The sequence below is a fragment of the Kitasatospora sp. NE20-6 genome, assembly GCF_045862635.1.
The window spans coordinates 57,672-112,554 of record NZ_BPRL01000037.1; the positions used below are offsets into that span (position 1 = coordinate 57,672).

Annotated in this window: 55 protein-coding genes and 1 pseudogene (2 of these 56 only partly in view); 19 read left to right on the top strand and 37 right to left on the bottom strand. The window is 74.9% G+C overall.

The window, feature by feature from the left end; all coding sequences use genetic code 11:
• On the bottom strand, positions 1-2,916 hold the 5' portion of the coding sequence (locus SNE206_RS23895) for a type 2 lanthipeptide synthetase LanM family protein (RefSeq protein WP_407915539.1). The gene continues 105 nt to the left of window position 1, outside the view; 2,916 of the gene's 3,021 nt are visible here — the first part of the coding sequence; the start codon lies at positions 2,914-2,916; its stop codon lies off the left edge, out of view.
• A gap of 228 nt (positions 2,917-3,144) precedes the next feature.
• On the opposite strand from SNE206_RS23895, the gene SNE206_RS23900 reads away from it, so the two are divergent.
• Positions 3,145-4,038, top strand: coding sequence for a hypothetical protein (locus SNE206_RS23900; protein WP_407915540.1), 894 nt, complete (start codon positions 3,145-3,147; stop codon positions 4,036-4,038).
• Positions 4,039-4,079: 41 nt separating this feature from the next.
• On the opposite strand, the gene SNE206_RS23905 is transcribed toward SNE206_RS23900, so the two are convergent.
• A complete protein-coding gene (locus SNE206_RS23905; protein ID WP_407915541.1) occupies positions 4,080-5,015 on the bottom strand; it encodes an SDR family oxidoreductase in 936 nt (311 codons plus the stop codon).
• A gap of 155 nt (positions 5,016-5,170) precedes the next feature.
• Between SNE206_RS23905 and SNE206_RS23910 the strand changes: the two genes are divergently transcribed.
• Together SNE206_RS23910 and SNE206_RS23915 are read left to right on the top strand one after the other, a co-directional pair.
• Positions 5,171-5,791 carry a TetR family transcriptional regulator gene (locus SNE206_RS23910; protein ID WP_407915542.1) on the top strand — a complete coding sequence of 207 codons (621 nt, stop codon included), beginning with the start codon at positions 5,171-5,173 and terminating at the stop codon, positions 5,789-5,791.
• 20 nt (positions 5,792-5,811) lie between these two features.
• A pseudogene (locus tag SNE206_RS23915) lies at positions 5,812-6,054 on the top strand (MerR family DNA-binding protein); the annotation flags it as partial.
• Positions 6,055-6,133: 79 nt separating this feature from the next.
• Here the strand turns inward: SNE206_RS23915 and SNE206_RS23920 are convergent.
• The 6 genes from SNE206_RS23920 to SNE206_RS23945 form a co-directional block, all read right to left on the bottom strand.
• Entirely contained in the window at positions 6,134-6,778 is a 645-nt protein-coding gene (locus tag SNE206_RS23920; RefSeq protein ID WP_407915543.1) for a GAP family protein, read from the bottom strand.
• Between the two features lie 209 nt (positions 6,779-6,987).
• The gene (locus SNE206_RS23925; protein ID WP_407915544.1) at positions 6,988-7,668 is read right to left on the bottom strand and encodes a response regulator; all 681 of its coding nucleotides are present in this window, start codon (positions 7,666-7,668) and stop codon (positions 6,988-6,990) included.
• A 13-nt stretch (positions 7,669-7,681) separates the two neighbouring features.
• The gene (locus SNE206_RS23930) at positions 7,682-8,881 is read right to left on the bottom strand and encodes a sensor histidine kinase (protein WP_407915545.1); all 1,200 of its coding nucleotides are present in this window, start codon (positions 8,879-8,881) and stop codon (positions 7,682-7,684) included.
• A gap of 3 nt (positions 8,882-8,884) precedes the next feature.
• On the bottom strand, positions 8,885-9,460 hold the full coding sequence (locus tag SNE206_RS23935; protein WP_407915546.1) for a hypothetical protein: 576 nt from the start codon (positions 9,458-9,460) through the stop codon (positions 8,885-8,887).
• 124 nt (positions 9,461-9,584) lie between these two features.
• Entirely contained in the window at positions 9,585-11,381 is a 1,797-nt protein-coding gene (locus SNE206_RS23940) for a hypothetical protein (protein WP_407915547.1), read from the bottom strand.
• Entirely contained in the window at positions 11,378-12,139 is a 762-nt protein-coding gene (locus SNE206_RS23945) for an ABC transporter ATP-binding protein (protein WP_407915548.1), read from the bottom strand. Before SNE206_RS23945 ends, SNE206_RS23940 begins: the two co-directional genes overlap by 4 nt.
• A 216-nt stretch (positions 12,140-12,355) precedes the next feature.
• Here SNE206_RS23945 and SNE206_RS23950 point away from each other — a divergent pair, with 216 nt between their 5' ends.
• On the top strand, positions 12,356-12,967 hold the full coding sequence (locus tag SNE206_RS23950) for a hypothetical protein (protein ID WP_407915549.1): 612 nt from the start codon (positions 12,356-12,358) through the stop codon (positions 12,965-12,967).
• Positions 12,968-13,051: 84 nt separating this feature from the next.
• A complete protein-coding gene (locus tag SNE206_RS23955) occupies positions 13,052-13,729 on the top strand; it encodes a DUF6308 family protein (RefSeq protein WP_407915550.1) in 678 nt (225 codons plus the stop codon).
• Positions 13,730-13,789: 60 nt separating this feature from the next.
• Here SNE206_RS23955 and SNE206_RS23960 read toward each other — a convergent pair whose 3' ends face one another.
• Positions 13,790-14,134, bottom strand: coding sequence for a RidA family protein (locus tag SNE206_RS23960; RefSeq protein ID WP_407915551.1), 345 nt, complete (start codon positions 14,132-14,134; stop codon positions 13,790-13,792).
• A gap of 106 nt (positions 14,135-14,240) precedes the next feature.
• On the bottom strand, positions 14,241-15,365 hold the full coding sequence (locus tag SNE206_RS23965; RefSeq protein ID WP_407915552.1) for a hypothetical protein: 1,125 nt from the start codon (positions 15,363-15,365) through the stop codon (positions 14,241-14,243).
• 125 nt (positions 15,366-15,490) lie between these two features.
• Between SNE206_RS23965 and SNE206_RS23970 the strand changes: the two genes are divergently transcribed.
• On the top strand, positions 15,491-16,441 hold the full coding sequence (locus tag SNE206_RS23970) for a helix-turn-helix domain-containing protein (RefSeq protein WP_407915553.1): 951 nt from the start codon (positions 15,491-15,493) through the stop codon (positions 16,439-16,441).
• Positions 16,442-16,446: 5 nt separating this feature from the next.
• Entirely contained in the window at positions 16,447-17,073 is a 627-nt protein-coding gene (locus SNE206_RS23975; protein WP_407915554.1) for a glyoxalase, read from the top strand.
• 65 nt (positions 17,074-17,138) lie between these two features.
• Here the strand turns inward: SNE206_RS23975 and SNE206_RS23980 are convergent, their stop codons facing one another.
• From SNE206_RS23980 to SNE206_RS23990, 3 genes are all read right to left on the bottom strand, one after another.
• On the bottom strand, positions 17,139-17,663 hold the full coding sequence (locus tag SNE206_RS23980) for a hypothetical protein (RefSeq protein ID WP_407915555.1): 525 nt from the start codon (positions 17,661-17,663) through the stop codon (positions 17,139-17,141).
• 157 nt (positions 17,664-17,820) lie between these two features.
• The gene (locus SNE206_RS23985; RefSeq protein ID WP_407915556.1) at positions 17,821-18,573 is read right to left on the bottom strand and encodes a hypothetical protein; all 753 of its coding nucleotides are present in this window, start codon (positions 18,571-18,573) and stop codon (positions 17,821-17,823) included.
• 117 nt (positions 18,574-18,690) lie between these two features.
• Entirely contained in the window at positions 18,691-18,930 is a 240-nt protein-coding gene (locus tag SNE206_RS23990) for a hypothetical protein (RefSeq protein WP_407915557.1), read from the bottom strand.
• Between the two features lie 434 nt (positions 18,931-19,364).
• Between SNE206_RS23990 and SNE206_RS23995 the strand changes: the two genes are divergently transcribed.
• From SNE206_RS23995 to gap, 3 genes are all read left to right on the top strand, one after another.
• Complete coding sequence (locus SNE206_RS23995) at positions 19,365-20,135, top strand: SDR family NAD(P)-dependent oxidoreductase (protein WP_407915558.1); 771 nt, start codon at positions 19,365-19,367, stop codon at positions 20,133-20,135.
• A gap of 129 nt (positions 20,136-20,264) precedes the next feature.
• On the top strand, positions 20,265-21,221 hold the full coding sequence (locus tag SNE206_RS24000; RefSeq protein WP_407915559.1) for a GlxA family transcriptional regulator: 957 nt from the start codon (positions 20,265-20,267) through the stop codon (positions 21,219-21,221).
• Between the two features lie 117 nt (positions 21,222-21,338).
• Entirely contained in the window at positions 21,339-22,337 is a 999-nt protein-coding gene (gap, locus tag SNE206_RS24005; RefSeq protein WP_407915560.1) for a type I glyceraldehyde-3-phosphate dehydrogenase, read from the top strand.
• Positions 22,338-22,489: 152 nt separating this feature from the next.
• Here gap and SNE206_RS24010 read toward each other — a convergent pair whose 3' ends face one another.
• The 5 genes from SNE206_RS24010 to SNE206_RS24030 all read right to left on the bottom strand — a co-directional run bounded on the left by SNE206_RS24010 (position 22,490) and on the right by SNE206_RS24030 (position 27,771).
• Positions 22,490-24,007 (bottom strand): DUF2207 family protein, encoded by a 1,518-nt coding sequence (locus SNE206_RS24010; RefSeq protein WP_407915561.1) that lies wholly within the window; start codon positions 24,005-24,007, stop codon positions 22,490-22,492.
• Complete coding sequence (locus SNE206_RS24015) at positions 24,004-24,585, bottom strand: LemA family protein (RefSeq protein ID WP_407915562.1); 582 nt, start codon at positions 24,583-24,585, stop codon at positions 24,004-24,006. The genes SNE206_RS24010 and SNE206_RS24015 overlap by 4 nt, the downstream gene beginning before the upstream one ends.
• Before the next feature lie 216 nt (positions 24,586-24,801).
• A complete protein-coding gene (locus tag SNE206_RS24020; RefSeq protein ID WP_407915563.1) occupies positions 24,802-25,212 on the bottom strand; it encodes a hypothetical protein in 411 nt (136 codons plus the stop codon).
• 174 nt (positions 25,213-25,386) lie between these two features.
• Positions 25,387-26,670: a glycoside hydrolase family 6 protein gene (locus SNE206_RS24025; protein ID WP_407915564.1), complete on the bottom strand. Its 1,284-nt coding sequence runs from the start codon at positions 26,668-26,670 to the stop codon at positions 25,387-25,389.
• A 135-nt stretch (positions 26,671-26,805) separates the two neighbouring features.
• Positions 26,806-27,771: a glycoside hydrolase family 6 protein gene (locus SNE206_RS24030; RefSeq protein WP_407915565.1), complete on the bottom strand. Its 966-nt coding sequence runs from the start codon at positions 27,769-27,771 to the stop codon at positions 26,806-26,808.
• 394 nt (positions 27,772-28,165) lie between these two features.
• Here SNE206_RS24030 and SNE206_RS24035 point away from each other — a divergent pair, with 394 nt between their 5' ends.
• On the top strand, positions 28,166-29,176 hold the full coding sequence (locus SNE206_RS24035; RefSeq protein ID WP_407915566.1) for a LacI family DNA-binding transcriptional regulator: 1,011 nt from the start codon (positions 28,166-28,168) through the stop codon (positions 29,174-29,176).
• 70 nt (positions 29,177-29,246) lie between these two features.
• On the opposite strand, the gene SNE206_RS24040 is transcribed toward SNE206_RS24035, so the two are convergent.
• Positions 29,247-30,368, bottom strand: coding sequence for an FAD-dependent monooxygenase (locus SNE206_RS24040; protein ID WP_407915567.1), 1,122 nt, complete (start codon positions 30,366-30,368; stop codon positions 29,247-29,249).
• 92 nt (positions 30,369-30,460) lie between these two features.
• Between SNE206_RS24040 and SNE206_RS24045 the strand changes: the two genes are divergently transcribed.
• Entirely contained in the window at positions 30,461-31,087 is a 627-nt protein-coding gene (locus SNE206_RS24045) for a TetR/AcrR family transcriptional regulator (protein WP_407915568.1), read from the top strand.
• 58 nt (positions 31,088-31,145) lie between these two features.
• Here SNE206_RS24045 and SNE206_RS24050 read toward each other — a convergent pair whose 3' ends face one another.
• Positions 31,146-31,709: a PadR family transcriptional regulator gene (locus tag SNE206_RS24050; protein WP_407915569.1), complete on the bottom strand. Its 564-nt coding sequence runs from the start codon at positions 31,707-31,709 to the stop codon at positions 31,146-31,148.
• 126 nt (positions 31,710-31,835) lie between these two features.
• On the opposite strand from SNE206_RS24050, the gene SNE206_RS24055 reads away from it, so the two are divergent.
• Complete coding sequence (locus SNE206_RS24055) at positions 31,836-32,228, top strand: nuclear transport factor 2 family protein (RefSeq protein ID WP_407915570.1); 393 nt, start codon at positions 31,836-31,838, stop codon at positions 32,226-32,228.
• Here the strand turns inward: SNE206_RS24055 and SNE206_RS24060 are convergent.
• From SNE206_RS24060 to SNE206_RS24095, 8 genes are all read right to left on the bottom strand, one after another.
• On the bottom strand, positions 32,137-32,724 hold the full coding sequence (locus SNE206_RS24060; RefSeq protein ID WP_407915571.1) for a ricin-type beta-trefoil lectin domain protein: 588 nt from the start codon (positions 32,722-32,724) through the stop codon (positions 32,137-32,139). The genes SNE206_RS24055 and SNE206_RS24060 overlap by 92 nt on opposite strands.
• A gap of 216 nt (positions 32,725-32,940) precedes the next feature.
• Positions 32,941-33,525 carry a TerD family protein gene (locus tag SNE206_RS24065; RefSeq protein ID WP_407915572.1) on the bottom strand — a complete coding sequence of 195 codons (585 nt, stop codon included), beginning with the start codon at positions 33,523-33,525 and terminating at the stop codon, positions 32,941-32,943.
• Positions 33,526-33,821: 296 nt separating this feature from the next.
• Positions 33,822-33,995, bottom strand: coding sequence for a hypothetical protein (locus SNE206_RS24070; RefSeq protein WP_407915573.1), 174 nt, complete (start codon positions 33,993-33,995; stop codon positions 33,822-33,824).
• 421 nt (positions 33,996-34,416) lie between these two features.
• Entirely contained in the window at positions 34,417-35,136 is a 720-nt protein-coding gene (locus SNE206_RS24075; protein ID WP_407915574.1) for a hypothetical protein, read from the bottom strand.
• The gene (locus tag SNE206_RS24080; protein WP_407915575.1) at positions 35,133-36,428 is read right to left on the bottom strand and encodes an NAD(P)/FAD-dependent oxidoreductase; all 1,296 of its coding nucleotides are present in this window, start codon (positions 36,426-36,428) and stop codon (positions 35,133-35,135) included. Before SNE206_RS24080 ends, SNE206_RS24075 begins: the two co-directional genes overlap by 4 nt.
• Entirely contained in the window at positions 36,428-38,374 is a 1,947-nt protein-coding gene (locus tag SNE206_RS24085; RefSeq protein WP_407915576.1) for a LodA/GoxA family CTQ-dependent oxidase, read from the bottom strand. Before SNE206_RS24085 ends, SNE206_RS24080 begins: the two co-directional genes overlap by 1 nt.
• A gap of 252 nt (positions 38,375-38,626) precedes the next feature.
• The gene (locus SNE206_RS24090; RefSeq protein WP_407915577.1) at positions 38,627-39,502 is read right to left on the bottom strand and encodes an LLM class flavin-dependent oxidoreductase; all 876 of its coding nucleotides are present in this window, start codon (positions 39,500-39,502) and stop codon (positions 38,627-38,629) included.
• Positions 39,503-39,600: 98 nt separating this feature from the next.
• Positions 39,601-40,359, bottom strand: a complete 759-nt coding sequence (locus SNE206_RS24095; RefSeq protein ID WP_407915578.1) for a DeoR/GlpR family DNA-binding transcription regulator — start codon at positions 40,357-40,359, stop codon at positions 39,601-39,603.
• 49 nt (positions 40,360-40,408) lie between these two features.
• On the opposite strand from SNE206_RS24095, the gene SNE206_RS24100 reads away from it, so the two are divergent.
• On the top strand, positions 40,409-41,164 hold the full coding sequence (locus tag SNE206_RS24100; protein WP_407915579.1) for an NUDIX domain-containing protein: 756 nt from the start codon (positions 40,409-40,411) through the stop codon (positions 41,162-41,164).
• Positions 41,165-41,245: 81 nt separating this feature from the next.
• Here SNE206_RS24100 and SNE206_RS24105 read toward each other — a convergent pair whose 3' ends face one another.
• Positions 41,246-42,277: a LysR family transcriptional regulator gene (locus SNE206_RS24105; RefSeq protein WP_407915580.1), complete on the bottom strand. Its 1,032-nt coding sequence runs from the start codon at positions 42,275-42,277 to the stop codon at positions 41,246-41,248.
• A 106-nt stretch (positions 42,278-42,383) separates the two neighbouring features.
• Between SNE206_RS24105 and SNE206_RS24110 the strand changes: the two genes are divergently transcribed.
• Positions 42,384-43,304: an NAD-dependent epimerase/dehydratase family protein gene (locus SNE206_RS24110; protein ID WP_407915581.1), complete on the top strand. Its 921-nt coding sequence runs from the start codon at positions 42,384-42,386 to the stop codon at positions 43,302-43,304.
• Here the strand turns inward: SNE206_RS24110 and SNE206_RS24115 are convergent.
• From SNE206_RS24115 to SNE206_RS24130, 4 genes are all read right to left on the bottom strand, one after another.
• Positions 43,208-43,459 (bottom strand): hypothetical protein, encoded by a 252-nt coding sequence (locus SNE206_RS24115; protein ID WP_407915615.1) that lies wholly within the window; start codon positions 43,457-43,459, stop codon positions 43,208-43,210. The two genes, SNE206_RS24110 and SNE206_RS24115, sit on opposite strands and share 97 nt — an antisense overlap.
• Before the next feature lie 138 nt (positions 43,460-43,597).
• On the bottom strand, positions 43,598-45,664 hold the full coding sequence (locus SNE206_RS24120) for a xanthine dehydrogenase family protein molybdopterin-binding subunit (protein WP_407915582.1): 2,067 nt from the start codon (positions 45,662-45,664) through the stop codon (positions 43,598-43,600).
• The gene (locus tag SNE206_RS24125; RefSeq protein ID WP_407915583.1) at positions 45,661-46,656 is read right to left on the bottom strand and encodes an FAD binding domain-containing protein; all 996 of its coding nucleotides are present in this window, start codon (positions 46,654-46,656) and stop codon (positions 45,661-45,663) included. The genes SNE206_RS24120 and SNE206_RS24125 overlap by 4 nt, the downstream gene beginning before the upstream one ends.
• Entirely contained in the window at positions 46,653-47,135 is a 483-nt protein-coding gene (locus tag SNE206_RS24130; RefSeq protein WP_407915584.1) for a (2Fe-2S)-binding protein, read from the bottom strand. The genes SNE206_RS24125 and SNE206_RS24130 overlap by 4 nt, the downstream gene beginning before the upstream one ends.
• A 602-nt stretch (positions 47,136-47,737) precedes the next feature.
• Here SNE206_RS24130 and SNE206_RS24135 point away from each other — a divergent pair.
• From SNE206_RS24135 to SNE206_RS24145, 3 genes are all read left to right on the top strand, one after another.
• Entirely contained in the window at positions 47,738-48,604 is an 867-nt protein-coding gene (locus SNE206_RS24135; RefSeq protein ID WP_407915616.1) for a SigB/SigF/SigG family RNA polymerase sigma factor, read from the top strand.
• A 176-nt stretch (positions 48,605-48,780) separates the two neighbouring features.
• Positions 48,781-49,254 carry a hypothetical protein gene (locus SNE206_RS24140; RefSeq protein WP_407915585.1) on the top strand — a complete coding sequence of 158 codons (474 nt, stop codon included), beginning with the start codon at positions 48,781-48,783 and terminating at the stop codon, positions 49,252-49,254.
• Positions 49,251-49,517 carry a DUF4235 domain-containing protein gene (locus tag SNE206_RS24145; protein WP_407915586.1) on the top strand — a complete coding sequence of 89 codons (267 nt, stop codon included), beginning with the start codon at positions 49,251-49,253 and terminating at the stop codon, positions 49,515-49,517. The genes SNE206_RS24140 and SNE206_RS24145 overlap by 4 nt, the downstream gene beginning before the upstream one ends.
• A gap of 113 nt (positions 49,518-49,630) precedes the next feature.
• Here SNE206_RS24145 and SNE206_RS24150 read toward each other — a convergent pair whose 3' ends face one another.
• A complete protein-coding gene (locus SNE206_RS24150; RefSeq protein ID WP_407915587.1) occupies positions 49,631-49,996 on the bottom strand; it encodes a PRC-barrel domain-containing protein in 366 nt (121 codons plus the stop codon).
• A 288-nt stretch (positions 49,997-50,284) separates the two neighbouring features.
• Entirely contained in the window at positions 50,285-50,989 is a 705-nt protein-coding gene (locus tag SNE206_RS24155) for a GNAT family N-acetyltransferase (RefSeq protein WP_407915588.1), read from the bottom strand.
• Between the two features lie 1,022 nt (positions 50,990-52,011).
• Between SNE206_RS24155 and SNE206_RS24160 the strand changes: the two genes are divergently transcribed.
• Positions 52,012-53,475, top strand: coding sequence for a family 43 glycosylhydrolase (locus SNE206_RS24160; RefSeq protein WP_407915589.1), 1,464 nt, complete (start codon positions 52,012-52,014; stop codon positions 53,473-53,475).
• 230 nt (positions 53,476-53,705) lie between these two features.
• Here SNE206_RS24160 and SNE206_RS24165 read toward each other — a convergent pair whose 3' ends face one another.
• Both SNE206_RS24165 and SNE206_RS24170 read right to left on the bottom strand, forming a co-directional pair.
• Positions 53,706-54,749: a CU044_5270 family protein gene (locus SNE206_RS24165; RefSeq protein ID WP_407915590.1), complete on the bottom strand. Its 1,044-nt coding sequence runs from the start codon at positions 54,747-54,749 to the stop codon at positions 53,706-53,708.
• Positions 54,746-54,883 carry the 3' portion of an RNA polymerase sigma factor gene (locus tag SNE206_RS24170; RefSeq protein WP_407915591.1) on the bottom strand. The gene runs 477 nt beyond the window's last position, so the window shows 138 of its 615 coding nt (coding positions 478-615); its start codon lies beyond the right edge, outside the window; it ends in the stop codon at positions 54,746-54,748. The genes SNE206_RS24165 and SNE206_RS24170 overlap by 4 nt, the downstream gene beginning before the upstream one ends.

The following is a 54,883-nucleotide window of genomic DNA, read 5'->3' on the forward strand; positions in this document are numbered from 1 at the left end:
AGGCACCCGGGCGGCGAAACCCAGCCGCAGCAGGCCGTGGCCCGTCCCCGCCAGCCCGTGGAGCAGGCCGGGGACGGTCGTCCCGCCCGGCGTCCCGTACCGCAGCGCGCCCTGTTCCACCGCCGTGACCACGGCGGCGGCCCGCCGCGCCCCGGCCGCGGGTGTCCGGGCCCCGGGCGCCCCGTCGGGTGCGGACGCGCGGACGAGCAGCTCCAGGACGCCGAGTTCGCCGTGGCACAGGCCGTACCCGGGGAGCGGTCCGCCGCGGTCCGCCGCCCGTACCGCCCGCGCGGGCAGGGCCGACAGCGCGGGGTCGGTCCGCGCCGCCGGGCTGTCGGCCACCGCCAGGGCGACGCCGTGCGAGCCCCGGCACCAGCCCGGCCGGTCACCGGGGCAGCCGTCCGCGGCCGCCCGCAGCGCGGCCGTCCCGGCCCGGCCGAAGCGCGCGCCCCCGCCGGCCTCCGCGTAGCGCAGCAGCGCCCACCCGACCCCGGCCCGCCCGTCGGCGAAGCCCGGCCCGGCCGGCAGCGGCGCGTCGACCAGCCGTTCGGCGGCCCGCCCGGCGGCCTGCCGGGCCGCGGCCGACCCGGTCGTCCGGTGCACCGCGAGCAGCGCGGCCAGTCCGCCCGCCGTCCCGCCCGCCACGCCGTACTCCGCCTCGCGGTCCACGGCGCGACCGGCGAGGTCGACGGCCGGCCCGACCAGGCTGCCGATCTCCGCGTCGTCCAGGCACTCCGCCACCGAGGCGAGCGCGTACGCGACGCCGCCGAGACCGGCGAACCCGCCGGACCCCACCGCGCCCAGGTCGTCCGGCCGGCGGGCCAGTCCGGCCAGCAGCACCGGCAGCGGACGGAGTGCCGCGCGGGCCACCTCCGCGTACCGCTCCTGCCCGGTCAGGACGGCGAGCCGGGACAGGAACAGCGACACCCCGGTCCGGCCGCTCCCGAGATCCGCGCCGAGCGGCTGCAGCCGCCAGTACCGGTCGCCCAGCAGCTCCAGGCCCAGCCAGTTGGCGCCCCCCGCACCGCGGTACGCGTCCACGACGAGCCTGTCGCCGATCGCCCGGGCGGCGGCGAGCAGCCGCTCGGGCGCCGGCCAGGCTCGCTCGCCGGGCCGCCCCTGCACGTCCGGCCGGTGCGTCGAACCGCCGCCGCACGGCCGCGGCAGGGGCGCGCCGTCGCCGTGCGCGTCCGCGCGCGACCGGCCGGCCATGGCCGCGCGGACGATCCACTCCTGCCGCGCACAGTCCTGCGGGCCCATCGCCCGGATCCGCTCCGTGACCACGTCGAGCCCCGGCCGGTCCAGGGCGCCCGCCACGCGACGGCCGGCCGCCGTCCACAGGTCGGGATGGCGCGGCCGCGCCGTGAACAGCGGAACGTCGCCGTTCCACAGGTCCGCGAGCTCGTCCTCGACGAGACCGGGCCAGGCCGACGGCTCCGCACCGCCACCACCGCCGTCGCGCAGCGTGCCCAGCACCCGGTCGCGCTCCTCCCAGCTGCGCAGGAGATCGGGGTGGGTCGACTCGTCCAGCAGCGTCGCGTACTCCTGGGTGGCCCGCGCCACCACCCGCACCTCGTCGTCGGCGAACCCCGCCAGCAGGCCCTCCGGGCCGAGCAGTTCGTCACGGTGCGCCACCACGGTCCGGTACCCGGCCCGGAATCCCGCCACCAGCGTCCCGACGTGCTCCGCCGGGTCGACGGCCGCCGCACCGAGACGGGGCCGGTTGGCGCCCCCGGCGAACGGCCGCGCCCCGCGGACGAGCCGCATCCGGTCGGTGCCCGCGTCGGCCCAGCCCACGACGTCCAGCGGCGTCGCCGCCCCGGGGTCACCGCCCACGCCCGAGACGTCCAGCGCGTCCTCGTCGCCGACCCACAGCTGGGGCAGCAGCCCGGTGCGGTGGACGGAAGCCTCCAGGGCGACTTCGGCCGGATCCCGTCGACCGTCCGACGGATCCGGCGGATGGAAGAGCGTCTCGACGTCCACGACGACGGGCTCGTCCCCGCAGGCGACGAGGTTCTCGTGGTGCAGATCCGTGCAGCCCACGGCGTACAGCACGGCGAGCAGCCCGCCCAGCCGGCGGTAGAAGCGGTCGATGCCGTCCGCGGACGGACACCCCTCCGGCCGCACGAACTCCGCCCAGCCGTAGCCGGGCCGTTCGACGACGGCCGGGACGCGCAAGGCCGGCAGCCCGGACCGCGCGTTGAACCAGTCCAGGAGGCCGGCGCAGTGCCGGTCCACCGCGAGCGGACGCGGCTTGTAGACCACCCGGCAGCCCGTCGCGAAGCCCAGCACCGCGACGCCCCGCCCCTGCCGGTGCCCGTCGCCCGCCGCGCCGTGCACCTCGACCAGCTCGCCCGGGTCGGCCCCGTGCAGCAGGTCCGCGACGATCCGGGCACGGTCGGCGGTGAAACGCTCCAGCAGCTCGCCCGTCGCCGCGGCGGCGTGCAGGCAGCTCTGCCCGACCAGCCTGCCCAGCACCGGACGGTGGGTGAACAACCCGACCAGGCCCGCCCGTTGCGAGGACGCCTGGAGGAACGAACGGAAGCGCAGCGCCGGGGTGCCGCCGTCGAGCCGGCCGGCCGCCCTCGCCGTGTGCAGCTCCAGGACGAGGGCCCGGGCCGCCGTCGCGGCCAGACGCTCTGCCAGGCGCGCCGTCCACAGCGCCCGGACGGAGGCGGCGACCTGTCCGGGGTCGGGCAGCCGCTGCGCCGCGTGCCGCGCGAACGGTTCCATCAGCGCCGTGAAGCCGGTGAGTCCCGGCAGTTCGCCGTCCGGCAGGATCGCCGGGGCACCGCGCGCCACGACCTCCTCGACGAAGCCCGCCCACGCCGGAGACCCACCGGCGCACCGCGCGGCCGGGGCGACAGCCCGCAGCCACCAGTCACCGGGCAGTGCCGCCGTGTCATGGGTGATCACAGCGGGAGCGTGTCATTCACCGCGCCCGCCCCACAAGAGCACTATCCGGACAGCCACTTCACCGGCCGTCGGCCGCTCCGCACGCCCACCCGCACGGACGCCCACCCGCACGGCCGCTGCGCAGCACGGCCGCCCACCCGCACGGACGCTGCGCCGACCCGTACCCCGGCGGTGTGTGCGGGCCGCCGCCGGGGTACGGGTCAGGCGTCACCGTGGCGGGGGAGACGCATGGATCCGATCGGGAGCGTGCCGGGCGCGGTGGCCGGTGCCGTGCCGGCGGTGCTGTCGGCCGTCGTCCTGATGGCCGCCGACCGGGCGGAGACCCGGGCCCGGCAGGCGCTCGCCGCCACCGCGGGCCCCCCGCGGCCCGCCACCGACGGCCTGGACCTGTACGAGCTGGCCTTCCTCGCCTCGCGGGCCACGGCCCTCCTGCGCGTGCCGGCAACCGTCCTGGTCCGGATGCACGCCGAAGGGCGCCTCGCGGTGACCGGCAAGGAGTACGGCACGCTCCGGCTCCGTGTCCTCGACCCGGTGCCCCGCGACGACGCCGAGGCCGCCCTCCTCGACGAGATCGGCGGGGAGGAGGGCTCCGTCCGCTCTCCGCTCTCCTGGCACGAGCAGCACGTGCCGTGCATGGCGCGCCTGCACGACCGGCTCGTCGCCGACGGCCTGCTGTGCGAGTGGGGCCTGCCGGACGGCGTGCCGTCGAGCTCACCCGCCGCCGTGGCCCGGAAGGCGGCGCAGGCCCGGGCCCGCCGACTGCGCAACGCAGCCGTGGTCGCGCTCCTGGCCGCCGGGGCGGCCTTCGCGTTCCTCTCCGGCTCCTGGCTGCCGCTCGCCGTGCAGACCGGCGTGCTCGCCGTCGTCCCCGTGCTGCTGGACCGCCGGCCGCCCATGAGGCGCGGCATCACCGCGGCCGGCGAGGCCGCACGCCGGGCCGCGACGGCCACGCCGCTGCCCGCCGACGCCGAACTGCTGCGCAGGGTGGCCCTGTACGGGGTGCACGTCCTGCCGGAGGACCACCCCCTGGCGCCCGTGCCCGCGCCCCCGGGCCGGCCCCGCGATCCTGACCCGCCGCGCGAGGAGTTCGACCTCGGCCCGCCCGGCCTCGGCGGGCTCTGACCCGTGTCCGCAGGTCGTGGCGGAGGCTGCCCGGTGCGGCGCTACAGGTCGGCGGTCCGGAAGTAGTGGCCCTTCTCCAGGTCCTCGATCAGGCCCGGCCGGGTCGGCTGCCAGCCGAGCAGTTCACGGGTGAGCTCGCCGGAGGCGGGGCTGTCGAGGGCGATGAGCCCCGCCAGCCAGGTGAAGTGCGCGTCCGCCTCGTCGGGGGCGACGGATCGCGTCGGCAGACCGAGGTGACGGCCGATGACCTCGGCGACGGTGCGGATCGGCACGCCCTGGTCGGCGGTCGCGTGGAGGACCGATCCGGCCGGTGCGCCTTCCAGGGCGAGCCGGAAGAGGTGCGCGGCGTCGATGCGGTGTGCGGCGGGCCAGCGCTGGGCGCCGTCGCCGACGTAGCCGGAGACGCCCTTCTCGCGGGCGACGGCGACGAGGGCGGCCATGAAGCCGTGGTCGCCCTCGCCGTGCACGGTCGGGGGGAGCCGGACGACGGCCGACCGGACGTTCCGGTCCGCGAGCGCGAGGGTCAGGCGGGCGGTGCCCATCCGGGTGCTCGGGCCGCCGGCCGGGTGGGCGGGCTGCGTGTCGGCCGTGCGGCCGTCCGTCTCGGTGCTCACCCGCCCCGGGGCGAGTCCGAGGAGCCCGGCGGCGATGACGAGGGGCCGGCCGGAACCCGCGAGGGCGTCCCCGAACGTCTCGACGGCGCGGCGGTCCGCGTCGGCGGCGTCCTGGAAGCCTCCGGCGAAGGCGATGTCGTGCTTGAACGCGAGGTGGATCACGCCGTCCGACGCGGCTGCCGCGTCGTGGAGGAGGCCGAGGTCGTCGAGGGTGCCCTGCACCACCTCGGCCCCGGCCTCCTTGAGGGCGGCGGCCGCGGAGTCCGAGCGGGCGAGCCCGGTGACCCGGTGGCCCGCTCCGATGAGTTCGGGGACGAGGGCGGAGCCGATCCATCCGGATGCCCCGGTGACGAAAACGCGCATGAGAGGTCCTTCGGTGTCGGCCGGTCGTCCTCGCGTCCGGAGTGCGGGCGGGGCGCGACCGGGCGATGTCAGTCGCTGTCATCACACCGTAGCACCCGATGTCAGCGACTGTCGTCACGTGATGACAGTCGCTGTCGTCGGGTACGATGCCGGACATGGGTCGATGGGAGCCGAACGCACGCGGCCGGCTCGAACGGGCTGCGCTGGACCTCTACGTCGAGCGCGGCTTCGAACGAACCTCGGTGGCGGAGATCGCCGAACGGGCGGGACTGACGGAGCGCACGTTCTTCCGGCACTTCGCGGACAAGCGCGAGGTGCTGTTCGGTGGTTCCGCCCTGCTGCAGGAGGGCATGGTCGACGCCGCCACCCGTGCTCCCGGGTCCGCCACCCCGATGGAGGCCGTGGCGGTGGCCCTCGCGGCAGCCGCAGCCGTGCTCCAGGAACGCGGCACGCACGCCCGCCGCCGCCAGTCCGTGATCGACGCCAACACCGAGCTGCAGGAACGCGAGCTGATCAAACTCGCCTCGCTGGCCACCGCACTCGCCGACGCGCTGCGGCAGCGCGGGGTCGCCGACGCCCCGGCGAGCCTGGCCGCGGAGGCGGGCATCGCCGTCTTCAAGATCGCGTTCAGGCGATGGGTCGACCAGCCCGAGCAGGCGGACGGGCCCGAGCAGGCGGCCGAACCGGGGCAGGCGGACGGGCCCGGGGTGAAGGATTTTCCGCAGCTCGTCGAGGAGTCGCTGGCCGGGCTCAAGGCGGTCACCGCGGGCGCCTGACCCTCGTGCCGGTGAACGGGCTTGAGTCTCCCGCGCGTCTCGACCTGGTGCGCACCCTGCGCGACCTGGGGTTCGACCTTTCCGTCATTCGGCAGGTGCTGGACCGCGAGGTGTCCGTGCCCCGGATCGCGGCCGCGCACGCCGACGCGCTGGAGGTGCAGATCCGCACTCTCCGCCTGCGGCGGGCGGTGCTGCTCGCGGTGGCCGGAAAGGGCTCGGCCCCGGAAGAGGCGGGACTCGTGCACAAGCTCGCGAAGCTCTCCGGGGCCGGTCGGAGCCATCCGGCGTCGCCCGGGTGATGTGCCGCCGGGGTGATGTGCAGGGCCGGGCACCCGTCCGGTGTCAGGTGACGAGTTCGTAGATGCTCCGGGCCGTCAGCCAGAGACCGACGGAGACGGAGAGCACGACGATCAGGCGGTCCTGGTGGTCCCCGAGCCAGGTCCGCAGGGCGTCGAGCCGGGCACCCGCGGCCGCGGGTGCCCGGGCGGTGCACACCTCCATGACGATGAGGCTGAGCGTGGCGAGCAGGCAGTAACCGGCCAGCGTGACGCAGTCGGCGAGGGAGGAGAGGTCCGCGTCGACGGCCGTCGCGGCGCCGGCGCCGACCAGGGCCCAGGGCTGCAGCAGCCAGGCCAGCCCGGCGGCCGCGACCGGTGAGGCGTCGTCCACCCGGGCCGTCCAGCGCGGCGGACCGTGCGGGCGGGGCGGGTGGCGGTGCCGGAGTGCGCCGTACAGGACCAGGCCGAGGCCGATGGCGAGTTTCACGCTCAGCACGAACGTCGACGGCGGGCTGTCGGCGGCGGGTGGGCGGCCGCCGGTCAGCAGCACCACGCAGACGATCACCGCGACGAGATCGGCCAGCCACGACAGCAGGAACGCCAGCCCCTTGCGGACGCCGTGCCGTGAGGAGAGCAGCAGGATGAAGGCGCTGTTGTGCAGCGGCCCCAGGGTGACGGCCGTACCGATCACGATCAGGTCGAGGACCATCGGAGCAGCCGCTTCCCGGGGTCGGGCCGCCTGCCGCCCGGGGAGGGCGGACCGGTGGGCAGGGACGGACGGCGCGGGTGCGGCGCCGCATCCCGACTCTGCAAGCGGCGGACCGGCCGGTCAAGCAGGCCACGCGCACATCCCCGAACGTGCCGCGCCCGCGGCGGACCCCGCGACCGAGGCCGCGCCCGTGACCGACGCCGCGGGCGTCAGACCGGGTCCGGGGTTCCCGGGACGACCAGACCGGACTCGTAGGCGAAGACCACGGCCTGCGCGCGGTCGCGCAGACCGAGCTTGGTGAGGACGCGGCTGACGTGGGTCTTGACGGTCTGTTCGACGACGACGAGCGCCCGGGCGATCTCGGCGTTCGAGAGGCCCTGCGCGATCAGCTCCAGCACCTCGGTCTCACGGGGCGTCAGGCCGGCGGGCTGCCGGGCCGGCCCGCCGCGCGGGGCGGCCGGGCGCCGGGCGGCGAAGTCCGCGATCAGGCGACGCGTCACTGACGGGGCGAGCAGGGCGTCACCGGCGGCCACCACCCGGACGGCGTGGACCAGTTCCTCGGCGGGCGCGTCCTTGAGCAGGAAGCCGCTGGCGCCGGCCCGCAGGGCCTCGTAGACGTAGTCGTCCAGGTCGAAGGTGGTCAGCACGAGCACCCTGGGGCGGTCGCCGGGGCCCTTGAGCAGGCGGCGGGTCGCCTCCAGGCCGTCCATCACCGGCATCCGGACGTCCATCACCACCACGTCCGGGTCGAGCCGTGCGGCGGCCTCCAGCGCGGCGGCGCCGTCGGCGGCGTCACCCACCACGTGCAGGCCCGGGTGTGCGTCGAGCAGGGCGCCGAAGCCCTGGCGGACCATGGCCTGGTCGTCGACGATCAGGATGCTCGTGCTCATGGCTCCCCCGTGGTCACTCCGCCGGCAGCGGGAGGTCGGCCGTCACGGTGAACCCGCCGTCGGGTCCGGCCACGGCCGAGAACGCGCCGCCGAGCACGGCGGCCCGCTCCCGCATGCCCATCAGACCATGTCCGCCGCCGCTGCCGTCCGCCGTTCCGTCGTCGCCGTCCGTGGCGGCGGGCCCGGCGCCCGGGCCGTTGCGGACGGTGATCCGCAGCGAATCGGCGGTGCGGTGCAGCCGGACGTCCACCGTGGCGCCGCGGGCGTGGCGCCGGGCGTTCGACAGCGACTCCTGGACGATCCGGTACGCGCAGACGCCGACCGTCGCGGGGACGCCGTCGAGCCCGCCGACCACCTCCAGGCCGGCGCCGGCCCCGGCCTCCCGGACCAGCGCGGGGAGCCGGTCCAGCTCCGGCTGGGGAACCCTGGCCGCCGCCTCGTCGCCGCGGAGCAGGCCGAGCAGCCGCCGCATGTCGGTCAGGGCGTCCCGGGCGGCACCGGCGACGGCCCGGAACTCCTCGTGCACCTGGGCGGAGCAGTCCGGCAGGCGGTAGGGCGCGGTCTCCGCGCGGACGGCGATCAGCGACATGTGGTGGGCCACCACGTCGTGCAGTTCACGGCCGATCCTGGCGCGCTCCTCCAGCAGGGCGCGGCGGGTCCGTTCGGTCTCGCTGATCCGCTCCTGCTCGGCGAGCCGGGTCCGGGTCAGCGAGCGGTCGCGCAGCACGTCGGCCGCGATCAGTGCCAGCGCCGTGGCGATCACGACGGGCACCAGTCCGGACCAGCCGCCGCGTCCGGGCAGCGCCGCGAGCAGGACGGCGGTGACGCACGGCAGGGCCAGGCCCATCGCGGCGCAGGTGCGGCGCGGGAGCCGGCTCCCGCCCATGACGAGCAGTGCGACCGCCGCGGCCAGGCCGGTCACCGCCAGGGGCCACGGTTCGGCCGCGCCGACCGGCCGGGTGAGCACGGCGGTGAGCACGGATGCCGCCAGCGACACCCCGTAGGCGAGCAGCGGACGGGTGCGGACCCACAGCAGCGGCAGCGCGCGGGCGAGGCTCAGGGCGAGGGCGGTCCCGGCGTCGAGGGCGTAGTGCTGCACCAGGTCGGCCCAGCCCAGGCCGGTCAGCACGAGGACGGAGGCGGGCAGCGCCGCGGCCTGCAGCCGCCGCCGGGCGGGTTTGGTGTTCGTCGTCGGCCACGCCGGGGCAGTCACGGCTCAGTCCTCCGGTCCGGCGCCCAGCAGGCGGACCGCGAGGCGGCGCTGGCCGGTGGTGAGCAGCCGGACGAGCGGCAGCAGGACCGCCAGGACGAGCAGGCCGACCCCGAGGTGCGCGGCCCACGCGCCAGCCATGGTCGGGCCGCCCCAGGCCGCGGACACGTCCTGGCCCCACTCCGCCAGCGGGTAGCCGAGGCCGCGGACCAGGAAGTCCGCCCACAGCACCCCGGTGAGGACGGCGGTGAACAGCTGCAGCGGCAGGGCGAGGACGCCGTGCGCCAGGGCCCGTACGAGCCGTCGGCGGGGCGGATCGGCGACCGGGGCGTCCAGGAGCCGGACCGCCAGGCCGCGCTGGAGCCCGAAGGCGGGCCCGGAGCGACCGGCGAGCGCTGCCAGGAGCGACACCAGGCCCACCGGCAGCGCGGCCAGGGCGTAGACGGAGGGGCGCCAGGTGTAGCTGCCGAGCAGCCGGCCGGTCCTCGACCGCCCCGGCGGGACCGGCGGGACCGGCTGCGGGGCCGGCTGCGGGGCCGGCGGGGGTGCGAGCGGGGGTGCGAGCGGGGGCGCGGGTTCCATCGGGACGGCTCCTTCGGAGGGTTCTGTCTGTCGCACCGACGCTAGGTCTCCGCACCCCCGCACATCGTCACCCCGGAGAGCCGTCTCCGACCCCCTACCGGGGTAGGGGGTCGGAGCGGAGCTGTCAGGCGGCCCCGGCCGGCCGGGTCTGCCGGGGCAGCCTGCCCGCCCGCGACCACGCCCACCGGAGCAGGACGGCGGCCAGCGCGGCGCCCACCGCGGCCGTCCGGCCGAAGGGAGCCGCGGCCCCGGTGCGCAGGCACTCGGAGAGCGGCAGTGCCAGCAGGGGGAGGGCCACGGCCGGGCCCGCCGCGTACCAGCCGGCGAAGGCGATGATCCCCGTCCCGCCGCCGGCCGCCTGGGCCGGCCGGAAGAGCAGGTCGCGCCGGGCCGCGCCCCGGCAGGCGTTGACGAGTCCGGCGCCGACCAGGGCCGGGACGACGAGAGGTGCCAGCCATGCGTCCGGGCCGGCGCCGGCGAGCACCGCCACGGCGGCTCCGGCCGTGCCCAGCAGCACGCCGAGCACGGTGGGGACGACGGCGTGGCGCAGCATGAGGCCGGCGAACGGGTAGGGCGACCAGGACGCCCGGCGTACGTCGTCCGTCTCGATCCGGGCCGGTTCGAGCAGCTGCGCGACGGCCAGGTAGCCGAAGAGCAGGGCGACGGCCGTGACCGCCCAGGACAGCACGCCCCGCGTCCCGTGGGCCGGTACCGCGCAGAGCAGCGCCGGTACGGTGAGCAGCGCCGAGCGGCCGAGCCGCGCGGGCGAGCGGAGCAGCGCGAGCGCGTCCCGCCAGTACACGACCAGCCAGGCCCGGCGGGGGGCCGGCAGCCGGACCCTGAACTGCCGGTTCCCGCCGGAGGCGGAGTTCACGGCCAGCCGCGCGGCGCGGAGCTCGACCGTCCGCAGGGCGGCGAGGACACCGGCGGCGGTGCGGGCCCGCTCGCGCAGCAGGGTCAGCGACACGGTGGCGGCGGCCCGGTCGGCGAGGACGAGGCACACCGCGGTCGGCACGAGCAGCAGGGCGGCGGCCGCCCAGGCCCCGGGGACGGCGGCGGGCGTCGGGGCCAGCGCGGCGATCCCCGCCCACCCCCACGGGCCCGACCACAGCTCCACCTGCTCCAGCCCGTGCACGGGGTGCCCCGCGGCGGCGAGCGCGCTCTGCGCGGCGAGGGCCAGGATCAGCACCGAGGCGTACGGGGTGAGCCGGCGGACCCACCGGGCGGCCCGGTCGCTCCGCTGCACCAGCAGTGCGGCGCTGACGCCGAGCAGCGGCAGGCACACCCCGCCGACCAGGCACCAGCCGAGGGCCGCCGGCAGCCTGGCCCGTACGGTCAGCCCGAGGGTGACCATCGCGCCGACGGCCATGAGGAGGCCGGGCACCAGCGCGAGCCCGCACGACAGCCAGAACCAGGGCCTCAGCACCGGGCGCGGACGGACCGGGTGCGCGAGCAGCCAGTCCGTCGTGGCCCGTGGCGGCACGACCGGCCCGCGCCAGAGTCCGTCGCGGACGGCGAGCAGCAGGGTGGCCAGCCCGACGGCGGCGATGCCGCTCGGCATGGCGGCCAGCAGGGCGGGGCCGTGACCGGTGTAGTCGGCACCCATGGACGCCTGAAGGAACAGGCCGAGGCTCGGGACGCCTCCCCAGATGACCAGGATGAGCACGGCGCAGTACGCCGCGAAGCCGATCTGCTTGGCCCGGTTGCGCCGGTGCGGGGTCCGCAGGGCGTGCAGCAGGGCCAGCGCCTCGTCGGTCCAGTCGTCGTCGGCCGTCCAGTCGGCGGGCGTGCCGTCGTCGGGCCTGCCGTCCGTCGGGCCGGATGCGGCGGCCGCCGTCCCGTCCGTCCCGTCCGTCCCGTCCGCGGCGGGCTGCGGGCCGGCCGTCGTGGCCGGGTCCGCCACCGCCTCCGAGCCGCTCACCGGGCGCCGGCCGGTGCAGCCGGTCCGCGGCCGGAGGTGCGGCCCGCGGCGTCGGCCGCCAGGACCTTGCCGGGGGCGCCCTGCCGGACGATCCGGCCGTCCTCCAGTACCACCACCCGGTGCGCGACCTCCCGCGCGAGATCGGTGTGGTGGGTGACCAGCAGCACCGCCACACCGTCCGCGAGCTCGGCCTGGAGGAGCTCCGCCAGCCGCCGCCGCGCGTCGGGGTCGAGGCGCTGCTCGGGCTCGTCCAGCAGCAGCAGGTCGCGGGGCCGGACGAGGGCGCAGGCCAGGAGCAGCGCCTGCATCTGCCCGGAGGAGAGCGCGGACGGCAGCGCGTCGGCCCGCTCGGCCAGCAGCCGGTCGTCCAGCACCTGCTGCACCCATGCGGGCGCGTCGGCGACACCGTGCGCGACCGCGACCAGCAGGAGGTGCTCGCGCACCGTGAGGTCCGGGTAGCAGGCGACCGTGTCACCGACGACCGCGACCCTCGCCCGGATCCGCGGATCGTTCTCGTCCATCGGGAGTCCGTCGAACCGGACGGTGCCCCGGGTCGGCAGGTCGCGTCCGGCCGCGACCCGCAGCAGGGTCGACTTGCCGGAGCCGTTGTGCCCGAGCAGTGCCACGCACTCGCCGGCGGCGAGCTTCAGGTCCACCGGGTGCAGCACCTCCCGGTCGCCGTACGAGCGGCTCACGCCGGTCAGCTGCAGCAGGGGCGGCCGCGCGGCGGCGCGCTGCGCGGCAGGGATCTTGGCCATGTGGACGGTGCCTCCCGACGATTCGTTCGACCACAGTACCGACCGGGGAGTCCCGCCCACGGACGGCGGACGCCCTGCGCCGTCCACCGCCCGCGCCGCGGCCCGGCCGGCCGTCCACGCACGGAACCCCCTGTCGTCCGGCGGTCACGGGGCGCTAGGGTCTGCGGCATCGTCCGTGAGGCGATCCACCGTGTGATCCGTTGTGCGAGGAGTGAAGTGAACGTCCGTCTGGCAGTCCACCTGTGCGTGTCGATCGCGCTGGCGCTGGTCCTGGTCTTCACCGGGCTGGCCGTCGGTGGCCCGTTGCTGGGCCTGGCGGGGTTCGTCGTGTGGTACCTGCTGGAGGCGCTGGTCAAGGCGCTGCTCCCGACCTCGTTCCAGCCCGGGGTCGAGGGGGCGCAGGCCACCTCCGCCGTCTACCGCGGCTGGGCGGCGAAGCTCGTCGCGGCCACCGGCCTGGCCGGCGCCCGCACCCCCGAGGCGGACGCGGCACGGGTCGCCTCCGGCATCCGGCTGTGCATGCCCGCCTTCGGGACGCGCGGTGGCAGCCAGACCCTCGGTTACCTGCTGCTGCAGCGCACCCCCGACGGCGGCACGGCCGTCGCCTGGCGCGGCCGCGGCAAGGGGCAGCAGATCCAGCCGCTCGCGGACGGCACGGCGGCGTTCCCGCAGGGCCTCGTGCAGCAGAACGCGACGCAGGCCCGCATCGGGTACTCGCACCCGGTCGAGCTCGACGGCGGCACGTACTGGCTGTTCGGCCACAACGCGGCCCTGCTGAAGCTGCTCGTCGGCCACCAGGGCGAGCCCGCGGCGCCGGTCGCCCCCTGAGTCCGGTCGGCCCCTGAGCCCGGTCGCCACCGGTACGGCGGGAAGCCCCCTGTACCGGGCGGTCCCCACGAGGAACGGAACCCCGTGATCACCTCCGCCGGAACACCGCCCACGCCGTTGGGACGGCGGCTGGGCGACCTGCTCGGCACCGACCGCGTCGTCGACGACCTGCGCCGCTACTACGGGGCCGGCCTGCCGCCCGGTGCGGCGTCGTTCACCGGGAACCGGTTCGAGCACCTCGCCGGTGGGGGAGACCGGCCGGGCACGGCCGACGTGATCACGGCCGAGGACCTGATCGCGGTGGAGACCCTGTCGGTGGTCGTCCCCGTCAGGGTCAAGCTCGACCTGCTGGAAGGCGCACTCGGCGCACGCCTCGCCGCCCTGCTGGGTGCGATCCCCGCCGATGTCGACCTCGCGGACGCCGACGCCTCCGTGGTGGCCGACGGCTCGCCGGCGGAGAAGGCGTGGCACCTGCTGGAATCCCGGCCCGGCCTCGGCTGGGTGACGGCGGGGAAGATCCTCGCCCGCAAACGCCCGCGCCTGCTGCCGGTCTACGACACGGTGGTGCGCTGCGCGCTGGGCCGCCCCCGCCCGTTCTGGCGCACCCTGCGCACCGCGCTCCGCGAGGACGACGCCGCCCTGCACCGCCGACTGCTCGACCTCCGGCGGACCGCAGGCCTGCCGGAGACGGTCAGCGCGCTGCGGGTCTGCGACGTGGCGGTGTGGATGGGCCACCGCGCCCTGCACCACGACTGCCACTGACCGCCGTCCGGACCCGCCCGCCGGGGCGGACCGGACTCCGGCGGACCGGACCGCGGGGGATCAGACCGCGGCGGTCACGACGATCTCGACGCGCACCTCGGGACGGTAGAGCTGGGCCTCGAAGGTCGCGCGTGCGGGCGTGGCGCCGGCGGGCACCCAGGTGTCCCAGGCCGCGTTCATCTCGGCGAAGTCCTTGATGTCGGCGAGGTAGATCTCCGCGCGCAGCACCTTGGTCCTGTCGCTGCCGGCCTCCGCCAGCAGGGCGTCGACGGCGGCGAGCACCTGCTTCGTCTGGCCCTCGACGTCCTGGGTGATGTCGCCGGCGACCTGTCCCGCCAGGTACACCGTGCCGTTGTGCACCACGGCCTCGCTCATGCGCGCGCCCGTGCCGAACCGCTGGATCATGCGGGGAACCTCCGGTAGATCGTTCAGGAGGGCAGATCGTACCTGCGCCGCTCCGCGGTCGTCGGCGGCGTCCACAGGACGGCCGACGACCGCGGTGGCGTGCCCGCTACCCGCGGTGGTGGACCATGTCCTTGGTGTTCCGCGTCCCCTCCGGCAGCGGCTTCGCCCGGGAGAGCCGCACGGCGACGCCGCGGGCGAGGTCGAACGCCGCCACGGGGTTGCCCCGGTCCGTCCAGGGGCCGGAGCCGCACCATCGTCCGATCAGCCGGAACTGCTCCAGGGCGTCCGTGAACAGTCCGGCCCGGTCCAGGTGGCCGGCGAGTACGTGCCGCAGGACGGGCAGGCGCGGGTCCTCCGCCGGTACGGCGGCCAGCGAGGCCGCGACCGCCTTGAGGCGCCGCCTGGCCGCCCAGCCGGTGGGGAACGCGCGGGCGCCGCTGCGCGTGGTGAGTTCGGACAGCGCGTGCACGTAGATGCCGGCGAGCGGGCTGCCGGCCGGGGCCTTGTCCATGGCGCGGCGGGCGAAGGCCATCATCGTGCGGTTCGAGCCGAACCACTTGGCGCACCAGTACTGCATGCCCTGCCAGTGCCCCTCGTAGTGGTACGGGGCGCGGGCGGCCAGGCCGTCCCAGAGCGGCCGGAACCGGTCCGGGGTGTACTGGGCGCCGCGTGCCGCGGTGACCATGACCACCCACGGCGCCGGGTTGTCCGGTGCCAGGAGCGCGGCCCGGTGCGCGGCCTCGATCGCGGCCGGCAGCAACCGCCGGAACTCCGCCATGTTCCGGGGCGGCACCTCGTGCGCGTACCCCCGGCCGCGGATCGCCCACGCCTGGTGGACCAGCTGCTTGGCCTCCAGGGTGGCGGCGTCGCAGTCGCCCGGTTCGGCGCTGCGCCAGGCCGTCAGCCAGGCGTCGTCCTCCTGCGCGATCCCGGCGAGCAGCTCCAGCCTCGACCAGTGTTCGTCCCAGTCGTCGCCCGCCGCCCGGACGTGCGCCGCGGCCGGGCGCCAGTTCCCGCCCCAGGCCGCGGAGGCCACCGCCCGGGAGTTCTCCTGGCTGCCGGGGGGTGCCGGCGGGCCGGCCCGCCGCGGGTCGAGCATGCCGGTCGCCACCAGGCCGTACGCGGCAGGGTCGAACCGGGTCCTGGCCCAGTCGACGGCCTGTGACCTGCGGTAGGAACGGATCAGCGAAGGGGCGAAAGCCACCAGGACAGCGATCAGCAAGAGACTCACGGCGCAGGATCATCGCAGGTCACCGCGGTCGTGAGCAACGGATGCCGCGCCGCGGGACCACGGACAGGTGCAGCGGTGCAGCGGTGCAGCGGTGCGGCCGTCCGGGGTCCGGCAGTATCGGCGGCATGGGGACGGGAGAGGGGCCGGCGCCGTACTTCGCCGTCCGCGAGGGGTACGCGTTCTACCGCGGCCCGTTGACGGACGGTTCCCTCCACCGGCACGCCGCCTTCCAGGTCGCCGTCGCGGTGGAGGGCGAGGTGACGATCGTGGACGCCTCCGGGGTCGGTCACCGCGGTGCGGCGGTGGTCGTGCCGCCGATGGTGCGGCACCGGACGGCCCCGGTCCCGGCCGTGCTCACGTATTTCGTCGATCCGCACTGCGCGTTCGCCGACCGGCTGCGGGCCTGGTGCGGCGAGGGCATCACGGTGGTCCCGGAACTGCGTGACCTCGACGAGCGGGACGTCCGCCGTGCCGGTGCGCTGCGGTCGGGCGAACTGGACCCGCGGCTGCGGGCGGCGGTGGAGGCGCTGACCCGGAGCAGCGTCCCGCTGCCGGTGCTCGCCGCGCAGATCGGACTCTCGCCCCAGCGCCTCCGTGCCCTGGCAGGACAGCAGTTGGGGATGCCGCTGGCCCGCTGGCGGATCTGGCGGCGGCTGGTCCGCGCGGCCGGGGCGCTGCGCGAGGGGCAGTCGCTCGCCGAAGCGGCCCTCACGGGCGGCTTCGCCGACCAGGCCCACTTCAGCAGGCAGATGCGCGAGATGACGGGGCTGACGCCGTCCGCCGTCCTGCCGTTGCTGCGCGGGTCAGGGGCGGCGGGCGACATGGACGGAGATCGAACCGGTGATCGTCGACACGACCTCGGCCTCACGCACGCCGGTGAACCCGGCCCCGGACATCAGACGGGGGAGGATGCCGTCAGCGTTGGGCTGGGTGTCCTGCTTGCCGTCCGCCACCTGCACGGCGCGGAAGGCCAGTCGCATGACCCTCGGTCACCCACCTCCCCTCCGCCCCGGTCGCCCCCGACTGCATCGATCAGGATCGGAGAAGCGCCGGCCACCGGGCCGCACCTAGCGTGAGGGTCATGGCATCCATCGAATCCGTCACCCTCGACGTGGCCGACCCCACGGCCGCGCAGCACTTCTACACCTCCGCCTTCGGCCTGGACACGCAGATCCGCGTGCGGGCCTCGGAGGCCCCCACCACCGGCTTCCGCGGGTTCACGCTGGCACTCACGGTGTCCCGGCCTGCGGACGTCGACAGCCTGGTCGACTCCGCCGTCGAGGCCGGTGCCACGCCGCTGAAGCCCGCCACGAAGTCGCTCTGGGGCTACGGCGGTGTCGTGCAGGCCCCGGACGGCGCGATCTGGAAGGTGGCGACCTCGGCGAAGAAGGACACCGGCCCGGCCACCCGGAAGATCGACGAGATCGTGCTCCTGCTGGGTGTCGCGGACATCGCCGCGAGCAAGCGGTTCTACGTCGAGCAGGGTCTCGCCCTGGCGAAGAGCTTCGGCCGCATGTACGTCGAGTTCGCCGCCGGGCCGGGCCCCGTCAAGCTGGCGCTGTACCGGCGCCGTGCCCTCGCCAAGGACCTCGGCGTCTCCCCGGACGGCACCGGATCGCACCGGCTCGCGATCGGCGGCACCGCCGGGCCCTTCACCGACCTGGACGGCTTCGCCTGGGAGGCCGCGTCCACGGTGCTTGCGCACTGACGGCAGCGGCCGTGGGTGTCGACCCTCGTGCGGATCCGGCCGGTGCCCGTCGGCAGGAGAGCCGGTCAAGCCCCGATCAGCGGGTCGTACGGGCTGTTCTCCGGGGTGAGGACCAGGACGACCTCCCGGCCCGGGCCGGTCGCGACCTCGTGCAGGCGGGTCAGTGCCACGGCGGCGGTCGGCACGGCGAGGCCCAGCGCAGCGGCGGCGCGCTCCCGCCGCTCCGCGAGGTCGGGCATGTCCTGCAGGTACTCCTCGGCGAGTTCGCCGCTCTCCTCACCGGTGAAGGCCTGGCAGTCGCGCCACCACGGGACGGCCAGCAGGAGCTGCAGGAGCTCGGCCAGGCCGATGGCGACCAGTGCCGCCTGCCCCTCCGAGTCCGCGTACAGGACCGGGCGTTCCTCCCCGCCGGTGCCGCAGAAGAAGTACGTGCCGCCGGCGCCGTCGCCGGCGAAGCCCTCCAGCGCCGCGCCGGACGCGAGGTGGACCTCCTCGCCGTGGTCGCTCCGGTCGAGTTCGAAGTCACCGGGCCAGGCCAGGAAGTCGGCGGCGGCCCGGTGGGCACGGACGGCGGCGATCAGTGAGCGCATGCGCCGCACCCTAGCCGTGGCCGCCGACACCCCCGCCGGCCACCGGGGACCGGACAGGGCTACCGCGCCGGATCCGTGACAGCGGCCGAGGGGGCGGAACCGGACGAGCCGCCCGCCGGCCCGCGTCCGGTCGCCGCCGGCCCGTGCTCCGGTGCGGTCACCGGCCGCGCCGCTGCCACCACCGGCGGCGTCGCTCCGTTCCCGCAGCCGCTCCGGCCGACAGACTGTCGCCGTTCCCGTTCCCGTTCCCGCTCCCGCTCCCGTTCCCGCTCTCGGCACCGGCGCCGTGCGCGTCGTGGGCCCCGGAGGCGGCCGCTCCGGGGAACGGCGGCAGCGCCCGGAACCGGTCGTCCAGGACCGCGCTCGCGCCGGCCCGCGCCAGTGCGGCCCGCACCAAGGTCAGCGGGTGGCGGGGGAACAGGGCGTCCCACTCCTCAAGGTCGCCGACGTGGTACGGGAGGGGACCGGTCAGGTCGGGGTCGTAGGGATGGGGGCGGAAGTAGGCGGCCGGGCCGACCCGGTCGACGATCACCGCCTCGCGCATCCCGGTCACCGGCCCTTCGGCGGCCTGGACCTTCAGCACCACGCTGCACCGGTCCCGCGGTACGGTCCACGACCCGATGAAGGCCTGCCCGCGGCGGCCCGGGAGCGGCACCTTGACCAGCTGCCGCAACGCGGGCGTCCCGCCCACCAGGCCCGTCGACGCCTCGATGAGCCCGGCCCCCGCCGCGGCGGTGGAGCGGGCGAGCGCACGGCGCAGCTGCCCGACCTCGTCGAGCGGGGCCGCGAGGTCGGGTACGAGCGGGAAGTCGTGGACGGACAGGACCACACCGTGCTCGTCGGTCCACACCCGCTCCTCGTCCTCGCGCGGGGTGAATCCGGCCAGGTCCAGCGTGATGATCGCACTCATGCAGGTCATCCTCCCGCCCCGGACGTCCGTCACCTCCACCGGGCCTGCCCTGTCACGGAGCGGGCGGGGAGAGCCGGCCGCGGCCACGGGAGCGCGGTGCTGACCCCGGACGGCGGATCAGGACGCAGACGGTGCACCGGTGTCCGAGACCAGCTCGGCGAGCTGGATGACATAGGCGTACGTCGACAGCCGGCCACGGATGCGGACGACATAGGACCGGTCGGAGCTCTTGAAGACCTCCCGGCGGCGCACTGTCCGGAAGCCGTGGGCGTAGGTCGTCGCAGCGTTCAGGAGGGCTTCTGCCGCCTCTTCCGCGCTGCCGTCGAACTCCGCGACCGTGCGCGCGTCGCGGTTCACGTCCGAAACACCCTGGACGGGGACGGCCAGGACGATCCATCGGGGCATGTGGTGGCCGGCCTTCTCGCGGGCGCCGCCCTCCGCGGCGTCTACGGGGTCAGTATGGCAGGGGCCGGGGCGGAGAACCGCCCTGCCCCCGCAGGGTCGTTCGTGCCCGGCAAGGACGAACTCGACGCGGACCTGCCGGAGTTCGTCAAGGCACTGACGCGGCGGCACGGACCGTCGGACCGTCCGCCGGGCCGCCCGTCGACCTGTGGTGACGGAAGCGCCTGCGGAGAGCCCGGACAGGCTCGTCGTCCCGGTCCGGAGGGCGGTTCGGCTCCCGGCGCGGGTTGTTGAACGTTGAACGCGATGTCCGAATGCCGCCGGACCCGTACGCCTGTGGGGCCGAGGATCGAGTCATGTCCGAGAACGAGACGAGGAGTTCGACTGCGATGACAACCATGACGGTGACCGGGGACGGGATCGCGAAGCTCGCCGGCAAGGTGGCGCTGGTGACCGGCGGCAGCCGGGGGATCGGGGCGGCGGTGGCCCTGCGGCTGGCCGAGGACGGCGCCGACGTCGCCCTCACCTACCGGGGCGGCGCCGAACGGGCCGAGGCCGTCGCGGCGAGGATCAGGGCGATGGGCCGGCGCGGCTGGGCGGTCCGGGCGGACAGCGCCGACCCGCAGGAGGTCGGGGCCGTGGTGGACGCGGTGGCGGAGCGCTTCGGGCGCCTCGACATCCTGGTCAACAACGCGGGCGTCGGTGTGCTCGGCCCGATCGGCGACATCACGCCGGAGGACGTCGACCGGGTGCTGGCGGTGAACGTCCGGGCGCCGTTCCTGTTCGCCCAGGCCGCCTCCGGCCGGCTCGCCGACGACGGCCGGATCATCACCATCGGCAGCTGCATCGCCAAGCGCGTCGCCTTCCCCGGCGCCTCGCTCTACAGCGCCAGCAAGGCCGCGGCGATCGGGCTCACCAAGGCACTGGCCCGCGAGCTGGGCCCGCGCGGCATCACCGCCAACGTGATCCACCCGGGGCCGATCGACACCGACATGAACCCGGCCGACGGCCCGTCGGCCGGATTCCAGGCGTCGCTGACCGCCCTCGGCACCTTCGGCCGGGCCACCGACATCGCCGCCACCGTCGCCCACCTCGCCGGGGCGGACGGCCGCTACATCACCGCCGCCGAGATCGCCGTCGACGGCGGCTTCGCGGCCTGACCGGCCTGACCGGCCCGGCGGGCCCGGAGTACGGGGTGGCGGCGGGGTGTTCCGCCCCGCCCGGCCGCCGCCGGGCCGCTGCTGCCCGTCGGCCCTGTCGGCCCCGTCGTCGCCGCGTAGGCTTCTCCCGTGCCTGCCTCACGTCTGCATCACGTCGCCGTCCTCGTGCTCGAAGGTGCGAAGCCGTTGGACGTCGGGATCCCCGCGCAGGTGTTCACGACCCGTGCGAGCATGCCGTACGAGGTGCGGGTGTGCGGTGCGGCGCCGGGCCTGGTGGCCGGTGGTGACGGTCTGTCGTACGCGGTCGCCCACGGGCTCGACGCCCTGGCCTGGGCCGACATCGTCTTCATCCCCGGCTACCGCTTCCCGGACCGCGACGACCCGCCGCAGGCCGTCCTCGACGCGCTCGTCGCCGCGCACGAGCGGGGTGCGCGGCTCGCCGCGATCTCGACGGGCGCCTTCGCGCTCGCCGCGACGGGCCTGCTGGACGGCAAGCGCGCGACGACGCACTGGCACTACACGCGGGCGCTGGCCGCGAAGCGTCCGCGGGTCCGGGTCGACGAGAACGTCCTGTTCGTCGACGAGGGCAGCGTGCTGACGTCGGCCGGCGCCGCCTCGGGCATCGACCTGTGCCTGCACATCCTGCGGGGCGATCTCGGGGTGTCGGTGTCGAACCACGCGGCGCGGCGGCTGGTCGCGGCGCCCTACCGCAGCGGCGGTCAGGCGCAGTACGTGCCGCGCAGCGTGCCGGAGTCGCTCGGCGAGCGGTTCGCCGCCACCCGGGAGTGGGCGCTGCGCCGGCTGGGCGAGCCCCTCAGCCTGGACGTGCTCGCGCGGCATGCGGCGGTGTCGCCGCGCACGTTCTCGCGGCGGTTCGTCGAGGACACGGGGTACACGCCGATGCAGTGGGTCATGCGGGCCCGGATCGACATGGCGCGTGAGCTGCTGGAGCGTTCGCAGCGGGGTGTCGAGCAGATCGCCGCGGACGTCGGTCTCGGCACGGGCGCGAACCTGCGGCTGCACTTCCAGCAGATCCTCGACACCACGCCGAGCGAGTACCGGCGCACCTTCGCCCAGGGCAGGTAGCCCCCCGGATCGCGCGGCCACCGCGTGGCGCGATCCTTTCGGACCGTGGCGATCACGCCGCTGTCACCGGCGCGGGCCGCGCGAGAACCTGGTGGCGAACCCGAAGGGACACCACTCATGACTCGCATCGCCATCAACGGATTCGGCCGCATCGGACGCAACGTGCTCCGCGCCCTGCTCGAACGCGGCAGCGACCTGGAGGTCGTCGCCGTCAACGACCTCACGGAGCCCGCCGCGCTCGCCCGGCTGCTCGCCTACGACACGACGGCGGGCCGCCTGGGCCGCCCGGTGACCACCGACGGGACCACCCTCGTCGTCGACGGCCGCCGCATCGCCGTGCTCGCCGAGCGGGAGCCGGCGCAGCTGCCGTGGGCCGAACTCGGGATCGACATCGTGGTCGAGGCGACCGGCCGCTTCACGGCGGCGAAGGCCGCCCGGGCCCACCTCGACGCGGGCGCGAAGCGGGTGCTCGTCAGCGCGCCGGCGGACGGTGCCGACGTGACGCTCGCGTACGGCGTGAACAACGACGCGTACGACCCGGAGCTGCACACGATCGTCTCGAACGCCTCCTGCACGACCAACGCGCTGGCGCCGCTGGCCAAGGTGCTCGACGATCTCGCGGGCATCGAGCACGGCTTCATGACGACGGTGCACGCCTACACGCAGGAGCAGAACCTGCAGGACGGCCCGCACCGCGACGCCCGCCGGGCCCGCGCCGCCGCGGTCAACATCGTGCCGACCACGACGGGTGCGGCCAAGGCGATCGGCCTCGTCCTGCCCGGCCTCGACGGCAAGCTGTCGGGCGACTCGATCCGCGTGCCGGTGCCGGTGGGGTCGATCGTCGAGCTCAACACGACCGTGGCCCGCGAGGTGACGCGCGAGGAGGTGCTGGCGGCCTACCGTGCCGCGGCGCAGGGGCCGCTGGCGGGTGTCCTCGAGTACTCGGAGGACCCGCTGGTGTCGTCCGACATCACGGGCAACCCGGCCTCGTCGATCTTCGACTCGGAGCTCACCCGCGTCGACGGCCGCCACGTCAAGGTGGTCGCCTGGTACGACAACGAGTGGGGCTTCTCCAACCGGGTGATCGACACGATCGAGCTCCTCGCCGCGGGCTGACCGCAGGCCGGTACGGCCCGGGCTCCTGTCCCCGTCGGCACGTGCGACGGAACAGGAGCCCGGGCCTTCGTCCGGTGGCGCCGGCGGTCCGGTGGCCCCGGCAGCCGGACGGTCAGGCAGCCAGGTGGTGAGCCGGTGATGCGGTGATGTGGTCAGGCGGTGACGAACTCCGCCGACCTGACCACCCGGGTGGCCGGTGACACCGCGAGGCGCACCACGCTGCCGGGCAGGACGTCCGGCGCACCGGCAGGCAGGGCCCAGGCGACGGTGCGGTCCGCGTCGCCGGTGTCCAGGGCCAGGAAGCGCGGCGCGTCCTCGCGCTTGCGCGGTTCCATGCGGAGCACCTCGCCGGTGAGGGTGTGCGGAGCACGCCGCTCCAGGACGACGAGGGCGAGGTAGTACGCGGTCAGCACGCCGAAGCAGGCGATCGCGACCGTCTCGCCCGGCAGGGGCCCCGGCTGCTCCATGCCGTCGCTCATCCAGCCCTTGGCGCTCGCGAAGTTGGCGGGCATCGTCGCGAGGAAGGCCAGGAACAGCGTCCAGCGGCTGAAGCGGCCCGCCAGCAGGAGGGCGAGCAGACCGATGAACACCCAGCCGAGGCACAGCAGCAGCCCCGGGCGGCGCAGCGAGTGGCTCGCGTCGGGACCGTCCGTGACCGCCCAGTCGGGCTGCCGCACGATCGCGAAGAGCAGCAGGCCCACGGCCACCAGTGCTGCGGCGCCCGCGAGTTGGAGCAACTGCGGGGTGGTGGAGCCGAAGCCGGGGCGCAGGCGCGGGTAGCGGATCCGGACGGGGCGCCAGGCGCCGCCGTACGAGGACCAGACCCGGCGCCTGTCGCCCGCGTCGAAGCCCAGCAGGCGCGCCGCCCGGCCGGTGACGCCGAGTGCGGCGCCGTAGCCGAGGTAGCGGTCCCAGACGGTGACGGCCGCGGGCGGCAGCTGGGCGAAGTCCTCGTGCGCCGCGAGCCACGACCGGACCCCGGCCCAGTGCCCGGCGCGTTCGAGTCCGAGCGGTGTCGCCCGCTCGCCGAGCGCCCTGGTCAGGACGTACAGCAGTGCGGCGGCCGGGATGATCCCGACCGCGAGCGCGCCGCGGACGCCGTGCCCGCCGGTGACGGCGCCCAGGGTGAACAGCACGCCGGGGCCGAAGGCGGTGAGGTACAGGGCGCCCGCGAGCAGGGGCCCGAACCGGGCCCGGGACAGCCCGCGCAGCCGGGCCTCGGCCACGATCTCCTGGCGCAGCGCGCCGTTCCACGCCTTCGCGCGTTCCTCGGCACGGAAGGCGATCGCCCCGATCGGGGCGCCCGGGCTGCCGGCCCGCTCGGTGACACGGTCGAGGACCCGCCGCTCGTACGGGGTGAGGCCGGCGGCGTCCTTGCCGGTGAGGTGCACCGTGCTCTGCGCCGGGTCGTCGGCGGGCTGCCGCAGTTCGAGGAGGCCGCGGGCCGCGAGGTCCAGGAGGGTGGCCGCGGCGGCGTGGTCGACGGACCGCCACCGGTTGGCCAGCAGGGCGACGACAGCGGGTGACTCCGGCTCGGGGCCGAACTCCTGCGTGGCGGGGCCGGTGGGCACGGCGCCGTTGCGGGTGGCCGTGAGGGAGAGCCCGAAGGCGGCGAGCCAGAGCGCGAGCAGCGCCGCGCCGCCCCAGTAGAACTCGGCGTCGAGGGTCACGCGAACCTCACCTGGGCCACGTCCTGGGCGGCGGTGCCGGCCTCGAAGTACTCGCGTCGGCCGTGCGCGCCGCCGAGACGGGAGACGAGGTTCCCCGGGAAGCTCTCCAGGGCGCTGTGGTAGCTCTGCACGGCGCTGTTGTAGAACTGCCGCGCGTAGGCGATCTTGTCCTCCGCGGAGGTCAGTTCCTCCTGCAGGACGGTGAAGTGCCGGTCGGCCTTCAGCTGCGGGTAGCTCTCGCCGAGGGCGAGCAGCTTGCCCAGGGACGCGGTCAGCACGTCCTCCGCAGCGGCCTTGTCCGTGACCCCCGGGCCGCTGCCCACGGCCGCCCCCCGGGCGGCGACGACGGCTTCGAACGTGGTCCGCTCGTGCGTGGCGTACCCGCGCGCACCCTCGACCAGGTTCGGTATCAGCTCGTGCCGCCGCTTCAGCTGGACGTCGATCTGCGCCCAGGACGCCTGCGTCTGGTTGCGCAGCCGGATCAGACGGTTGTACGTCCTGACGACCCACCACACCAGCACGGCGGCCAGCACGGCAAGAATTCCACCCACGATGACACCCACGGTGTCGCCCTCCAAGAAACATGACCTCGTGCTCCGGCCGGCCCGGGCAGGTCGTGGTGATCTTAGGGGGACGCGCGGTCCGCGCGCTGCGATTATGGTGGCGGCCTGACCTGGGCGGGTGCCGTGGCAGCCGGGCTTCTTTCGTCTGCGGAGCGGTGCGGCCGGGGGCCGGGCCACGGGCACCCCTGCGAGCAGGGGGCCGTGCCGGGCAGGGTGCCGCGCCCGGCGGTGTCAGGCCTCGTGGGCCCGTGCCGGCCCTCCCCGGCGGCCGTCCCGTGTGACGGCGGCGATCAGACCGGCCACGGCAGAGGTCACCACGAGGCTCCCCACCATGACCATGCCCGCACCGACCACGAAGAGGCCGCTGGAGTCGTCCGACCAGTCGTGGAGTGCGGCGGCGGTCAGACCGGCCGAGGTGCCGAGCGCGGCGCCCGCGACGTGGCCCCGGGAGGCCGCCAGGTACACCGGCACCAGCAGGGTCAGGACCAGCCCGATCACCTGCCACGCCTCGTACGGGCCCGTCACCGAGCCGTCGGGGTGCACGTCACGGTGCTGGTCCCAGCCCAGCCAGGCGGCCCATGCCGCGAGCGCGACGAGTGCCGGCAGCAGGAGGGGAACGAGATGCGGTGTCTTCCGAGGCATGGCGCAAGCGTCCCGTCGGCCCCGGCCGCGGGGCAGAGCGGATGTACTCACCTCCCTCTGAGTACCCGGACACCCCCCGGATTCGTGCGGCTGCGGTTTGCGTCGCCGGACGCGCCGTGCCCGGGGGAAGCCGGGCGGCCACGGGTGCGGGGTCCGGTGCGGCCCGGTGCGGGGTCAGCGCCGGTTGAAGGTGAGGGCGGGCACGGCGTTGCGGACGAGGGTGCGGGCCTGTGCGGGCCACCAGGCGCCGGCGGCGGGGTCGACGATGCCGTACTCCGGGTCGGCGGTGCCGCCGGGGATCCCGCGGTTGCACTCGCCGTCGGACTGTCCGACCGTCTTGATCCAGAGGTAGGCGTCGACGAGCGGGACGCCGGTGTTCGCGGTGGGGCGCGCTCCGATGCCGCGCCCGGGGGCGTTGCACCAGGTCTGCGGGTCGGGGTAGGCGCCGGCGGGCGGGGTCCAGGTGCCGCGGCCGTTGCGGCTGGTGTCCTGGACGAAGTGGGTGAGCTCGCCGGTGGGCGGGGTGCCGGCGTTCTGCCGGAACCACTCGTCCGTCCAGTGCCAGGTGCGGGGATCGTCGACGTCGACCGCGTTCCCGGACAGGCCGTCGTTGGGGGCGGCGGGGGAGTAGTACTGGCTCGCGCACCAGTCGGCGTGGCCGCGGGCCCAGTCGGGCCCCTCGGTGGCGAACCACAGGCACTGGGAGACCCACGTGCCGTAGTGGTCGGTGTCGTCGGTGGCCAGGTAGTTGGAGACGTTGAGCGAGAAGCCCTGGGTGCGCTCCACCCCGGCCTTCAGGAGGCGGTCGGCCATGTCGCCGACGGGGCGCCAGTGGCTGTTGCCCGCGTCCAGGTAGACGGAGGTGCCCGGCTGGGCGGCGAGGGTGTCGACGGCGGTGTTGAGGTCGGCGATGCGCCCGGCGGTGAGGGCGCCGGTGGGATCGGTGTCCGGGCCGCAGTCGGAGGGGAGGTTCGCGAGTCCGTCCGGCTCCAGGACGACGAGGGCCTTCCGGTCTCCGATGCCCTGGGCGAAGCCCTTGACCCAGGCCCGGTAGTCGGCGTCGGACTGTGCTCCGCCGGCGGAGTACAGCGAGCAGTCCCTTCCGGGGATGTTGTAGGCGACGAGCACCGGGGTGGTGCCGGTGCGCCCGGCGCTGCGCATGATCGCGGCGACCTTGTCCCGCACCTCGGCGGGGGTGCCGCCGGTGAACCAGGTGGCCTCGGGCCAGCTGGCGAGTTTCGCCATGTCCGCGGCGCCGGCGAGGTCGCCGTGGGCCAGGTCGGTGACGGCCTGCCGCGCGGCGTCGCTGCCGGGGTCGACGTAGAAGCGGGTGCCGGTCGGCAGGGTCTTGTCGGGCTTCGGGGTCTGCGGGGACGGTGCGGCGGCCGCGGGTGCCGCCGCGGCGAGCACCAGCGCGAGGGCGGTGGTGACGACGGACACGGCCGGTCGGTGGGGCATCTGATGGCTCCTCGTGTTCGGTGGAGTGGTTCGGTGGAGTGGTTCGGTGGAGGGGGGTGGCCCGGCGGCGCCCGGGATCCGGTGCCGCCGGGCCGGGTGCCGCCGGGACCTGTCGGTCGGCCGGGGCTGCGGCGGTCAGTAGCCGTAGATCATCTTGTAGGCGACCTCCGGCAGGAACTGCCCGGCCGTGGATCCGGCGCCGACGCCGCAGTTGCCGTCGGACTCGCCGGGGGTCTTGACCCACAGGAGCATCTCGGCGCCGCCGCCGAGCTGGGTGTGCGTGCCCGTCCTGCGGGTCGCGGGGTTGCACCATTCGCCGTTGGAGCCGTTGCCGTTGCGGCTGGTGTCGACCGCGTACGGCTTGGTGTAGCCGTAGGAGGCGCTCAGGGTGGCGTTGACCGCGTTGCCGTAGGTGGTGTTCTGCGCGGTGGTGTAGAAGTTCGAGACGTTCAGGGAGAAGCCGTGGGCGCGGCCGGCGCCGGCCGCGTTCAGGTGCTGGGCCATCGTGGACGCGCTGATCCAGCCGGGGTTCCCGGCGTCGAGGTAGACCCAGGTGTTGGGTGCCAGGTTGGTGAACTGCGTGATGGCGTTGTTGAGCATGGCGTTGCGGTCGGAGATCTGGGCCGCCGTCAGGCAGCTCTGGTCGCCGAGCGCGTCGGGTTCGAGGACGACGACGGCGGGACGGCTGCCGATGCCGCTCGCGAAGGCCGCGATCCACGTGTTGTAGGCCGCGACGGATCCGGCACCGCCGGCGGACTGGCCGCCGCAGATGTCGCGGTCGGGGATGTTGTAGGCGACCAGGACGGGCAGCTTGCCGGCGTTCGCCGCGGCGCCGACGTACGCGCCGGTGGCGGTGCCGATGGTGCCGCTCCAGTTCCCGAACCAGCGGGCCATGGGGACGGCCGCGATGGAGGCCCTGACGGCGGCGGCGCGTCCGTCGCCGGGATTGGCCGCCGCCCAGGCGGCGGCGCTGCTGTTGGGGTCGACGTAGAAGCCGTTGGTCATCGAGACCGGCGACGCGGCGTGCGCCGCGGTGGGGGCGGCCAGCGTCAGCGGGAGGACGATCAGGGCCGATGCGAGCAGACGGGTGGACCGTCGCATGGTGGACCTCTTCTCGGGTGGGGGCGCCGAGTCACCGGGCTTGGGGCCGACGGCTCGGCAGGGGTGAGGTGAGGACGTGCGGGAGCCGGGCTCCGTCGCGCCGGGTGGGTGCTCCGGGTGCGGCCGGGGGCCGCGGGCGCGGGTCGGCGTTCGCGACGGGCGGCGGCAGAAGCGCAGTTATGGAAGCGCTTCCAGTGCTGGCCCGGGATGGCCCGGTTGCCGCGGCAATCGTGTAGTCGCAGAATGGCACTTGTCAAGAGTGGTGCGTAGCCTGCTCTTCACATGGGGTGAGACGGCGGTATACAGTCTCTGACTGGAAGCGCTCCCAGTCGATCGGGAGCAGCCTCGGGGCAACCCGGCCCGGGACGAGTCCGAGACGGAAGGTGATGCCGCGATGGACGGGACGGCACGTCGGCGACCCACGCTGGACGAGGTGGCCGAGCGGGCGGGGGTCTCGCGCTCGGCGGCGTCGAGGGTGCTGAACAACGCGCCGCACGTCAGTCGCGCCAAGCGCGACGCGGTCCAGCGGGCGATCGCCGAACTCGGCTTCGTGCCCAACCCCACCGCCCGCGCCCTCGCGACGCAGCAGGCCGGGGCGGTGGCCCTCGTCGTCTCCGGCGACGATCCGATGATCTTCGCCGACCCGTTCTTCGGTCAGGTGGTCGCCGGCGCCACCACGGTGCTGGAGGAGACCGATCTCCACCTGGTGCTCTGTCTGGCCACCTCCGCCAGGGGGCAGACCCGGGTGCAGCAGCTGCTGCGGACCCGGGCCGTCGACGGCGTCGTGCTGATGGCGCTGCGCGGGGACGATCCGATGGCGCGCCTCGTCCGGGAGTCGGGCCTGCCCGCCGTTTTCGGCGGCCGGCCGCTGGAAGGAGAACCCTCCTGGTACGTGGACGTCGACAACGCCGGAGGCGCCCGTGCGGCCACCGACCATCTCCTGGCCCTCGGGCGAAGCCGTATCGTCACGATCCACGGCCCGCTGGACACCGACGTCGGCCGCTCCCGCATGCGCGGCTTCCGCGAGTCGGTCGCCCTGGCCGGCCTCACCCCCTACGGCGCCGCGGCGGGCGACTTCAACGAACGCAGCGGAGCCGCCGCCATGGAGGCGCTGCTCACCCGGCACCCGGACCTCGACGCGGTGTTCGCCGCCAACGACAACATGGCGGCGGGCGCGCTGAGAGTGCTGCACCGGGCCGGCCGCTCCGTGCCCGCCGACGTCGCGGTGGTCGGCTTCGACGACCTGCCGGTCGCCGAGGTCTCCCATCCGTCGCTCACCACGGTTCACCAGCCGATCCAGGCACTCGGACGCGAAGTGACGCGGATGCTCCTCGCCCTGCTCGCGGGGGAGAGGGTGGACCCGCTGATCCTCCCGACCCGGCTGATCCGTCGGGAATCCGCCTGACCCGGGTGCCGTGTCGAAGGCTTCGCCCGCACCGGCAGCCGACGTCCCGGCGGCCCACCGGAGCGGGTGGTCAGGGGCCCGCGGGCAGGAGGCGGGCGGCGAGGTTGCGGGTGGCGAGTCCGAGGCGGGTGGCGGGCACGAGCAGGGCCGCGGAGCGCCTGACGCCGCGCTGCCTGGGCATCACCAGGGCGCGGTGGGCGGCCTCGTAGCGGTCGAGGGCGGTGGCGGGGGCGGTCGGGTGCGCGGCGAGCGCCGCGGCCAGGGCGCGGGCCCCGGCGATGGCGAGGCTGGAGCCGTCCCCCAGGAGCGAGACGCAGGAGGCGGCGTCGCCGAGCAGGGCGATCCTGCCTCGTGACCACGAGGGGAGGTCGACGATGCTGACGGCGTCGAAGTAGAGGTCGTCGGTGTTCTGCAGCCGGTCGAGCAGGTGGGGGACGCGCCAGCCGAGGCCCGCGTGCGACGCGGTGACGATCCGCTTGTGCAGGGCGGTGTCGCGGTGGTCGAAGGCGGTGATGTCGGGCCGGCGGAAGATGAACGCGGCCAGGGCCTCGCCGCGGGAGGGGTGGACGGAGACCAGCCGGCCCGGCGCGTTGCAGACGACCACCTCGTGCGGGTGGTCGGCCGGTTCCCCGAGCGGCACGGTGGCGACGAGGATCCCGGTGGGACGGACGAAGTCGCGCTCGGGGCCGAAGGCCAGGTGCCGCACGGTGGAGTGCAGGCCGTCCGCGCCGATCACGAAGTCGAAGCGGCGCGGCGCCGCCTGTTCGAACGTGACGTCCACCCCGTGCTCGTCCTGGCGGAGTGCGGTGATGCTGTCGCCGAAGAGGAACTCGGCCTCGTCGCGGGCCGCCTCGTGGAGGACGGCGGCCAGGTCGCCGCGCGGCACCTCGACCTCCCGGTGGCCCGTGCGGCCGCGCCCGGCGGACATGCGCACCCGGGCGACCTCGCGTCCCGTGGCGTTCAGCAGGCGCATGGCGGTGGCCGAGGTGGCCGCGGCGCGCAGCTGCGGCAGGACGCCCATGGCCTCGGCCACCGGCAGGGCGGGGCCGCGTACGTCGACCGGGTTCCCGCTGGAGCGCAGGCCCTGGGCCTTCTCCACCACGGTCGGGCGGAACCCGTGACGGGCCAGCCAGTGGGCGAGGGTCGGTCCGGCGACGCCGGCCCCGGAGACGAGAACGCTGCGAGGAGTCATGGAACCACCGTAAGCGCATCGAGTGCGATTCGGCAATGAGTGCAGAAATGCCATGAGTGCTGATCTGCACCACCTGCGGTAAGGTGCGTCCCATGTCCCTCCGCGACCTCAAGCGCGCCCGCACCCGCAGGGCCCTCGTCGATGCGGCGACGGAACTGTTCGAACAGCAGGGCTACGACCGGACCACCGTGGCCGACATCGCCGCCGCGGCCGAGATCGGCACGCGCACGTTCTTCAGCTACTTCGCCAGCAAGGAGGAGCTGCTGTTCCCCGAGTCCGACACCCGCGTCCGGGCGGTGACGGACGCCATCGCCTCCCGCACGCCCGACGAGGGGCCGGGCGAGGTCCTGCTGCGCGCCCTGGGCGCGGTGCCGCAGGGCGGCGACGACATGGTCGGCCCGCTGGCCGCGCTCCGCCTGCGGCTGATCCGCACCGTGCCGGCCGTCCGCGGCCGCGCCCTGCAGATCCAGCTCGACGCCCAGCAGGAGATCGCCCGACGGCTGGCCGAGGCCTATCCGGACCGGCTCGACCGGGTGGAGGCGGCCGCACTCACCGGCGCGTTCGTCGGCGCCGTCACCGGCGCCCTGCAGGCCCTGCTCGACGGCTCCGACCGGCCCGCCACCCCTGCCGACCTGCACGCCGCCGTCCGGGCGGCGACCGACACCGCACTCGGCCCCTGGCGGCGACACCTCGACCAGGAGCCGTCCGCCCGGCCGTGACGGACCGTCCGCGGCCACCGGTCGCGGACGGGCGGCCCCGCGCCCGGCCCGGCCGGGCTCACCCCGCCTGCGCGCGCCCGTCGAGGACCCGGGCCGCCAGCTCGCCCCAGCGGATGTTCTCCTGCTCGAACGCGATCCCGCGCAGCAGGGTCAGGTACGGGCCGACGCGTTCGGCGGTGGCGAGGTACTGCTCCTCGCTGCGCCCGTCGAGGAGCTTCGCCCGGAGACGTTCGTAGCGGGCGAGCTTGGTGGTGGCCCAGTCGATCCGTTCGGCGACGGCGGCCCGGACCGCCCCGGCGTCGCCCGCGTCGGCGGACTGGACCTTGACCAGCAGCTCGTCACGGATGGCGGTGGGCCGTGACGGCGGCCGGGCCGTGTACGTCCGGACGGCCTCCCGGCCTGCCGCGGTGAGGGTGAACAGCCGCTTCGCCGGGCGCCGTTCCTGTTCGACCACGCGGGCCTCGATGAGGCCCTCGCCCTCCATGCGCTCCAGCTCCCGGTAGAGCTGCTGGGGCGTCGCCGTCCAGAAGTTGGCGACCGAGGCGTCGAAGCCCTTGGCGAGGTCGTACCCCGACGCCTCGCCCTCCAGGAGGGCCGCCATCACCGCGTTGCGCAAAGCCATCGCGCCAACGTAGCACCTGGTCACCGGCCCGGTGACGGGGTTGCTCCGGCGCCCCTGGACAGCCGTTCCGGGCGCCTGCATACTCACCGAATCACCTAGTCAACTAATTGAGTACATGGAGGACCCGTGCACGCCTTCCGCAAGGCCGTCGAGGACCGCGACGAGGCCGCCCTGACCGCGCTGCTCGCCGAGGACGTCGTCTTCACCAGCCCCGTCGCGTTCAAGCCGTACCCCGGCAAGGCGATCACCGCGGCGATCCTCCGCGGCGTGCTGCGGGTCTTCGAGGACTTCACCTACATCCGCGAGATCGCGAACCCCGACGGCCGCGACCACGCCCTCGTCTTCACCGCGACCGTCGCGGGCCGGCAGATCCAGGGCTGCGACTTCCTGCACTTCGACGACGACGGCAGGATCGACGAGTTCACCGTCATGGTCCGCCCGCTCTCCGCCGCGCAGGCCCTCTCCGAGGCGATGGGCGCCCAGTTCGACCGGATCGCCCGCGAGGCCGCCGCGCACTGATCGCCGCGACGGTGCAGTGCTGGATGACCGGCTGCGCGAACGGGTCACCCTGGTCGGGGCCGGCCAGGCATCGCCCGGAAACCGGGTTCCGCAGTCCGCCGCCGGGGTCGGACACCCCCTGCTGGGCGTTGCCCCGGGTGCAGTCCCACAGCTGGACCCGGGTGCCGACGGCCGGCCCGCCGCCGCTGACGTCCAGGCACTTGCCGAACACCGCCAGCGTGCCGTCCCCGGCGAGGCGCTCCGGGCGCCGAACGCCCGTGCGGCGAGACCGCCGTCCCGGTCCGCCACGATGCTGGACGGGATGAACTTCGGACCGATGCTCCCCCTGGGGAACTTCAGGATCCGGGTCCCGGAGCGACCTGAGCCGCTCCGCCTCGGCGCGGCAGGCGTTGCACCAGGAACCCCGGAGATTCAGCACGACCACCTTGCCCCGGTGGTCGGAGGGACGGGCCGGGCGCGGGCACGCTTCGAACCGGGCACGCTTCGGGCCGGGCACGGGGAGAGCCCCTCACGGCGGATCGGGCCGTCCACCGGGTGGAGCGAGGTGCGCACGTGCAGGGCCCCGGCCGGGGTGACCCCGGCCGGGAGGCAGCGGGCTCCGGGAGTCCCGTCCCAGGAACGTGCCGGCCGCCGGCCGCGGGCGGGCAGGAGCGGACCGCCGAACCGTCCTGCTCCCGGGGCGCGTTCCACCCCGTCCGCCCGGCGCCGCCCGCTACTTGCTGACCGCGAAGCGCATGAGGTCCCGCTCGTCGCCCTGCTTGATCTTGCCGGTCTCGTTGATCACCTGGAGCTTCCAGCCGGTGCCCACCCGCACGGCCTTGGCCACGGCGCAGCCGTTGTCGCTGGTGAGCAGGCTCGGCCAGATGTCGGCGACCTGCTGGCTGCTGCCACCCGTCGCGTCGTACACCTTGAAGCTGATGTTGCGCGCGTTCTGGAAGGCGCTGCGCTTCTTGTAGGCGGCGGCGACGAAGACGATGGCGGTGATGTGGGCGGGCACCCGGGCGAGGTCGACGGTGACCGTCTCGTCGTCGCCGTCCCCGTGCCCGGTCTGGTTGTCGCCGCTGTGCACGAGGGAGCCGTTGCCCAGCGGGTCGAGCGAGTCCAGCCCGGCCATCCGGACCGGATCCGGGCCCTGCATGGCGATGGCGATCAGGTCGAGGTCGGCACCGACCTTCTGCCGGAACTTGCCCATCAGCCCGCCGCTGCTCCCCGCCGTCGGATCCCAGGACACACCGACGGCCAGGTGGGTCACCCCGTCCAGGTCCGCCGGGCCGTCGTCCTTCGTCAGCGTGATCATGCGTGGTCCTCTCGGTCGCGTTGCTGCTCCGTACACAGTCTGCCCGGCGCGCCTGCCGGGCGGGCCACCGAGGTCGGACTGCACGGTGACGGCCTGCGGGCGGTCCGGAAGGGCGCGGACGGACAACCGTGGGACGACCGGGACGGCCCCGGGGTTCCTGCAGACGGCGGTGGGCCTGCTGCGCGGAGCGTCCGGACGGTGAAGGGGACGGTGACGGGCACGGGGCGGCCGACGGCGACACCGACCCGGCCCCACCTCCCCCCCTCCACCGGCACCGCCGTCGACCCGGGCCGCGGTCAGGAGGTGCGGTCGGCGTCGCGGGCCGCCGTGTCGGCGGACGGGGCGGTGTCCGCGGTGACGCGCGTACCGGGGTGCAGCAGGGCGCAGAGGAACGCGACCGCGAGTGCCGCTGCCATGCCGTACAGCACGGGCCCGTTCGCCTCCGCGAAGTCCTGCCGGACGGCGTCCACCAGTGCCGTCCGACGCCGGAGGGGTTCTGCCCGGCCGGGTCGTGGCCGGTGATGCCCTGGGTGATCGTGGCGGGCGTCAGCAGCAGCCCGATGCCTGCGCCGGCCAGCACGATGTACGGCCACTGCGCGCCGAGCGACAGGTCGGTGATCCTGGACGCCCGGAGCGCGAAGCCGACCGCCGACACCGCGGTGCCCAGGAGCATCGGCGGACGTGCGCCGCGGCGGTCCAGCATCCGTCCGCCGATGATGTTCCGGTCCCGTCCGGTCCGGCCACCGACCCTGCCCGGGACGGGCCCCGCTGCGGCGCAACGCCGCGTCCTGGTGGGCGAATGTCATCCGTCCTGCGTACCTGGCCGCACTCCCCGGACGCCCCGCGGACGGCCGGGGCGGGTCTCTCCGCCGCCGGCCGCCCGGTGTGCGGTCAGACGTTGAGGGTGGTGACGTTCCACCAGCGTTCGTCGCGCAGGGCGAGGGTGATCGGCAGGGTTCCGCCGGTGCCCCGGTCGAGGACGGCGTCGTAGCTCGGCCCGGGCAGTGGCCGGGTGGTCCACGGCCGGCCGCCGTGGCCGCCGTCGGGTACGGCGGGGACCGTCAGTTCGAGCGCCTTGCCGAGGTCGTCCTGGGTGACGCCGTCCGGCACGCCGCGCAGGGTGATGATCTGCTCGTAGTGCGGGCGCTTGACCAGCCGGTGTGCGATGTGGGCTTCTTCGCCGTGGCCGTAGATCAGGTAGGTGAGGTGCTCGGGGAACTCCTCGTCGCTGAACCGGCGGAAGTTCAGCACCCGGCTGATGCGTGCGGTGAAGCCCTGCGAGACGGGTTCCCAGACGCGGTCCTCGCCGTTGCCGGTCTGGGTGACCCGGTCGAGCCTGGCCGGGTACGAGGTGACGGTGCCGTCGCCGATCGGGGGGAGCACCATGTCGGTGGTGTTGCGGACGGCGTGCCAGCTGGCCGGGTGGTCGGCCTGGTCCTTGAGGTAGATGTCGACGATGTCGGTCGGCAGCGCGTACTCCAGCAGCACCTGGTAGCGGTGCTCGGCCATGCCGAACATCGCCAGGTGGTAGCCGAAGACGGTCTCCCGGCCGGAGAGGATGAAGGAGTGGACCGACGGGTCCTCGTGCTCGTGTCCGTGACGGGTGGTCATGCGGGTGTCCTTCGCAGTTCGGAGGGAGGGACGGGGGCGGGACCGGGGACGGCCGCCCGGTGGCGGCGTGCCCAGAAGGGGCGGTCCTGCCAGCGGCGTTCCAGCGCGTACACCGCGTGGTGGTTGTGCCGGTAGGCCGCGAGCAGGCCGGCCGCGTTGGTGCGGTAGGCGGCGAGCGCGCCGTCGTCGGCGTCGGTGTCGCCGTCCAGGTGCCGGTCGAGGGCGCGGGCTCCCGCCATGCCGGTGTAGAGGGCCGTGAGGATGCCCTGCGAGGAGATCGGGTCGAAGGCGGTGGCGGCGTCCCCGACCGCGATCCACCCGTCGCCGGTGGGCCGGTCGAGGTGGACGGAGTGCGCCGGGGCCCGCCGGGGCCGGGCCGTGGCGGGCAGGGGGTGGGCCGCGGCCAGGGCCGCGACGTGTTCCGTGCGGGCCAGCAGCCGTGCGAGAGCGGCGGTGTCGCGCGGTGCGGGCGGGCCGAGGTCGGCGTCGGTGAAGTACGCCACCAGGCGCCGGCCGCGGGGGAGGAGGGCGGTGTACCACCAGCCGTCCTCGGCGGCCTCGACGAGCGAGGACCGGTCGCCGGCCCGGCCGTCGCCGGTGGGCGGCAGCTCCAGGCAGCTGGCCACGAGCCGGTCCGTGCGGTGGTGGTCGGCCGCGCGGGCGGCGACCGTGCGGCGCCGTCCGCCGGCGTCGACCAGCCACGTGCATCGCACGGTCCGCTCCGGTGCCGGTGCCGGTGCCGGTGCCGGGGTCGGGGTCGGAGCAGGCTCCGGCAGGTGGCCGGGTTCCGGCCGGGTGGCCTGCAGGGTGACCGTCCAGCCGCCGTCCGGACGGCGTGCCGCCCGGCGGACGGCGGTGTGCAGTGCGAGGTGGGCTCCGGCCGCGGCGGCCTCCTCGCGGAGCGCCCGGTCGAAGCGGTGCCGGTCCAGGTGCCAGCCCGGCCCGTTGGGGTCGCGGATGAAGTCCAGCCGGTGCAGGGCGGGTGAGCCCCACGCCGACAGGTTGGCGTAGCAGGGCAGGTGTCCGTCCCGTACCGGACGGTCGCCGGTGCCGAGGTCGTGCAGCAGGACGCGGGCCGCGGACGGCAGTGCCTCGCCGATCTTCGGGGGCCCGGTGCCGGCGTCGGCGAGCAGGACGGACCGGCCCGCGCGGGCCAGGGTCAGTGCCGCCGCGGCTCCGGCCGGCCCGCCGCCGACGACGAGGACGTCGACGTGGTCGCGCGCGCCGCCGCGGTGGCCGGACGGTCGGGCGGCGGGCCGGGCGGCCTGCATGGTGACGGGCCGTGCGGCCATCAGGTGTTGTCGCGGAACGGCGAGACCTTGTCGATGAAGCCGGCCGTCACCTCTTCGGCCGTGTACCCGCTGACGGAGACGGCCTGTTCGACCGCGGCGGCTGCGACGGCGGAGTCCGCCGCGGCGGCCTGCGGCACGTGCAGCGTGACGAGGTTCTGGGTGTGCGGCACGCCGGTCAGGTCGATCGACGGCTGCGACTCGACCTGGATCCGCGCGGGGAAGTCCTCGGCGCCGTCGCGGACTTCGACGATGCCGAGCCGGAACCAGTCGTCGATCATCTGGTTGAGCTGCTCGGTGTTCTGCCCGCGGAGCCCGCGCAGCCACACGGCCCGCCGCTCGAAGGCCTCGGTGCGCTCCGCCAGGGGCCGGTTCTCGTCGACGACCACGCGGTAGTCGTCCTCGGTGAGCACGTGGTTGGGCACCCGGGCGGGCCAGAAGCTCGGCAGGTAGGGGTCGTGGCGTGGGCTGAGGGCGAGTTCGTAGCCCGAGCGGCAGCTGGCGGTGTCGGTCTGCCAGGGCACGGCCATCCACCGGCTGATGTCGCCGGGCCCCTGGGCGTAGAGAGGCCCGTTGACGGACAGTGCCGCCTCGGAGGTGAGCACGGCCCCGTACGAGGGCGGGGTCTGGCCGGGTGCACGGTGGCGGATCCGGAACGGCGCCTGGTACATCGACGGGTGCCGGATCGGCCAGGTGACCTCGCAGCCCGGATGGAAGGCGTCGGCGAGGCAGAAGTCGAGGGCGGCGCGGTCGAGGGCGGCCGGGCGCTCGGCGAGCGGCACGTCGTCGATCTCCTGCGGTGCCGGGTCGGCGAGCGACTCCGCCCAGTCGTCCGTGAAGTCGCCGTCGGCCCAGTACTGGAACATCCGGTACTGGGTGGGGGAGAGCGCCATGTGCTGGAGCGGCGTGCGCGGCGGGATCGCCATGCCGTCGCCGTACAGCCACGGCCAGGGCACGGGAGACCCGCCGTCCCGTCCGAAGTCGCGCAGGGCGTTGAAGACCTGGCGGCGGAGGGCCCGGCGGGTGGTGGCGGTGCTGCTGAGCCTGGCGAGCATCTCGGGCGTGGCGACCTGGCCGAGGCCGTTGTGCCCGTAGAACCCGGCGAAGCCCTGGTTGACCCACTGGTGGTCGCAGAAGCGCTGCAGCACGGGCGCGATGTGCCGGGCGAAGGAGACCTTCTCGGGGAACGGCAGCGAACCGGTGCCGACGAACACGTCGTACAGCAGGTCGTACAGGGTGCGGATGCCCTTGAGCGCCGGGGCGTAGTTGGGCGGTCCGACGACCACCCAGGCCGGGTCGACGGGCAGTTCACGGCCGGCGACGGTGACGCGTGCCGTGACCGGGCCGTCGCCGGTGTCGTCGTGCCAGCCGTCGTTGTTGGCGAAGGTGTTCACCGGCCTGCCGTCGAAGGAGGCCGACTGGCCGAACCCGCCGAAGACCAGCAGGTTCCCTGCTTCGTCGGTGCGCAGCTCTCCGAGGTACACCTCCTTGCCCATGAAGGTGCCGCGGCGGAGGTGGAAGTCGGGGCCGGAGACCTGCTGCCCGGAGATGGTGACGGGCCCCGGGTCGATGACGAGGTCCTTCCGGCGTTCGCCGACGACGTCCTTGTTCCGCAGTTCCGAGGGTCTGGCCATCGCCGAGTCGGGGATGTCCAGCGCGAGCTGGAACTGGTACCAGGCCGACTTCGTGTTCGCCAGGTGGGCCGTCCAGCTGATGTCGGCGTTCCCGGCGGTGAGTTCGGCCACGACCTCGCCCCGCGCGTTGTACCCGTAGACCCGGAAACGGGCGACCTCGCGCTTGAGCGCACCGGTGGAGTCCTTGAAGAAGCCGGGATCCCGGGGTGCGGGATCGGGCACCTCCGGTGCGAGGAAGTGTTCCTCCGGCGAGTTCCCGACCCGGGCGATCCCGATCGCCGGGTGGATGGCGGCACGGACGATTTCGTCCAGCATCTGATGCGACTCCTCCGAGGACGTGCCGGCCGTGCGCCGGCAGGAAGTTCGTCGACGGAAGACTATGGGGGCCGGTGCCGCATCGGATGGAATGGACACGAACAATCACTCGGGGGAGTGAACGGCGGACGGTGCGTCACGCCGTTGTCACGGTTGCCGGTTGCCGGTTGCCGGTTGCCGGTGGTCGGTGGCCCCGGCTCGGCCCGGCCGGCGATGCCACGGACGGCGGCCGGGCCGACCGTCCGGGCGGAGTCACCGGCGGCCGAGCGCGCCCAGCACGTCCCCGAGCTGCCGCACGGGCTCGGGGCCGACCATCCGCAGCACGACCGTTCCGGCCCCGGCCGCCGCCAGCTCGCGGATGCGCTCTGCCGCGTCCGCGGCGCTGCCGGAGACGGTGAACACCTGCTCCGGCGGCCGGCCGAGCCAGGCGGCGTGGCCCTCGACGCTGGGTCGCAGTGTCTGCGCCACCTGCTCGGCGTCGTCGCCGACGCAGCAGAAGGCGAGCACCGTGACGCTGTGGGTGGCGTCGCCCCCGCCCTTGCGGATCAGCGCCCGCGCGCTCTCCACGTCTTGGGGTCCGTGGCCCTCGGCGATCAGCGTTCCGTCCGCGACCCGCCCGGACAGTTCCAGCGAGCGGGGCCGCACCACGCCCGCGATCACCGGCGGCGGTTCGACGGGCGGATGCACCAGCCGGATGCCGTCCAGGCGCACCTCCCGTCCCTCCATCTCGACCGACTCCCCGCGCAGCAGCGCGCGTACCGCGTTGATCGTCTCCTCCAGCAGCGCGAGCGGCGACCGTGCCGTGAGGCCGACCGAGGCCATCCACTCGGCCACCCCGTGCCCGATCCCGGCCACGAGCCGCCCGGGGAACACCCGTGCCAGCGTCGCCAGTTCCATCGCCAGCAACGCGGGACTGCGCAGCGGCGCGGGCGTGATGCCGATGCCCACCCGCAGCCGCTCGGTCGCTCCCAGCGCCACGGCAGCCGCCGACACGCCGCCGTTCCATCCGAGGTCCTCCACCACCCAGAGGTCGTCCACCCCCAGGGCCTCGACCTCGCGCGCGAATCCCGGCAACCCTTCCGGGGCCCAGTCGCGGTCGTGCATCACGCCGATTCGAAGACTCGTCATGCGCCGTAACCTATGCCGCGTCCGGGCGGGTGATCAACGATCCGGCGCCCGGCGCCGCCGGGCGTCCGGTCCCGGGCAGCGGCCCCGGCCCCGAGTGTTCAGCCGGTCGTGAGGATCTCCACGCCGCGTGCCGTGAGCTGCTCGACGACGGGGTGGCGGGGGTCGGCGTCGGTGACGAGTCCGCTGATCCCCTCCCAGGGCAGGACGCGGAACCGGGAGGCCGTGCCGATCTTCTCGGACGAGGCGAGGACGTAGGTGTCCGCGGCCCGCGCGGCCAGGGCGCGCTTCATCGCGGCCTCCTCGGCGTCGCCGGTGGTGAGGCCCGCCTCCGGGTGGACGCCGGTGACGCCGAGCAGGCAGAGGTCGGCCGAGACGTTCCCTGCGGCCTCCACCGCGGCGGCACCGCAGGCGACCGCCGAGTGCTTGAAGATGCGTCCGCCGAGCAGGAAGACCTCGGCATGTGGATGGCCGAGGAGCGCGACCGCGATCGTCGGGCTGTGGGTGATCACGGTGCAGGCCAGTTCCGGCGGGAGCATGCCGGCGACGGCGAGGGCGGTGGTGCCGCCGTCCAGGATCAGGGCGCTGCCGGGCCGGACGAGCGCGGCGGCCGCTGCCGCGACCTTCTGCTTGCCGTCCGGGGTGACGGTCTTCCGGGCGGCGTAGTCCGCCACGGCGGGGGAGACGGGCAGCGCCCCGCCGTAGACGCGGTGGCAGAGCCCCTCGGCGGCGAGGTCGCGGAGGTCGCGCCGCACGCTGTCCTCGGAGATGCCCAGGTCGGCGGCGACGTCCTTGGCGACGATCTTGCCCTCGCGGGCGAGAAGGCCCAGCAGGTGGTCACGCCGTTCAGCAGCCAGCATCCGCATTCTCTCCTGTTCTTGCACGTTTCTGCATGTATCGTAGCGCGGCATGACCGACAAGCCGACGCTCGTCCCCACCGCCGGGCCCTCCCGCCCCGGCCCCGGCACCGACACCCCCGACCACCGCGGCCGCACCGGCCTCGACCGCGCCGGACGCGACCTCCACCGCAACCCCGGCGTCGTGGTCCGCGACGTGGAGCTCACCTCCCGCGGCTGGCACGTGCTGCGCCGCACCACCTTCGACTACCGGCGCCGCGACGGACGCTGGGTCACCCAGCAGCGCGAGACGTACGACCGCGGAAACGGCGCGGTCGTCCTGCCGTACGACGCCGCGCGCGGACGGGTGCTGCTCACCCGTCAGTTCCGCTACCCGGCCTACGTCAACGACCACCCCGACGGCATGCTCGTCGAGGCCGCGGCCGGACTGCTCGACGGCGACGACCCGCTCGCCGCCGTCCGGCGCGAGAGCGCCGAGGAACTCGGGGTCACGCTCGGCCCGCTCACCCACGTCCTCGACGCCTACATGAGCCCCGGCTCGGTCACCGAGCGCCTGCACTTCTACGCGGCCCCCTACACCCCGGCCGACCGCACCGGCGACGGCGGAGGACTGGAGGAGGACGGCGAGGACATCGAAGTGCTCGAACTGCCCTTCACCGAAGCCCTCGCCATGATCCGCGACGGACGCATCACCGACGGAAAGACCATCCTGCTCCTGCAATGGGCCGCCCTGGACGGGCCCTTCGCCCCCGCGGCGGCCACCGGCCGCCCCCGCCGCACGCCCGCCCCGGCACACGGGCAGCGCTGAGCGGACGCCTGCCGGACACGGACGCCTCCGGACACGGGCGCCCACCGGATGCGGACGCCTCCGGACACGGACGCCTCCGGACTACGGGGCTGCGCCGGCCGGTGCCGACACCTCGCCCCGGGCCCGGTCCGTCTGGCCCAACTGGCCCGCCCGGCCCGCCCGGCCCGCCCGGTTCACCTGGTCAGCCCGGTCCGCCCGGTTCACCTGGTCCACGAGCCGCGACGCCAGCTCCTCGGCCAGCCGTGCGGCAGGGCCGCGGCGGCGACGGGAGAGCGCCAGGCCCAGGTGACGGCACGGGGCGGGCCCGGCCAGCGGCAGGGCGACCAGCTCCGGGTGCCGGATCAGGCCGAGCTCGGGGATCAGGGCGATGCCGACGCCGCTGTGGACGAGTGCCTGGGCGAAGTCGTAGTCCGTCGCGGTGCACGCGATCCGCAGCTCGACGCCGGCCAGGGCGGCGTGGCGCGCGAGCTGCGCGGCGGATTTTCGGCAGCCCAGGATCCAGCGCTGGTCGGCGAGTTCGGCCAGGTGGGGCGGCTCCGAGCCGTCCCGGTGGCGGACCGCGGCGGGGTGGTGGCGCGGCAGCACGACCCGCAGCGGGTCCGCGCCGAGGGGCGTCCAGTCCAGGCCGGACCGGTCGCCGGGCCGGGAGGGCGGGCCGTCGACATGGTAGGCGAGCGCGAGGTCGGCCCGACCCTCGCGGACGCCGGGCAGGCTCTCCTCCGGCTCCTCCTCCAGGATCGTCAGCACCACCTCGGGGTGGTCGGCGACGAACCCGGCCAGGGCGGCGGGGAGGAGCCGGCGGCCTGCACTGGCGAAGGTGGCGACGGTGAGCGTGGGCGCCGTCCGGTCGGCGGCCAGACGGTCGAGGCGCTGCTGGGTGTCGGCGAGTTCGGCGGCGATCGCGTCCGCGGCCTCCACCAGCAGCCGGCCCGTCTCCGTCAGCACGACGCCGCGGGTGGAGCGTTCGACCACCGGTGCGCCGAGGCTCCGCTCCAGCGCGGCGATCTGCTGCGAGACGGCCGAGGGCGTGCAGTGCAGCGCCAGGGCCGCCCGGTTGAAGCTGCCGTGGCGGGCGACCTTGCGCAGCACGGCCAGCCGCTGGACGTCGATCAACAGTTCTCCTAAGGGCGAGGCATCCGATCCGACACTACTGCTGTCGGCCGCACCCGAGCAGACTGGCCGCCGAGGACGCCGTCGACGGACGAGGAAGGACCACCCCATGGACGTGTGCGTGATCGGCGGGAGCCGCTACTTCGGGCGGAGGCTGATCGAGGAACTGCGCGATGCGGGCGCCGCGGTGACCGTCGTCAACCGGGGTTCGTCACCCCCGCCGCAGGGCGTGACCCGGCTGCTCGCCGACCGCGACGACGAGGCGGCGCTGCGCACCGCGCTCGCCGGCCGGTCCTTCGACGTCGTGGTCGACCAGGTCTGCTACTCGCCGCTCCAGGCCGCCGTCGCCGCCCGGGTCTTCGCCGGCCGCACCCGCCGCTACGTGCTGACCTCCACGGTCGAGGTCTACGCCGGGCTCGGACGGCCGGGCGGGGCGGCCGCCGCAGGGACAGCCGTCACGGAGGCGGCCCTCGCGGAGGAGGCCGTCGACCCGTCGGCCTGGCCGGTGGATCCGGAACTCCCCTGGGCGGACGAGCAGTTCCGGGCCGACCACTACGGCGAGGGCAAGCGCCAGGCGGAGGCGCTGCTCCTCCGGCAGGCGCCCTTCGACGTCGCCGCCGTCCGCACCGCGCACGTGCTCGGTGCCGGTGACTTCACCGGACGCCTCGCCCACTACGTCGAGCGGATCGAACGCGGCCTGCCGGTGGCCGTCCACCCCGCGCCCCGGCCCGCGTCCTTCGTCCACGCGCCGGAGATGGCCCGATTCCTGGCCTGGGCGGCAGCGGCCGACTTCACCGGCCCCGTCAACGCGGCCTCCCACGGCACCCTGGACGCACGGGAGTTGGCTGAAGCGGTCGGTCGCACGGTCGGTGCGGTACCGGTGCTGGTCGCCGGGACGGGCGAGCCCGTCTCGCCGTTCTCCTTCGACCGCTGCTACGCGATGGACACCGGCCGCGCGGCCCGCCTGGGGTTCCGCTTCTCGTCGGTCGACGACTGGCTGCCGGCCGTCGTCGAGGAGGCCCGGGCCTGAGACGGACCCCGGCCGTGCACGCCGCCGCCCGCCCCGCGGCCGGAGCTCCTCACCGCGTAGTCGATGCCCTGTGCGCGGGTTTCCTGCTCGGTCAGGCCGGCCTGCGCGATCCGCGGCCGGGTGAAGACCGCGGAGGGCACGGTGTCGTAGGCCATCGTGCGCGGGCTCCCGGGGTGGAGCAGATCGTGTGCCGCCACCTTCGCCTCGCGGTCGGCGACGTGCTCGAGCGGCACCCACCCGGATTCACCCGCGGGACGAAGGCCGCCGCTCGCCCTCCTGGGCGCGGACGGGTCTCACCCTCCCGTCCGCCCCAGCAAGGCCCGGACTCCGATCGGGAGTTCCCGCACCCGCACCCCGGTCGCGTGGTGCACCGCGTTGGCGACGGCCGCGGCCGTGCCGACGATGCCGATCTCGCCGATGCCCTTCGAGCCCATCGGGCTGACGTGCGGGTCCTGTTCCGCGACCCAGTACGCCTGCACGTCCGGTACGTCCGCGTTCACCGCCACGTGGTACGCGGCGAGGTCGCGCTCCGCGTGGTCGCCGAACTCCGGGTCCATGGTCGACTCCTCCAGCAGCGCCATCGACGCACCCATCACCATGCCGCCGAGCAGCTGCGACCGGGCCGTGCGCGGGTTCAGGATCCGCCCCGCCGCGAAGACCCCGAGCAGCCGCCGCAACCGCACCTCGCCGGTGTCCCGGTCGACCTGCACCTCCGCGAACTGCGCACCGAACGCGTGCCGGGCGTACTCCGCACCCTGCGCCACGAGTTCCCGGGTGTCGGCGTCCGCCGACAGACCCTCCGCCGGCACCGGGCCACCCTCCGCGAGCCGCCGCGCCAGCGCGGAAGCCGCCGCGTGCACCGCCCACCCCCACGACGAGGTGCCGCTGGACCCGCCCGCCACGCCGCCGTACGGCAGGTCGCTGCGCCCGATCTCGGCCCGGACCCGGTCGACCGGCACGGCCAGCACCTCGGCGGCGATCACCGCGAGCACCGTCCGGGCACCCGTCCCGATGTCGGTGGCGTTGACCCGCACCAGGAAGGTGCCGTTCGCCTCCGCCCGGACCTCGGCGGACGCCGGCCCGATCAGCACGGGGTAGGTGGAGGCGGCGACGCCGGTGCCGACCAGCAGCCGGCCCTCGGCGCGCCCCGCCGGCCCGCGCCGCTCCCACCCGAAGCGGCGGGCGCCTTCGCGCAGGCACTCCGTCAGGTGCCGGCTGGAGAACGGCCTGCCGCTGTCGGGTTCGGTGCCGGGCTCGTTGCGCAGCCGCAGCTCCACCGGGTCGATGCCGCAGGCCAGGGCCAGTTCGTCCATCGCGGACTCCAGCGCGAACATGCCCGGGGCCTCGCCCGGCGCCCGCATCCACGACGGCGCCGGCACGTCCTGCCGGACCACCCGGTGGGTGGTCCGCGAGGAGGGGGAGCGGTACATCACGCGGGCCGGCACCGCGGCCTGCTCCACGAACTCCTTCAGGGTCGAGCAACGGGTCAGGATCTCCTGGGCCAGCCCTTCGATCCGCCCGTCGCGCCCCGCCGCCAGCCGCACCCGCTGGACGGTCGGCGCGCGGTGGCCCACCACGGCGGCGAGGTGCGCGCGCGGCAGGGCGAGCCGCACGGGCCGTCCCACCACCCGCGCCGCCATCGCGGCCAGCACCACGTGCGGCCGGGGCGTGCCCTTGCAGCCGAATCCGCCGCCGACGTGCTCGCTCACCGCCAGGACCTGCGACCGCTCCAGACCGAACAGCGCGGCCAGGACCCTCTGCACCTCCGCGGTGCCCTGGCTGGAGTCGTGCACGGTGAGGCGGTCGCCCTCCCACCGTGCGGTCGCGGCGTGCGGCTCCATCGGGTGGTTGTGCATCGGCGGGGTCCGGTAGGTGGCGTCGACCCGCACCTCGGCGGCGGCCCACGCGGCGTCGAAGTCGCCCCGCACGCGGTCCGCCGGGTGGCCGCCGTTGGCCTGCTCGGGGGCGTAGACGCCGGGGTGGCCCTCGGTCAGCACCACGTCGTGCGGCTCCGCCGCGTACGTCACCCGCACCGCGGCGGCGGCCTGCTCGGCGGCCTCCGGGGTCTCGGCGACGGCCAGCGCCACGTACTGCCCGCGGTGGGCGACGCGGGCCGACTGCAGCACCGCCAGCGTCGGATCGTCGGCGTGCGCGAGGCGCGGCGCGTCCAGGTGGGTGAGCACGGTGAGCACCCGCGGGTCGGCGAGGGCCGCGGCGGTGTCGACCGCGGTGACCGCGCCGCGGGCGACGGTGGCGGGCACCGGGCAGGCGTGCACGCAGCCGGGCGGCCGGTGGTCGTCGGCGTAGCGGGCGGTGCCGGTGACCTTGTCCCGGCCCTCCAGGCGCGCAGGGCCGGTCATCGGACCTCCCCCGCCCCTGCGAGGGTGCACAGCAGCCGGACGGCCAGGTTGCGGGCGAGCGGCACCTTGTACGCGTTGTCGCGCAGCGGTCGGGCACCGGCGAGTTCGGCCTCCACGGCAGCGGTGAACGACGCCTCGTCGGCGGGGCCGCCCACCAGCCGCTGCTCGGCGGTCCGGGCGCGCCACGGCTTCGGCGCGACACCGCCGAGCGCCAGCGACACGTGCGTCACCCGGCCCGCGCGCACCGCCAGGACGCCCGCGGCCGAGGCGAGCGCGAAGGCGTACGAGGCGCGGTCGCGGACCTTCCGGTAGGCGGACACCGCGTCCGGCACCGGCGGCGGCAGGACGACGGCGGTGACCAGCTCGCCCGGCAGCAGCCGGTGCTCCTCGTCCGGCCGGTCGCCCGGCAGCCGGTGCAGGTCCGTGACGGGCAGGGTGCGTGCACCGTCCGGGCCGAGCAGCTCCACGACGGCGCCCAGCGCGGCGAGTGCGACCGCGAGGTCGGACGGATGCGTGGCGATGCAGTGCTCGGAGCCGCCCAGCACCGAGAGGTCGCGGTGCACGCCCTCGCGGGCCGGGCAGCCGGTGCCGGGCCGGCGCTTGTTGCACGGCTTGGCGGTGTCCTGGAAGTACGGGCAGCGGGTGCGCTGCAGCAGGTTGCCGGCCGTGGTCGCCCGGTTGCGCAGTTGCCCGGACGCCCCGGCGAGCAGCGCCTCCGACAGGACCGGGTACGCCGCGCGCACCAGCGGGTCGGCCGCCAGGTCGGCGTTGGGCACCAGGGCGCCGATCCGGAGTGCGCCGCCGTCGGCCGGGGCGATGCCGCCGAGCGGCAGCCGGCCCAGGTCGACGAGCAGACGCGGCCGTTCCACCTCCAGCTTCATGAGGTCGACCAGGTTCGTGCCGCCGGCCAGGTAGCGGGCGTCCGGGCTGCCGGCGAGCAGCTGGACGGCCTCCTCCGGGCCGGTGGGCCGCAGATAGCCGAACGCCCTCACGACGTGGTCTCCACGACGGCCCGGACGATGTGCGGGTAGGCGCCGCAGCGGCAGAGGTTGCCGCTCATCCGCTCCCGCACCGCAGGCCCGTCCAGCACCTCGCCGGCGGCCTCCGCCTCCGCGAGCAGGCCGACCGCGGAGCACAGCTGACCGGGCGTGCAGAAGCCGCACTGGAAGGCGTCGTGGTCGAGGAACGCCTGCTGCAGGGGGTGCAGGTCACCGTCGGCCGCGAGGCCCTCGACCGTGGTCACGGAGCAGCCGTCGGCCGTGACGGCGAGGACCAGGCAGCTGTTCACCCGCCGACCGTCGAGCAGCACCGTGCACGCCCCGCACTGGCCGTGGTTGCAGCCCTTCTTCGCACCGGTCAGCGCGAGCTGCTCGCGGAGCGCGTCCAGCAGGGTGCAGCGGTTGTCGAGCCGGAGATCCCGGCGCACGCCGTTCACCTCCAGCGTCACCCCGGTCTCGGTCGTGGTGATCATGCGCGTCCCTCTCGTCCGGTGGCGTTGCGTGCTGGCGTGCTGGCGTGCTGGCGTGCTGACGTCGTGTCCGGTCGGGGTCCGGGTCGGGCCCGGTGCGGCGTCGGGGTCCGGGGCCGGTGCGGGCGCCGGTCAGGGCCACACGCCCCGGCCGGGACTCCGTGGCGGAGGGGGCTGCCACTCGATCGTCACCCTCCCCGAGCGGTGGTGGTCGTCCCGTCCCCCCAGCTCAGCCGAAGTGCGGGGTCCGGGCATCCCGGGTCACCCGGACGGACCGGAGCCGGGCCGCCACCCGTGGGGCCGGGCCGGGCTCCGCTCACCAGCGGTGGCGGCTGCCGGGTTCCGTGGACGGCTGCCGGCCGTCCACGGCCCACCGCAGCCACCGCAGCCGCCGCTCCGGTGACGGCGGGCGCGCACCGGCGTGCATGACGGTTCCGCTGGGGGGAACCGGACCGGGGGAGAGCGGACCCGCCGCCCCGGGGGATGACAAATCATCCGATACCGGACGACTTTCGGGAGTCGGCGCATGCCCTGCGAGAACGCGGGCAGCGGGCGTGCGGGCACGGCATCTCCGCCGGGTCCGCGACCGGAGGAGAACCATGAGCATGGCAGTCCTGCAGGGAACGGCACCGGCTCACGAGCTCACCGACCTGGGGACGGCAGCCCCCGCGGCCGTCCCGGCGCCGCGGATCGACGACCCGGGTGCGGTGGCGCCGGCGGACGCGAAGGAACTGTCGCGCGACCTGCTCGTGCGGCTGCGGTCGCTGGAGGAGGGCAGCAGCGAGTACTCGTACGTGCGCGGCACCCTGGTCGAGCTCAACATGGCGCTGGTGCGGTTCGCCGCGCGCCGCTTCTCCAGCCGCAGCGAGCCGATGGAGGACATCCTCCAGGTCGGCACGATCGGCCTGATCAAGGCCGTCGACCGCTTCGACCCGGACCGTGAGATCGAGTTCGTCACCTTCGCCCTGCCCACCATCATCGGCGAGATGAAGCGGTTCTTCCGCGACACCTCCTGGATGGTCCACGTGCCCCGCGGCATGCAGGAACTCCGCCTGGCCCTGGCCAAGGCCTCCGACGAGCTGGAGCAGCTGCTCGACCGCCGCCCCACCCCCGCCGAACTCGCCGCGCACCTCTCCATCGAGGAGCGCGAGGTGATCGAGGGCATGAAGGCCGCCAACGCCTACGCCGCGCAGTCCCTCGACGTCCCCACCGACGGCGAGGAGCCGGCCGCGGTCCTCGGCACCCGCCACGCGGTGGAGGAGAAGGGCTTCGAGGCGGTACTCCACCTGGAGACCCTCAAGCCCCTCGTCGCCGCCCTGCCCGAACGCGACCGTGCCGTCCTGTCGATGCGGTTCGGCGCCGAGATGACTCAGAGCCAGATCGGCGAGCAGCTCGGCGTCTCCCAGATGCAGGTCTCCCGCATCCTCACCCGCATCCTCAAGCAGCTGCGCACCGGCCTGCTCGCCGACTGAGGAGGCGCCCCGAACGGCCGTGGCGCTCCGGCGGCCCGGAGCTCCGGCGGCCCGGAGCTCCGGGACCGGTGCGGATGGGCGATGCGATCGGGGGTAGCCGCGGGGTGACGGACGACCGGCCGGTTCCGCAGCCGCGGGAGGGCCGGCACCGACGAGACGGACGAGAGGAGCAGGCCATGACGACGGGGATTCCCGGGAACGACGCGTCCGCACCGTCCCTGGACGAACTCGGTACCCAGGCCGACCGCACCCGCGAGGAGCTCGGCCGCACGACGGAGAACCTGACCGACGGGACGGAACTCCCGGACCGCGACCGGCGAAAGGTGACCGCCATGAAGAACGAGGCGCAGGAAGCAGCCGTGCACGCCGCCGAGGCCGTGCGCGACACGGTCACCCACGCCGTCCACACCGTCCGGGACCACGCCCCGAAGAACGTCCTGGACCGCGCCGGACAACTGACGGCCCAGGCCCGCGGCACGGCGGCGCACGTCGGCCACCTCGCCGCCGACCGCACCCCCTCGCAACTGCGCACGCAGGCGGGCCGCGCCGCGACCGCCGCCCGCGCCAACCGCGCACCGCTGCTGGTCGCCGCCGCGGCCGCCGTCCTGACGGCGGTGCTGCTCCGCGGCCTGCTCGGAGGGCACCGGTGAAGGTCGCGAAAATCGCCTACAAGCCGGTCGGCCTGGTGCTGGGTGCGTCCGCCGGACTCCTGGCCGGCGTGCTCTTCAAACAGGCGTGGAAGGTGCTCGGCCACGACGACGACGCACCCGACGCCACCGACGAGCACCGGACGTGGACGGAGATCCTGGTGGCAGCCGCACTGCAGGGCGCGATCTTCGGCACCGTGAAGGCCGCCATGGACCGCGGCGGTGCGGTCACCACCCGCCGCCTCACCGGCACCTGGCCCGCCTGAACCCTCCCCACCGTCCCCCGGCCGCCCCGTGGGCCCGCGCACGACTGCGGGCCGCCACCGGCACGGTGACGGCCCGCTCGCTCCCGGCGCCCGGCCGGACGGTGACGCGCTCCCTAGACGGGGCCGCCGTAGTACGGGCCGTAGTAGCTCGCGTACGCGTCCCGGTACGCGCTGTCGGCGGGGTCGTGCTTGTCGATGTCGTACTCCGGGCTGTCCCGGATCTCGTCCTTCGTGCGGTCGACGTACACCTTCTTGTCCTCCTGCTCGACCCGCACGATGGTGCCGGCGGGGAGCAGGACGTGCTTGCCGAAGATCCACGGCCCGGTGTCGACCACCAGGTACTCCGAGCCGGTCACCTCCGACAGCCGGTCGACCCTCCCGATGTGGCCGTCGGTGGCCTCGACGTGGAAGCCGACCAGGTCGGAGCCGGACACGTGGCCGGACGTGACACGGAACTCCCAGATCTCGATGCCGCTCATGGTGCCTCCCTTGCGGTTCGGCGGGAGCGGGCTGCTCCCGGTGCGAAAGCTCTCTGCCCACCCGGCTGCCCCGCTCCCGCCGGGCCACACGTCACCCGCCCCCGGCAGAGCCTGCCGCCGCACGCACGCACGCACGCCGCGCCCGACCGGTCCGGGGCAGGCTGACCGGCCGGCCGACCGGCCGCTCGCGCCGGGATCCCCGACGCGGCGACCCGACCGGGTCCATGCGGGCTCACGGGCGCCGCAGTCGAACATCACCCGCGCACCCCGACGCGCGAGCGGAGGCCGTCACGGCGTGCGGAACCCGCGGAAGGTCACATGCCTCCGGGTCTCGAAGCCGAGCCGCTCGTAGAGGGCGATCGCGCGGGTGTTCGCCTCGGCCACGTGCAGGAAGGGCCGTTCGTCCCGGGAGGCGATGCGCGCGACGAGCGCATCGACCAGGGTTGCGGCGTGGCCCCGTCCGCGGGCCTCGGGAGCGGTGCAGACGGCGCTGATCTCCGTCCATCCCGGAGGCCTGAGCCGCTCGCCCGCCATCGCCACCAGCGTGCCGTCGACACGGATACCGAGGTACGTGCCGAGCTCCCGGGTGCGCGGCCAGAACGGCCCCGGCTGTGCCCGCGCGACGAGGTCGAGCATCTCGGGCACATCCTGCGCGTGCAACTCGACCACCTCGCCGCCTGGTTCGGCCCGAGGGCGGTCGATCCGGCTGTCGGCGGGCAGGATCATCTGGCGGCCTTCGAGGACGAAGACCGGCTCCCAGTCCGACGGCGGGACAGCCGGGCAGCTGAACATGTCGGCGAATCCGCCTCGACCGAGCAACTGGGCAAGATCGGCCCACTCCGCCGCATCCGGGTCGGTGGAGACCGCGGAGAAGGTCGCAACCTCCGGCACGTACGTGGCGGCCCGGCCGAACCGGCGTGCGAGATGGGCGTGATGACCGCGGAGCGACTCACCCACCGGGTCGTCTAGCGCGACCGCGTCGCGGTTCACCATCGTGCTGCACCTCTCGCGTCGTGCATGGAAGCCGGTCGACCGGTGATGCCGTCCGGTGCCGGTGCGTCCCCGGACCGGCGACGGCAGTGTAACGAGCGGCCGACTCGTCGACGGCCCGGGCGACCCTGCTGACCACGGGGAATGCCTGCGGCCCCCGCCCTGCTCCACTCCTCTGTGGCTGTGGCTGTGGCTGTGGCTGCGCTGCTTCTGCCGTCGCGCCCGGGATGCCTTCGGGGGCTGTCCGTCCGGCAGGTTCGGCACGGCCCGCCCTCCACCGTGGTCCGGCACGGCTCCGGGGTGTCCTGACGGCACGTCGGATGCGGCGTGCGACGGAGATTCCCTGCCGGAGTGCCGTCGTTGCGGAGTTCCTGACTTCAGGTGGTGGGGCAAAACCCCTGCCTGCAAGGGTTTCTGAGGGATCCTCTGGCGTACGGAACGGCCGGGTGCGGGGAAGTCTTTCGGCAGAGTTCGAAGAATCTCTTGTGCGTTCCGCTCCGGCGGTTTAGCGTCGTGGCCACTCGAGTACAGAACCCGTTCGATCGGCGCGACAGAATTGTTAGCGCTAACATCACCTCTCAGGAGCCTGACCTGCCATGATGCCGAGCGCTTCCGCGCCCCGGGGGTCCGTTCGCGGCCTCCCCGGCGGTCGGTGAGTGCTGCGCCCTGTCGTGCGGACGGCGTCGCCGGTCCGGCATTCCGTCCTCCCCGGATGTCCGTGCGGACGTCCGACCCGACTGATGCGCATACGTTTCATTTCGCTCGTTCCCCTCCACCCGCCCGGCCGCAATCCGGAAATGCATGATGCGTGCATCCGGCGAATCCGCAGAAAGGCCTCGTTCGGCCGCATCGAGCCTTCGGGGCGAATCGAGTCCGGCCTGCGTGGACCCGCTCGTCGGCCACGCACCCGGCCGTGCCCGCGCACGCAGCGGTACCCGTGAACCAGGGCGGCGCCGCCCCCGTGCTGACGCCGCGTCCGTCCTGAACCGCACACTCTCCGGCAGTCCACCCCTCAGGAGACCCCCATGCCGATGAACCCCCCTCACACCTTCACGCAGAGAGCGGTCGCCGTGCTCTCGGCGCTCCTGGTGAGCCTGTTCATGGTCGTCGTCGTCAACCCCGCACCGGCGTCGGCGGCCCCGGGGCCGACCTTCACCAACCCGGTCGTCGACACCCCCAACAGCGCGGACCCCACCCTGCTGTACTACAACGGCTATTACTACTACGTCGCCACGACCTGGTCCTCCGACGTCGTCATGCGCCGGGCCACCACGATCTCCGGGCTGCGCGGCGCTCCCGAGCAGGTCGTCGTCCGCACCGGCGGAACCGCCATGTGGGCCCCGCACCTGGAGATGCTCAACAACAGGTGGTACCTGTACTACTCCGTCGAGCAGACCGGCGGCGCGCGCCGCACGCACGTCGCCGAGAGCTCCGGGACCGACCCCCTCGGCCCCTACACGGACCGCGGGATCCTCAACCTCATGCCCGACAACGGCTGGGCCATCGACGCCGCGGTGCTCAAGCTCAACGGCGCCAACTACATGATGTACTCGGCGTTCGCGGCGAGCGACGGCCTGCAGTCGCTCTACATCGCACCGCTCTCCAACCCGTGGACCGCCGGCGCCTACGGCACGAGGATCTCCGCACCCACCCTGGCCTGGGAGCGCCAGGACGGCGCCGTCAACGAAGGCCCGTTCGCCCTCCAGCACGGCGGCCGCACCTTCATCACCTACTCGGCGAGCCACTGCAACGGGCCGAACTACAAGCTGGGCATGCTCACCTACGGCGGCGGCGACCCCCTGGCCGCGGCCTCCTGGACGAAGACCGCGAACCCGGTCTTCCAGCGCAACGACGCGGCCGGGGTGTTCGCGCCGGGCCACCACTCCTTCTTCACCTCGCCCGACGGCACCGAGACCTGGATCGCCTACCACGCCAACTCCTCGGCCTCCCAGGGCTGCGGGACCACCCGCACCACCCGCGTCCAGAAGATCTCCTGGAACGCGGACGGCACACCCGACCTGGGCACCCCGGTCTCCACCTCCACCGTCCTGGCCGCACCCTCGGGCGAGGCCGGAACCCCCGCCGGGATCCGCAACCAGCACAGCAACCTCTGCCTGGACGACTACAACTGGGCGACCGCCCCGGGCGCCGAGGTGCGGCAGTGGACCTGCAACGACGCGGCCGTGCAGGACTGGTACCTCACCCCCGTCGCGGGCGGGTACTACCAGCTCAGCAACGGCCACAGCGGCCTGTGCCTGGACGACAAGGACTGGGCCACCGCAGCCGGTTCCCCCGTCCAGCAGTGGACCTGCAACGGCCTGGCCACCCAGCAGTGGCAGGTGACCGCACTCGGCAACGGCTACTCCACACTGAAGAACCGCAACAGCGGCCTGTGCCTGGACGACTACAACTGGGCGACCGCGGCCGGCTCCGAAGTGCGGCAGTGGACCTGCAACAGCCTCGCCACCCAGCAGTGGCAGATCTCCTGATCACCACGCCCCTCCTCACCGGGCTTACGGCGCAGGACGAACCGGCCTGCCGCGCAGGGGAGTCGGCGCCGGTGGGTGTGACACCGCCCGCCGACCGTGCGGCGACGGCGACCGCGGCTCGGGGATGACGGTGCCCACCGGCAGAAGCGGCTCACGCCCTTCTGCCGGTGGGCACCGGTCGTCGAGGCAGCGGGCGGGCGCACGGTCGGCACCGTCGGTACCGGAGTCGGCTACGTGTCCGATCGCTCTGCGGGGATCCGCCCGGGAGCATCGGTGATGCCGCGGGCGACGACGGCGACGGAGGTCACCTCGTCGCCCGCCGCGCCCCAAGGGCCGTCCACGAGCAGGACGGTGCGCTCGCCGAGGAGGCGCAGGGTCTGCCTGTCGAAGATCCACTCGGAGCGCTCGCCGTTGTGCACGCGGGCGACCGCGACTCCGTGCCGTCCGGTTGCGTCCACCGCGTCGTCGACGGTCACCACCCCGGGGATGCGCCCGGCGGCACGGTAGAGCGCGGCGCTGACCCCGGGCGGCGCGACCGAGCTGCGCAGCAGGTCGCCGATGGCGGTGAAGGCCTCCTGGTCGGGGCCGGTGGTGGAGCCGGAGCCTGCGCCGTGGTTGAGGTCCGCGTCGGCGTAGATCTGCTGCAGCAGTGCCTCAGGGTCCGTCGGCAGGGCGGAAAGAAGCTTGTGGGTAGGCGAGTCGAGCGAACCTCCACCGGGCGCGGGGATCGCCCGATCGCCACCGGTGCCGCGCTGCAGGCCGGGCCGGCTGCCGTCGACGGCGACCCACTCTTCGAGGTCCTCGGTGGTGGTGGCGCGTTGCATCGTGCCGCCCCCGGTCTCGCTCAGCGACGTGCTGTGGCCCACTGTCCTGACGTAGGAGTACTGGGTGTCGCGGGCCGCAGCCTGCGGCTGGACGTAGGCCGCCCGGGCGGCGCGTTCCAGGAGCCGGACGGAGGCCGCGGTGGCCGGTGGCGCCTGCTCCGCGGGCCTGCCACCACGGTGGAGGCCCACCACCACGACGACGGCCGCGGTGACGGCCATGGCGGTGGCGACCGCGGTCGCCACCGCCAGGCGCTGCCGCACGGATCGCACGGCAGCGTGGGGGGAAACGGGTGTGCGGGCAGGGTGGTGCAGGTCGATCTCGTTCAGCAGGAACTCCTTCAACGGCTCCGGTGCCATCTCCGGGTGGGCCGGCGGCGGCAGCAGACGCGCCAGTTCCCGGCGCTCGTCCTGCTCGTCCCGCCCGTCGCGGGGTCCACGTGCGGTGTTCACGGCTGCCTCCCGGACAGACGGCTGTCATCGAGGTGGTGTCCGCGGCCGCGCCGCGGTTCCACGGGTTGCCGGCCCGGTGCTCCCTCGGCCCCGACGCTCCGGTGGAGCTTCTCCCGTGCCCGGGACAACCGGGA

Bases quoted from the DNA above. Each gene is read 5' to 3' on its own strand.
- SNE206_RS23900 (WP_407915540.1), top strand. From the start codon at position 3,145: ATGGATCCGATCGGGAGCGTGCCGGGCGCGGTGGCCGGTGCCGTGCCG.
- SNE206_RS23905 (WP_407915541.1), bottom strand. From the start codon at position 5,015: ATGCGCGTTTTCGTCACCGGGGCATCCGGATGGATCGGCTCCGCCCTC.
- SNE206_RS23910 (WP_407915542.1), top strand. From the start codon at position 5,171: ATGGGTCGATGGGAGCCGAACGCACGCGGCCGGCTCGAACGGGCTGCG.
- SNE206_RS23920 (WP_407915543.1), bottom strand. From the start codon at position 6,778: ATGGTCCTCGACCTGATCGTGATCGGTACGGCCGTCACCCTGGGGCCG.
- SNE206_RS23925 (WP_407915544.1), bottom strand. From the start codon at position 7,668: ATGAGCACGAGCATCCTGATCGTCGACGACCAGGCCATGGTCCGCCAG.
- SNE206_RS23935 (WP_407915546.1), bottom strand. From the start codon at position 9,460: ATGGAACCCGCGCCCCCGCTCGCACCCCCGCTCGCACCCCCGCCGGCC.
- SNE206_RS23945 (WP_407915548.1), bottom strand. From the start codon at position 12,139: ATGGCCAAGATCCCTGCCGCGCAGCGCGCCGCCGCGCGGCCGCCCCTG.
- SNE206_RS23960 (WP_407915551.1), bottom strand. From the start codon at position 14,134: ATGATCCAGCGGTTCGGCACGGGCGCGCGCATGAGCGAGGCCGTGGTG.
- SNE206_RS23970 (WP_407915553.1), top strand. From the start codon at position 15,491: ATGGGGACGGGAGAGGGGCCGGCGCCGTACTTCGCCGTCCGCGAGGGG.
- SNE206_RS23975 (WP_407915554.1), top strand. From the start codon at position 16,447: ATGGCATCCATCGAATCCGTCACCCTCGACGTGGCCGACCCCACGGCC.
- SNE206_RS23980 (WP_407915555.1), bottom strand. From the start codon at position 17,663: ATGCGCTCACTGATCGCCGCCGTCCGTGCCCACCGGGCCGCCGCCGAC.
- SNE206_RS23985 (WP_407915556.1), bottom strand. From the start codon at position 18,573: ATGAGTGCGATCATCACGCTGGACCTGGCCGGATTCACCCCGCGCGAG.
- SNE206_RS23995 (WP_407915558.1), top strand. From the start codon at position 19,365: ATGACAACCATGACGGTGACCGGGGACGGGATCGCGAAGCTCGCCGGC.
- gap (WP_407915560.1), top strand. From the start codon at position 21,339: ATGACTCGCATCGCCATCAACGGATTCGGCCGCATCGGACGCAACGTG.
- SNE206_RS24020 (WP_407915563.1), bottom strand. From the start codon at position 25,212: ATGCCTCGGAAGACACCGCATCTCGTTCCCCTCCTGCTGCCGGCACTC.
- SNE206_RS24025 (WP_407915564.1), bottom strand. From the start codon at position 26,670: ATGCCCCACCGACCGGCCGTGTCCGTCGTCACCACCGCCCTCGCGCTG.
- SNE206_RS24030 (WP_407915565.1), bottom strand. From the start codon at position 27,771: ATGCGACGGTCCACCCGTCTGCTCGCATCGGCCCTGATCGTCCTCCCG.
- SNE206_RS24035 (WP_407915566.1), top strand. From the start codon at position 28,166: ATGGACGGGACGGCACGTCGGCGACCCACGCTGGACGAGGTGGCCGAG.
- SNE206_RS24040 (WP_407915567.1), bottom strand. From the start codon at position 30,368: ATGACTCCTCGCAGCGTTCTCGTCTCCGGGGCCGGCGTCGCCGGACCG.
- SNE206_RS24045 (WP_407915568.1), top strand. From the start codon at position 30,461: ATGTCCCTCCGCGACCTCAAGCGCGCCCGCACCCGCAGGGCCCTCGTC.
- SNE206_RS24050 (WP_407915569.1), bottom strand. From the start codon at position 31,709: ATGGCTTTGCGCAACGCGGTGATGGCGGCCCTCCTGGAGGGCGAGGCG.
- SNE206_RS24065 (WP_407915572.1), bottom strand. From the start codon at position 33,525: ATGATCACGCTGACGAAGGACGACGGCCCGGCGGACCTGGACGGGGTG.
- SNE206_RS24075 (WP_407915574.1), bottom strand. From the start codon at position 35,136: ATGACCACCCGTCACGGACACGAGCACGAGGACCCGTCGGTCCACTCC.
- SNE206_RS24080 (WP_407915575.1), bottom strand. From the start codon at position 36,428: ATGGCCGCACGGCCCGTCACCATGCAGGCCGCCCGGCCCGCCGCCCGA.
- SNE206_RS24085 (WP_407915576.1), bottom strand. From the start codon at position 38,374: ATGCTGGACGAAATCGTCCGTGCCGCCATCCACCCGGCGATCGGGATC.
- SNE206_RS24090 (WP_407915577.1), bottom strand. From the start codon at position 39,502: ATGACGAGTCTTCGAATCGGCGTGATGCACGACCGCGACTGGGCCCCG.
- SNE206_RS24095 (WP_407915578.1), bottom strand. From the start codon at position 40,359: ATGCTGGCTGCTGAACGGCGTGACCACCTGCTGGGCCTTCTCGCCCGC.
- SNE206_RS24100 (WP_407915579.1), top strand. From the start codon at position 40,409: ATGACCGACAAGCCGACGCTCGTCCCCACCGCCGGGCCCTCCCGCCCC.
- SNE206_RS24110 (WP_407915581.1), top strand. From the start codon at position 42,384: ATGGACGTGTGCGTGATCGGCGGGAGCCGCTACTTCGGGCGGAGGCTG.
- SNE206_RS24115 (WP_407915615.1), bottom strand. From the start codon at position 43,459: ATGGCCTACGACACCGTGCCCTCCGCGGTCTTCACCCGGCCGCGGATC.
- SNE206_RS24120 (WP_407915582.1), bottom strand. From the start codon at position 45,664: ATGACCGGCCCTGCGCGCCTGGAGGGCCGGGACAAGGTCACCGGCACC.
- SNE206_RS24130 (WP_407915584.1), bottom strand. From the start codon at position 47,135: ATGATCACCACGACCGAGACCGGGGTGACGCTGGAGGTGAACGGCGTG.
- SNE206_RS24135 (WP_407915616.1), top strand. From the start codon at position 47,738: ATGGCAGTCCTGCAGGGAACGGCACCGGCTCACGAGCTCACCGACCTG.
- SNE206_RS24140 (WP_407915585.1), top strand. From the start codon at position 48,781: ATGACGACGGGGATTCCCGGGAACGACGCGTCCGCACCGTCCCTGGAC.
- SNE206_RS24150 (WP_407915587.1), bottom strand. From the start codon at position 49,996: ATGAGCGGCATCGAGATCTGGGAGTTCCGTGTCACGTCCGGCCACGTG.
- SNE206_RS24155 (WP_407915588.1), bottom strand. From the start codon at position 50,989: ATGGTGAACCGCGACGCGGTCGCGCTAGACGACCCGGTGGGTGAGTCG.
- SNE206_RS24160 (WP_407915589.1), top strand. From the start codon at position 52,012: ATGCCGATGAACCCCCCTCACACCTTCACGCAGAGAGCGGTCGCCGTG.